The following is a 57671-nucleotide window of genomic DNA, read 5'->3' as shown; positions in this document are numbered from 1 at the left end:
GGCGGCGTCGAAGATCACGAGTCCTGAGGCAGCCGTCGTCAGGCTGACATAGGCGGCCTGCGGTGCGCCATCGGCTCCGCACGTCGCGATGACGCCTGCTCCGCACACTCGAATGAAGTGCCCGACAGCAGCGCGGTCGGCTGCATCAATGCTCATGGCCTGACGCTACGCGCACTTCGCGTGCAGTGCGACCGCATCTCGTCACGGAGCGTCGTTGGGCGTGCGGGCGGCACTCGCGCGCCACAGCTTCGACGGCCACCAGATGGCGGATCCGATGTCGTAGCTGAGCGCCGGAACCAGAAGCGACCGCACGATGAAGGTGTCCAGCAGCACGCCGAAGGCGACGATGAAGGCGATCTGCACGAGGAACAGGATCGGGATCACCGACAGCGCGGCGAACGTCGCCGCCAGCACCAGGCCCGCCGAGGTGATCACGCCGCCGGTGACCGCCAGCCCCCGCAGGATTCCCTCACGGGTGCCGTGTCGGCGCGACTCCTCGCGCACCCGCGTCATCAGGAAGATGTTGTAATCGATGCCCAGTGCCACCAGGAAGACGAATCCGAACAGCGGAACCGCCGGATCTGCCCCCGGGTAGTCGAAGACGCCGTTGAACAGCAGAGCCGAAACTCCCAGCGCTGACCCGAACGACAGCACCGTGGTCAGGATCAGCAGCACCGGTGCGAGCACCGCGCGCAGCAGCAGCATGAGGATCACCAGGATCACCACGAGGATGACCGGAATGATGAGGTTCCGGTCGTGGATGGATGCTGTATTCGTGTCGATCGCGGTTGCCGTCACACCTCCGACCAGAGCATCGAGATCATCGAGCCCCGCACGAAGAGCAAGAACGGTGTCTTCGGCAGCGGCGGAGTCGGCCGCATCGGCCAGTGTTCCCTGCAGCAGGACCCGGTCATCGACGAGGGTAGGGTCGGGTGCCGGGGTCCCCGGCGGGCCGAATGCCTGTACGCCCTCTGCGGTGATCGGCGCGCTTCCGGAGGGGGAGTCCGATGCTGTCACCGAGACACCGTCCACGCCGTCGGTGTCGAGGAGCACGCCTGCGGCATCCTGCATCCGAGCCTGGTCGACCAGGACGTAGACCGGACTGCCCGATCCTCCGGGGAAGTGCTTGCCGAGCACCTGCTGCCCATCCCGCGCCTCGGACTGGCCGAGCACCAGGTCCGACTGCGCAACACCGCTCGCCTGCAGCTGGGTGGTGCCGACCGCGGCGAGTGCGAGGACCACCGCGGTCGTGATCCAGATGACGCGCGGACGGCGACTGATGAGGCGGGCGAGACGCTGCCAGATGCCGGTGCCCTCGAGCGGGTTCTCGTCGGCGGCATGATGCGGCTCGAAACGCGGACGACGCGGCCAGAACACCGCTCGGCCGAACAGGCCCAACAGGGCGGGCAGCAGGGTCAGCGCCGCGAGCATCGCGAAGATGATGCCGATCGCCGCGACCGGGCCCAGCGTGCTGTTGGACTTCAGATCGCTGAGCAGCAGGCAGAGGAGTCCGGCGATCACCGTACCGCCAGACGCGAGGATTGGTTCGAACGTCCCCTTCCACGCGTCGCGGACCGCCGGCCATCGCCGCTCGGTGCCGCGCAGCTCCTCTCGGAACCGTGCCACGAAGAGCAGCGAGTAGTCGGTCGCGGCGCCGATGACGAGGATGAACAGAATTCCCTGGGTCTGGCCGCTCAGCAGCAGGATGCCGAATTTGGCCGCCCACCACACGACCAGCAGCGCCACGCACAGCGCGAACAGGCTGGTGCTGAGCACGACGAGCGGGAGCAGCAGCGATCGGTAGACGATGATCAGGATCACCAGGACCGCGAGCAGCGCCACCAGCAGCAGGATGCCGTCGATGCCGGCGAACCCGGCGATGAGGTCAGCGGTGAAGCCGGCAGGGCCGGTGGTGTACACGGTGATGCCATCGGGCACCGCGCTGCGCAGATCTTTCGAGAGGGCGGCGGACACGTCGCCGACATCGGCATCCGCATCGATCGGCACGAACGCCTGCGCGGCACGTTTGTCTTCAGAGACGAGCACGGGAGACGAATCGCCCTTCACTCCCTCGGCGGTGACAGCATCGGACAAGGCCGTGCTCAGCGCATCCTTCGTGGCATCGTCGATCTCAGCATCTGCCTCGAAGACGACCACTGCGGGAATCGAGTCCGCCCCCAGAAAGGCCTCGAGCGACTTCTGCACCTCGGTGGCGGGCGCCGAGTCCGGCAGGTAGGCGGTGCGGTCGTTGGAGGAGACCTCATCGACCTTGCCGAACAGCGGTCCGCCCAGGCCGGCGCCCACGAGCCAGAGCAGGATGATCACTCCCGAGAGCAGCCCGCGCAGCCATGGTCGGCCGGTGTTCTGTCGCTGTCGCAGTTCAGCCCGTGTTGTCATGCTTCTCCCCGGTTCGCTGTGGCCACGCTAGCACCGTCACACGGCCGCCAATGAGAATCGCCGACGCCCTCCCGGAGGGCGCAGCAGCGGCCTAGAGTGTGGACATGGAGAGAACGCTGGTGATCTATGCGGTCGTCCCGGTTCCCAGTGGGAATCGGGTAGAGATCACGCAGGTCCGCGCGCGGCAGGCGGACGCGGAGGCATCGGCCGCGTGGGCTTCGGATGCGGGCGAGATCGTGGCGGTGCGTGACCTCAATCGGGGAATTGGCTATCAGCTGCGCGACGTTCCTCGCGATCAGGTCGACACGTGGCGGGCGCAGGTGCGCGACTGCAGCGTCGTCGATACGGCCTGCGGTCCGCGGACGACGCTCACGGTCATGGCGGTGGATGCACGGCAGTCCGCTGCAGATGCACTCAGCGAAGCGGATGCTGCGGCTCTGGCGGCCAAAGCAGAGTCTGACCGGTGGGGCGGGACGGATCGGCCGCAGACCCCGCCGCCGAAGCGATTCTGGTGAGGCGACATCGGCAGAATGCTCAGCGGAAATCGCGCGAGCGATGTACGAAGCGCGTGCGCAGATCTTCGAATGCATCGGCAAGGATATTCACCACGCCCTCATTCGATCGCTCCAGCATCCCGCGCACGATGAGCGCGGGCGAGTCCCGGGCCACCTGACGGTAGCGGCTCCATACTCCCGTCGAGCACACCACATTGACCAGTCCCTCCTCGTCTTCGAGATTGACGAAGGTGATCCCACTCGCCGTGGCCGGGCGCTGCCGATGCGTGACGAGCCCCGCCACTTCGACGCGCCTGCCCTCCTCATGGTCGCGCAACTGGTCTGAGCGCAGCACACCCCGATCACGGAGGGATTCCCGGAAATGCGCGATCGGGTGGTCATCGGTGGAGATGCCCGTCGCCCACAGATCCGCCACCAACTGCTCGTGGCTGCTCTGATCGGCGAACAGTGGCGGCTGCACCGACACCGCCGTACCGGGAAGGAAGCGTGCCCGGTCCTCGCTGGCGGAACCTGCCATCCACATCGCCGTGCGCCGACTGATGCCGAGGCAGTCGAATGTTCCCGCAGATGCCAGCGCCTCCAATTGAGCGGCGGTGGCATCCGTGCGCCGTACGAGATCGTGCAGGTCGCGAAATGGTCCGTGCTGCTCTCGTGCGGTGACGATCCGCTCCGCCAGGGCCGTGCCGATGCCGCGCACGCCGGAGAGTCCGAGCCGCACCGCGAATCTGCGATCTCGGCGGTGCGCAGCCGACTCGTCAGGGGCATGCCGATCGAACGGGCGAGGAGAGTGCGGCTCGCTCGCGTGCTGACAGGAGGCGAGACCGGTCGGACCCGGACCGTCTTCGATTCGCTCCAGGGCATCCATCGCCCCGGAAGCATGCAGATCGGGACGCAGCACCCGCACGCCGTGCCGACGGGCATCCGAGGTCAGTGACGATGCTGAGTAGAACCCCATCGGCTGCGCGCGCAGCAGCCCCGCCAGGAAAGCGGCGGGATAGTGCAGCTTCACCCAGGAGCTGGCATAGACGAGCAGTGCGAACGACAGCGAGTGCGATTCGGCGAAGCCGAAGTTCGAGAACGCTTGGATCTGCGCGTAGATGCGATCGGCGGCCTCGCCGGTGAGCCCCTTCTCGGCCATGCCGGAGTACAGCGTTTCACGGATGCGATCGATCTTCTCCAACCCGCGCTTGGATCCCATCGCCCGTCGCAGCAGATCAGCATCATCAGCTGAGCAATCACCGAGCACCGTCGCCATCTGGATCAGCTGCTCCTGGAATACGGGGATGCCCAGAGTGCGCTTCAGCACCGGTTCCAGCACAGGGTGCGCATAGGTCACCGGGTCCTGCCCGAGCTTGCGCCGCACGAATGGATGCACGGCCCCGCCCTGGATCGGACCCGGCCGGATCAGGGCGATCTGAATCGCCAGCTCGTAGAACTCGCGGGGCTGCAGCCTGGGCAGGAGTCCCATCTGCGCTCGCGATTCCACTTGGAACACGCCGATCGAATCGGCCCGGCAGAGCATGTCGTACACCGCCGACTCCTCCTTCGGCAGCGACTGCAGCGTCCACTGCTCGCCGGTGGACTCCTCGATCAGATCGAAGCAGTGCCGCAGCGCAGCCAGCATCCCGAGGCCCAGCAGGTCGAACTTCACCAGCCCCATCCACGCCGCATCATCCTTGTCCCACTGGATCACGGTGCGATCGGCCATCCGGGCATGCTCCACGGGAACCACCTCGCCCACCGGGCGTGCGGTGAGCACCATGCCGCCGGAGTGGATGCCCAGGTGCCGCGGCGCCTTCAGCAGCTCACCGGCGTAGGAGAGCACATCGGCGGGGATGTCGCTGCCCTCCGTCGATTCCAGGGTCGCGCCCCAGCCATCCACCTGCTTAGACCAGGCGTCCTGCTGACCCGGTGCATGCCCGAGGGCTCTCGCCATATCGCGGATGGCATTCTTCGGCCGGTACTGGATGACATTCGCCACCTGAGCTGCACGGTCGCGGCCGTACTCGCGGTACACCCACTGGATGATCTCCTCGCGACGACTGGAATCGAAGTCGACATCGATATCGGGCTCCTCCTCGCGCGTGGTCGCCAGGAAGCGCTCGAAGGGAAGGCGATAGAGGATCGGATCGACAGCGGTGATGCCCAGCAGATAGCAGACGGCGCTCGCCGCAGCCGAGCCTCTGCCCTGACAGAGGATGCCGCGTCGTCTGGCTTCCTCCACGATCCCGTGCACGATCAGGAAATAGCCCGGAAAGTCCTTCTCCTCGATGACATTCAACTCACGTTCGATCCGCGAGCGCCCCTCGGTGTCGAGCCGCGGGTACAGTCGCGGCACGGCTTCCCAGACCAGCGCACGCAGATGACTCATCGTCGTCCGCCCCTCCGGCACCGGTGTCTGCGGCAGGGCCGGACGTGCCCGCCGCAGGGGAAAGGCGCATTCCGCAGCGATGCGCAGGCCGTTCTCGATCGCTCCTGGATAACGACGGAAGCGACGACTCATCTCAGCGCCGCTGCGCAGATGCGCGGTGCCGTGTGCGGGCAGCCAGCCATCCAGCTCATCCATGCTGCGGGTGGCGCGCACGGCTGCGATGGCCTCGGCCAGTCGCGCACCTTCCGGTACGGCGTAGTGCACGTTGTTCGTGGCGACGGTGCGCAGGTGCAGGGCGGTGGCGAGCTCGGCGAGAGTGTCATTGCGGCGGGTGTCGAGTGGATCGCCGTGGTCGATGAGCTCGACGGCGACCTGATCCCCGCCGAACAGATCCACCAATCGGCGCAGCGGTGTCTCGGCGTCGCCGTCGGCCAGACCGCGCCGCACGGCGCCCTTGCGGCATCCGGTCAGAATCGTCCAGTGGCCGCCCGCGCTGGCGGCCAGATCATCGATGTCGTAGAGCGGGCGACCCTTCTCGCCGCCGCGCAGCTGAGCGCGGGTGATGGCGCCGGCGAGTCGGTGATACCCCTCTACACCTCGCGCCAGCACGAGCAGGTGCTCGCTCGTGGGATCTGCCGCGCCGCGCCGTTCCGGGGACGGACTCGACAGCATCCCCTCGTTCAGCCCCAGCGACAGTTCCGCGCCGAACACTGTCTGCACTCCGGTGAACTCGGCGGCTTCGGCGAAGCGCGCCGCACCGTAGAAGCCGTCATGGTCGGTGATCGCCAGCGCGGTCAGCCCCAGGGCTTCGGCCTCGGCCAGCAGATTATCCGGTGACGACGAGCCATCGAGAAAGGAGTAGGAGCTGTGTGCATGCAGCTCGGCATAGGGCACGGCATGCTCTGGTCGCGCCACGGCCGGGGGAGCGGCCGGCGCACGGTGCCTGCTCAGCGGACCGGGGTCGACGCGGTCTCCTGAGGGCTCGGCGGATGCTGGCGCCGTCGGTGCGCTGAGCGTGCGCTCCAGCTCCGCCCAGGACAGCTTCGGGTTGTGCCATCCCGCCATCAGCGATACCTCCCCTCAGCCCACCAGCACCCCTCGGAAAGGAAGACCAGCCAGGCTCGATGCCTGGCATCCAGCAGCTGAAAGCGGTGGCCGCATCTGACTCGCTCGGCATCCCACCGGTGCTCGCTCATCGGCCAGGGGCCGGCCCATCCGATCACCTCGTCATCGTCGATCCGGGTAGGAGTCTGCGAGAGATCTCCCCGGGCATCGACACGGACTTCGGCACCGCCCGGCCCCACCACGCGAATGGGACGCGCGGGGATGAACACCTCCGAGGGCAGGGGGCCGGGCAGGCTTCCGGGCCAGGGGCGTGCGGGGTCGCGCTCGATGACGGAGCGCTCTCCCCATGGAGTGAGGACCTGGCGGTCGGCGAGCATCCGGCCACCTGCCACTGCGGCTGTGACCACTCCGCGGTGCCCGAGCAGCGTCTGCACCCGGGAGACCGCATGGTGCAGACGCTCATCCGATCCTGAGCCGAACAGCCCGAGCTGGTGATGGGCGGCATCGTCGATCGCTGTGGGGATGATCCGCGCACCTATGATGCCGCGGAAGGCATGCGCGGCATCGGCGTCGTCTGGGGACTCGGCGATGATCGCCTCGAGCTGCCAGCGGATCCGGTCGACCAGGTCGCCGGCGTCGAAGCAGGTCGGGTGCAGCCAGGTGCGTGAGAACACGCGTCCGTCGTCGTCGGTGAGATCGATGCGCACCTCGGTGCACACCACCGATGCATCTGCGAGAGCCAGCAGCACAGCATCCGCCGTCTGCCGAACCGCGAAGGCGATCTGATCGGTCTGGCCGAGCGGCGTCTCGAACTCGCTCTCCCTCGCCAGCTCAGGGTCGGGCGGCCGGGGAGAGAGCGGGCGGGAATCCGCACCGCACGCCAGGGCGTGCAGGCGCGCCCCGTGCTCGCCGAAGCGGGCGTGCACAGTGCTGGCATCGAGGGCAGCGAACTCTCCGAGGGTGGTGATGCCGAGCCGCTGCAGCAGGCCTGCCAGCTCGCCCTCGCCGAGCACCTGCAGCGGCAGAGGAGCGAGGAAGGCCCGTGAAGCACCGGGAGGGATCACCTGCTGCGTCGGGGCGGCTCGGGCAGCCAGCTCGGCAGTGAAAGCACCATCTGCCACCCCGATCCGAACCTCGGGATACCCCGCGTCGGTGAGGACCGCGCGCAGCACGTCGGCGGCTTCGGCTTCGCCGCCGTGAAAGCGGGAGATCCCGCGGGAGCGGAGTGCGGCGAGCCCAGGGCGCAGCAGATGCACCCCCGGAGAATGCTCTTCGATCAGACGCAGCACCGGCAGAAAAGCGCGTTCGTCCTGGGCAGGGTCGTGCGGCAGCATCCGCAGTGACGGCAATCGGCTCTGCGCGAGACGGCGTCGCTGGCCGACGCGCACTCCCTGTGCTCGGGCTGAGGCCGTGCATGCCACGACAGCATTCGCATGCACGAGCGCGGTGGGCGGGTGCGGGGGAGCAGCCTTCAGCGCTGCGCGCAGCGGCCAATCCGGAAACCAGATGGCGTGCATCCGCATCGTCTCCTGCGCGGCCATCACGCCACCGCCCATCGGGGATGGCTGGGCAGAGACGCGGCCTCGGCGGGGGCGGTCTCGACTCTGCCCAGCCCATCAGGAAGCCGCACGCGCAGGCTCTTCGGACGCGGGGTGGATCGGGTCTGCGCTGTCACCGTCACCGTGCGATCCGACAGCAGCCCCCACCCTTCGCCCAGACCCTCCCAGTGCGGATCGTGCAGGCTGATCAGCCCCTCGCTCTGCGGCCAGGCGGGAACAGCAGGGGAGGCGGTCGCCAGCATGGTGCAGCCGCGATCGCGCAGCCGGGCGGCCAGCCGAGCGGCATCCGCATCGCGCACGCGGGTGCCGGGGTTCACCGCGATCAGCGGAACCACCTCGGCCAGAGCGGAGACGACAGCCAGCCATCTGTCACCGGGAGAGGGCACCAGAATCAGGCGAGAGAGATCGATGCCGTAAGCCGCCGCAGCCTCGAGACCGAGGGTCGGCATGCCCACGGCTGCGCACCAGCTGCCACGGAGCGAGGCGGCACTCATCAGTGCGAAGATCAGACTCGGTGAGGGAGAGACGGAGTACACCGCTCCGGTCTGCAGACCCTTCTCCGGCAGCAGCGGCTGCAGCACGGAATCCACCGGCAGCACCGCATCTTCACTGCGGCGACGCTGCATTCGCCCGATCTCGCGGCGCAGTCGAAGAATGTCTCCCGCTCGCTCATCGGCGGGGGAGAGCGCCGCAACCGTTCCGATCCCCATGCATCCATCCTCGAATATAACTTCGAATACTTCAAGTATATCTTGCACGATAGTTCGGACATCCGACATTGCTCTGAGGTGGGATCGGGATACGCTCTGTGCATGCGGATCGAGTTCGAAAGCGTCGTCACACTCTGGGATGCGCGGGTGGAATCCTGGTTCTTCGCGACGCTGCCCGAAGAGCTCTCCGCCGAGATCAGAGAGCTGCCCGCGCCGACGCGCGGCTTCGGATCGCTGCGAGTCGCGGCGCGGATCGGCAGCACGACCTGGAAGACCTCGATCTTCTTCAACGGATCGGCCTTCGTGCTGCCGCTGAAGAAGCAGGTGCGACAAGAGCAGTCGATCGAAGAAGGCGGCATCGTCGCCGTGGATCTCGACATCCTCGATGTCTGACGAGTTGTCCACAGGCATCCGCGCGGACAGCCCGCGATCGCCTAGCCTGCCAGGGTGCCCATCCATTGCGTCGTCGTACTGATCGCACATCTGCTGCTGGCTGGACTCGGAGCATGGCTGATCGTCATCGATGCGCGCACGCACCGTCTGCCCAATCGCATCGTCCTGCCGACCCTGGGCGCTCTCGTGCTGCTGATCGTCATCGAGGCGCTGGCGACGGGAGACGGCGGACGGATGCTGCGCGCCCTGCTCGGCGGTCTTGCTCTCGGCGCGTTCTACGCCGTCATGCATCTGGCCTCGCGCCAGGGCATGGGCGGCGGCGATGTGAAGCTCGCGGCGGTGATCGGGCTCGTGCTCGCGTGGCACAGCTGGCAGACACTGCTGATCGGAGCCGCTGCGGCGTTTCTGCTCGGCTCGCTCTTCGCGATCACACTGATGCTGCTGCGTCGCGCGAATCGGAAGACCCGCATCGCTTTCGGCCCGTGGATGATCCTCGGCGCCGCACTCGCGATCGTCGCGACGTGAGGTCGAACGCGTCACGGCGCTCCCGCCCGATGTCGCCGCAGAGGACTATGGTGAGCACATGGCAATCGCACGACTTCACGGCGGCCCGCTCGACGGGCAGATCATCCCGCTCGAAAGCGTGGACCAGGAATCCCTGATCCTGCCCTACAGCGAGACCCAGCTGACCTATCAGCGCGAGGGCGAGGCGACGAACACCGGCGATCACGACGGTCCCTCCGAGGTGGCGTTCCGGTTCGTTGAATCCAGTGACGAGATCTCGCCCGGTGACGACTGACGCCGGGGCATCCGAACCTGCGGCATCCGAACCTGCGGCATCCGAGCCGCAGCGCACGTTCGAGGTGGAGCGGAAATACGACGCGGACGCTGACACGCCGCTGCCGGACTGGTCGGCTGTTCCCGGCATCATCCGGGTGAGTGCAGGCGAGCCGCGCGAGCTCGACGCCCGCTACTTCGATACGGTCGATGCTGCGCTCGCACGCGCTGGCGTCGCGCTGCGCCGCCGCACAGGTGGGCCGGATGCCGGTTGGCACATCAAGGGTCCGCGCCAGGGCGACGGCCGGCTGGAACTCGGCTGGCCGCTCGATGTCGACGATCAGATGCCGGAAGCCGTCGCTGCCGCGGTCGCGCAGTGGACGACCGCTGAGCTGCAGCCGCTCGCGCGAATCGAGAACTCCCGCGTCGCGTTTCACCTGTCCAACGCACAGGGAGTCGTCGCCGAATTCGTTGATGATCATGTGCGGGCGACCGATCTGCGCGCCGGCAGGCAGCGCAGCTGGCGGGAATGGGAGATGGAGCTCGGTCCCGCCGCCCCCACCGATGATGCCGGTCGCGATGCCTTCTTCACGGCGGTGGAACAAGCGGTCCGAGCAAGCGGCGGGCGTCCGCCCTCGTCAGGGTCGAAGCTGGCTCGGGCGCTCGGCGCCTGACGGCAGCATCGGACGCGGGCGCTCTGACGCAAGCCCCTTGTCCCCGACGGCGCGGAATGCTTGTGTGTGCACATGAGCCGTCCTATTCAACTGCGATCACTGCAGACGATCGTGCCCGATATCGTCCTCGAGCAGAATGCCGTGCGCGATGTCTTCGCCGCGCAGCCGGAACTCTCGCGCCTCGCTCGAAGGCTGGTCACCGCCTCCTTCGACGGCTCTGGCATCGAGACGCGACACAGCGTGCTGACAGAACTCGACCCGAGTCAAGAGGCATCGTCGACGCTGTTCTACGACCGCGAGTCTGGATCGCTTCTCAGCCCGGGAACCAAGACGCGCAATGACATCTACATCCGCGAGGCGGATCAGCTCTACATCGCGGCGGCCCGCCGTGCACTCGACGCAGATCCAGACCTCGTCGCCAGTGATGTGACGCACATCGTGACGGTGTCGTGCACCGGCTTTCACGCCCCGGGCCCCGACTACGCGATCGTCAGGGCTCTGGGCCTGTCGGATTCGGTCGAGCGCTACCACCTCGGCTTCATGGGCTGCTACGCATCGATGCCGGCCCTGCGGGCCGCCGCACAGTTCTGCCGCGCAGATCCGCAGGCGGTGGTGCTGGTGGTCAGCGTGGAGCTGTGCACCCTGCATCTGCGGTCCTCCGATGATCCGGACCAGATCATCGCAGCGTCGCTGTTCTCCGACGGCGCGGCAGCGGGGGTGGTCACGGCGAGAGAGCTGCCGACCCCGGTGCCGGCCTTCTCGCTGGATCGCTTCCACACGGCGATCGCGCCGGAGGGCGAGCGCGACATGGCGTGGACCATCGGCGACAGCGGCTTCGAGATGGTGCTCTCCACCGCTGTCCCGAAGATCATCGGGGAGAACATCGAGGCCGCTCTGGGCCCGCTCTGGGCAGAAGATGACGCACCGAGCGCGGCGTTCGACGAGGGAAGGATCGGCGACGCGGTGCAGCACTGGGCGATCCACCCCGGCGGACGCAGCATCCTCGACCATGTGCAGGACCGGCTGCATCTCAGCGATGCGCAGCTGCAGCCCGCGCGCGAAGTGCTGCGCACCTGCGGCAACATGTCGAGCGCGACGGTGCTGTTCGTCCTGAAGCACATCCTCGAGGAATCCGATGCGAGAGCAGGAGAGCGGGTGACCGCGATGGCCTTCGGCCCCGGTCTCACGGCAGAGAGCGCGCTGCTCACCGTGCTAGGGGAGGAATGATCGCCGACCTGTCATCGCGGGCAGTCCATGCGCGCGAACGGATGGATGCTGCCGATGCGGATCTGAGCATGCTGGAGCGCACCTATGCCCGGTTCGGTCTCGTCAACGCCGTGGTGTCCGGCGCGCGCGCTCTCTATCGCCGCGAGGTGCGTCCGCGCGCACAGAGTCGGAGCCTGCGGATTCTGGATATCGGCTCCGGTGGCGGTGACCTCACCCGCGCGCTGGCCGGCAGGCTCCGTCGCGACGGACTGGATGCGCAGATCACCGCGGTCGACACCGATCCTCGGGCGGTTCGCTGGGCTCGGCAGCACGATGACACCGGGCGGGTGATCTGGCGCTGCGCGTCGTCATCCGAACTTGTGCACGAGGGCGACGAATTCGACGTGATTCTCTCGAATCATGTTCTGCACCATCTGACTGCCGCAGACCTCGCCGGCCTCCTGGGCGATTCGCAGATGCTCACCGCTCCCCACGGGGTAGTCATCCACAGCGATATCGCCCGGAGCAGGGCCGCATATCTCCTGTTCGCCGCCGCGACCGCGCCGTTCGCGTGGAACCTGCTGGCTGGTTCCTTCATCCGTCCGGACGGGCTCACCAGCATCCGCCGTTCGTACACCGCCGCGGAGCTCGCCGAAACGGCACCCGCCGGGTGGCGCGTGGAAGAGCGGATGCCGGCCCGTCTGCTGCTGCGATGGGAGGCGGGGGATGGCCGATCATGAGGTGATCATCGCCGGGGCGGGACCGGTGGGCTTGATGCTCGGCTGCCTGCTTGCGGGGCGCGGGATCGATGTGCTCGTCTGCGATAGCGGCGACGGCGTCGATGGACGTACACGGGCGATCGGACTGCACCCGCCTGGTCTTGCCGCACTCGATGAGGCCGGGGTGGGGGAGCAGATCCGCCAGTCGGCTGTGCGTCTCGAAGGCGCGGAGGTCTTCGCTCGCGGGCGGATGCTGGCATCGGTTCCGCTGGTCGGTCGGCGCGAGGTGCTCGCCCTGCCCCAGGGGCGCACAGACGCCGTGCTGCGCGGGCGCCTTCAGCAGTTGGGTGCAGCGATGCGCACCGGGTGCGAAGTGCGAACCGTGGAGCAGGACGGTGCCGTCGTTCGGGTGCAGGTCGTCGAAGAAGCGATGGCCAAAGAGCTGACTTCCTCCTTCTTCATCGCCGCTGATGGCGTTCGCAGCATCGTGCGCACGCAGCTCGGCATCCCGTGGCTCGCCCGGCCCGGCCGCGCGCGGTATTCGATGATGGACATCCCCGATCCGGATGCTGCCCCCGTCGCCCGGCTGTTCTGCGAACCCGCGGGCATCGTCGAATCCTTCCCTCTGCCGGCCGGTGCGCGAAGGTGGGTCGTGCGTCACACCGATGACGCCGCCGAGCTTTCTGCCGACTCCTTCGTCGGCGAGATCGACGCTCGGACCGGCATCCGCATCACGCCACCGGCCGACTGTGTGCCCACAGGGTTCACCGCGAAGCAGCACCGCGCCGAGCGGGCTGTGCATGTTCGCATCGCGCTGCTCGGCGATGCGGCGCACGAGAGCAGCCCGATCGGGGGCCAGGGCATGAACCTCGGCTGGGTGAACGCCCGGCGCCTTGCCGAGAGGATCCAGGCGGCGCTGCAGTCAGGAGGTGTGCTGAGCGGTGACGACCGTCGGTCAGCACGAGCGGTCGCCGCTGTGCAGCGTCGTGCGCACTTCTACATGTCGATGGGCAGTCCGGCCGCCGGCGTCATCCCGCCTGCACGCGAGACGCTGATCCGCATGCTCGGCTCCGCACCTCTGCGCCCCGCTGCGGCGTGGCTCATGACCATGGGAGGACTGTGATTCGGAGGCCCGCCCGACACGTGCACGGCATGAGGAAGGCCCGGTCACCAGGACCGGGCCTTCCTCGGGAATGGTGCCGGATCAGAAGTTGATCATGTGTCCGGCGAGGCCGTGGAAGCCCTCCTGCAGGGCCTCGGACAGCGTCGGGTGCGTGTGCACGTTGCGGGCCAGTTCCAGAGCGGTGAGATCCCACTTCTGCGCGAGCGTCAGCTCGGGCAGCAGCTCGGACACATCCGGGCCGATCATGTGTGCGCCGAGCAGTTCGAGATGCTCGGTGTCGGCGATCATCTTCACGAAGCCGACCGGCTCACCCAGACCGTGCGCCTTGCCGTTGGCCATGAACGGGAAGGTGACGACCTTGATGTCGTGCCCCTCGTCCTTGGCCTGCTGCTCGGTGAGGCCGAATGATGCGACCTGAGGCGAGCAGAACGTCGCCCGCGGCATCATCCGGTAGTCGCCCAGCGTCTGCGTCTCGGCCTTGCCGATGGTCTCGGCGGCCACGACGCCCTGCGCCTCGGCGACGTGCGCGAGCTGCAGCTTCATCGTGACGTCGCCGATGGCGTAGATGCCGTCGACGTTCGTGCGCATGTGGTCGTCGATGTCGATGGCGCCGCGCTCAGTGAGCTTCACGCCGGTCTTGTCGAGGCCGTAGCCCTCGACGCGGGGCGCGAATCCGACGGACATGAGCACCTTGTCCGTGTCGATGGAGGTCTGGTTGCCGTCCTTGCCGGTGTATGTGACCGAGACGGAGGAACCGTTGTCGACGATCTTCTCGACCCTGGTGGAGGTGAGGATGTCGACACCGTAATTCTTGTACTGCTTGGTGATCTCCTTCGACACATCGGGATCCTCATTGGGAAGCGCGCGGTCGAGGAACTCGATGATCGTGACCTTCACGCCGTAGTTCGTCATGACGTATGCGAACTCCATGCCGATCGCGCCGGCACCGACGATGACGATCGACTTCGGCAGCTCGCGGGTGAGGATCTGCTCTTCGTAGGTGACGACGTTCTCGCTGAGCTCGACGCCAGGAAGCAGACGCACCTTCGAGCCGGTGGCGATGATGACGTTGTCGAAGGTCACCTCTTCGGTCGACCCATCGGATTTGGCGACAGAGATCGCCTTCGGCCCGGTGAAGGTTCCGCGACCGTTGTACTCGGTCACCTTGTTCTTCTTCATCAGGAAGTGGATGCCCTTGACACGACCCTCCGCGACCTCGCGGCTGCGATCGAACGCCTTGCCGAAATCGATGGTGAAATCACCCGAGATGCCGAAGAAATCGGCCTTGTGATTCAGAGTGTGGGCCAGTTCCGCATTCTTGAGCAGAGCCTTCGAGGGGATGCATCCGACGTTCAGACACACACCGCCCCAGTACTTCTCCTCGATGATCGCGGTGGACAGGCCGAGCTGGGCGCTGCGGACGGCGGCGACGTATCCGCCAGGGCCCGCGCCGAGGATGACGACATCGTAGTGTGGCATGTTCCCAGCCTATCGCCTGCGCTGGATCGCGAGAGAGCAGATGCGGGACAGAAAAGGACAAGTCCGGCCTCCCGATGAGGCCTCGGCATCCGATAGGCTGGAGCGTCAGGGAGGGACGACTGTGAGAGATAGCGACAGCACAACCGGCGCCGGCGGCGCGATCCACCGCAATGGTGAGCAGCGTCATGACGTGACGCAGACCTTTGGTCATGAGTCCGACCTTTCTTTCGTGCCCTTCGGGGCCGATCTCACCGAAGCGGAGAGCGCCGCGATCGCCGCGCTGCCCGGCGGTTCCGCGCTGCTGCTGGTGCGCGCAGGCGCGCTGGCCGGCGCTCGGTATCTGCTGGACGCCGAGGTCACCACCGTCGGACGCCACCCCGAGGCAGACATCTTCTTCGATGACGTGACCGTTTCGCGTCGTCACGCAGAGATCACTCGGTCGGGCACCGCCTTCGAGATCATCGATCAGCGCTCGCTGAACGGTACCTATGTCAACGGCGAACGCGTCGATCGCAGCGAGCTCGCCACTGGTTACGAGTTGCGCATCGGCAAGTTCCGGATGAACTTCTTCGCTTCACCGATCGACCTCGCAACGGCGACAGACTGATGGCGGCGGCGGGTGCCGCGCGGGGTCGATCTGAGCCCGCGGGTCTGCTCAGCATCGGCCAGGTGCTGGCTCGTCTCACACCAGAATTCCCTCAGCTCACCTCGAGCAAGCTGCGTTTCCTCGAGGCGCAGAAGATCGTCTCGCCTTCGCGCACGGAATCCGGGTACCGCAAGTTCTCGGCATCCGACGTCGATCGCCTGCGCACCGCGCTGACGCTGCAGCGCGACCACTATCTTCCGCTCAGCGTCATTCGCGAGCAGCTCGACGACGCCGAGGCCAGGGGCGAGGCGTGGAGCGCTCTCGCGCCGCCATCCATCGCGCCGACCGCGCGCCGATACCGCCGAGATGAGCTCGTCGCGCGCACCGGTGCGACCCCGCAGCTTCTCAACGATGCCATCAGCGCCAACCTCATCACCGCCGCCGAGAGCTACCCGGAGCAGATCGTCACGCTGCTGTCCGGCCTGGTGTCGCTGGCTCGTCACGGCATCGAACCGCGCCACCTGCGCAGCCTTCGTCAGAACGCAGAGCGTGAGGCGGCGCTGATCGAATCAGCCCTTTCCACACTGCTGCGCCGGACGGATGCCGCGTCGCGCGGTCGTGCCTCAGAACTTGCCCCAGAGCTCGCCACGCAGATCGACGATGTGCGCAGTCTTCTGGTGAAGCAGGCGCTCGAGCGAGCGCTTACGTAACGAACGGGTTGCGACACACCTTCGAGGTGAGTCGGATGTCATTGCCGGGACACGTGCCCTGCTCTAGCGTTGAGGTAGTCGGCCAGGAGGGAATGAATATGAATGCGGATGAGCTTTCAGGCAGCCCGCGGTTCGTGTCCGAACTTCTCTTCACAGACGGGCTTCCCGCTATGGATGATGAGGTCGGATACCGGGGTGCGGTCGCCGCTCGTGCGGCGGGCATCACCTACCGTCAGCTCGACTACTGGGCGCGCACCGAACTGGTCGTCCCGACGGTTCGCGGAGCCAGCGGCTCCGGATCGCAGCGGCTCTACGGATTCCGCGACATTCTCGTTCTCAAGCTGGTGAAGCGACTTCTCGACACCGGCATCTCGCTGCAGCAGATTCGCACCGCTGTCGAGCAGCTGCGCGCCTCCGGCATCCGCGATCTCGCCGGAACCACACTGATGAGCGATGGTGCATCGGTATACCTGTGCACCTCCAACGACGAGGTGATCGACCTCGTCAGCCGCGGTCAGGGCGTCTTCGGCATCGCGGTCGGCAAGGTGCTTCGCGAAGTCGAGTCCACACTCGTCGAATTCGATCCGACGGCCCCGGACCCGGTCGACGAACTCGCCGCCCGGCGCTCCAAGCGCACGGCCTAACCCTTCTAGCCACGCGCCACTCCAACTGTCGCTCCGCGCCGCGCGGAGCCGTCGGGGCGCGTAGGCCCGGCTCACGGGTTCGCCCTTCGACAGGCTCAGGCACCCACGAGGCTCAGCGGCCCAGGCCCACCCAGGCTCAGCGCCCAGGGGGAGGGTCAGGACTGAGAGCCGTTTTCGGGAACAGGCACACGGCCGGCGCGGATGATGCGGTCCAGCAGCAGGTCGAAGTCAGCGGCCAGTTCCTGCGCGGAGTCTCCCGGCCAGATGTGCAGCGGCTTCGCCGCCCCCTGCGCCTGCTGCAGTGATGTGCGCTCCGGAAGCTGGGGGGCGAGCACGAGCGGGCCGAACATGTCGCGCAGCTCCTTGATGCGGAACTGATGCTCGATCGACTGCGGTCGCACCCGGTTCACGACGATGCCCAGCGGCTGAAGGCGGGGGGAGAGCCCGCGCCGGATCTCCTCGATAGCGCGCAGCGCACGGTCAGCAGCAGCGACCGAGAACAGTCCGGGCTCGGTGACGACCATCACGCGGTCGCTGGCCGCCCACGCGGTGCGCGTGAGGGCGTTCAAGGACGGAGCGCAGTCGACCAGGACGAGGTCGTACTCGCTCTCGACGGTTGCCAGTGCCTCTTCCAGCTTCCACACGTCGCGCACACTCGGGTGCGGGCCGTCGAAGTTGATCGCGGACGGGCTGCCGATGAGCAGATCGATCGTGCCGGGGTGCACCTTCGCCCAGCCGCTGGTGGTGATCGCCTGGCGGACGACCTTCTCCTTGGGATTCTCGAGAACGTCGGCGATGTTCAGCCGGCCGGCGATCTGGATATCCATCCCGGTCGACACATCCGATTGTGGATCGAGGTCGACGACGAGGGTACGGATGCCACGGGCGAAGGCGGCGGAAGCGAGACCGAGAGTAACGGTCGTCTTTCCGACGCCCCCTTTGAGAGAGCTGACGCTGAGTACGTGCACGAGCTACACGTTACCGTGCCCTAGTCTGGGGAGACACTCAGCCCCCGCCCTGCGCGTCGATCGGCGCGCGTCGACCTCTCCAGAGGTGTGCATGTTTCAGAAGATCTTGGTGGCCAATCGCGGTGAGATTGCGATCCGTGCATTCCGCGCGGCCTATGAGGTAGGGGCGCGCACCGTCGCGATCTTCCCCTACGAGGACCGCGGCTCCCTGCACCGGCTGAAAGCCGATGAGGCCTACGAGATCGGCGAGCGCGGCCACCCCGTGCAGGCATACCTCGACGTGGATGAGATCATCCAGGTCGCGCTGGATGCCGGCGCGGACGCGATCTACCCCGGGTACGGATTCCTCTCCGAGAACCCCGAGCTCGCCGAGAAGGCGACCGCGGCGGGCATCACCTTCATCGGTCCGCCCTCCCACGTTCTGGAGATGGCAGGCAACAAGGTCGAGGCGAAGCGGCACGCTGTCGAAGCAGGTGTGCCGGTGCTGCGGTCCACTGAGGCCTCCGGCGATGTCGACGCGCTGCTCGCCCAGGCAGATGAGATCGGCTTCCCGCTGTTCGCGAAGGCTGTCGCCGGCGGCGGCGGCCGCGGGATGCGACGCGTCGCCACCAGGGAAGAGCTCGGGCCCGCACTCGCCGAGGCGATGCGCGAGGCGGGTGCCGCCTTCGGCGACGATCGCATGTTCCTCGAGCAGGCCGTGCTGCGCCCCCGCCACATCGAGGTGCAGATCCTCGCTGACGGACACGGCAGCACCGTGCACCTGTTCGAGCGCGACTGCTCGGTGCAGCGTCGCCACCAGAAGGTCATCGAGATCGCCCCGGCACCGAACCTCGACGATGACACCCGCAGCGCGCTGCACCGGCACGCCATCGCCTTCGCCGAGTCGATCGGCTATCAGAACGCGGGCACGGTGGAGTTCCTGCTGGAGACCTCCGGTCCTCGCACCGGCGAGATCGTCTTCATCGAGATGAACCCTCGCATCCAGGTCGAGCACACGGTGACCGAGGAGGTCACCGACATCGATCTCGTCCGCGCGCAGATGCAGATCGCGGACGGTGCGACGCTCGCAGACCTTGACCTCGAACAGGACGATATCCGCCTGCGCGGCGCGGCGCTGCAGTGCCGAATCACCACCGAGGATCCGACGCAGGGCTTCCGCCCCGATACCGGCAAGATCACCACCTACCGGTCGCCGGGCGGCGCCGGTATCCGTCTCGACGGCGGCACCACCGCCGCCGGTGCGCAGATCAGCCCCTACTTCGACTCGATGCTGTCCAAGCTCACCTGCCGCGGGCGCACTTTCGGCACCGCTGTCTCGCGGGCCCGTCGGGCCCTGGCCGAGTTCCGCATCCGCGGCGTCTCCACGAACATTCCCTTCCTGCAAGCCGTGCTCGATGACCCGTCTTTCGCCGAGGGCGACCTGTCGACGTCGTTCATCGATGAGCGTCCGGAACTTCTGCGCGGTCGCGTGTCGAAGGACCGCGGATCGAAGATCCTGAACTGGCTGGTCGACACGACGGTCAACAAGCCCTACGGGGAGAATCCGCTCACCGTCGCTCCTGCGCAGAAGCTCCCGACCCTCGATGTGAGTGCGGATGCGCCTGCGGGCTCGCGCCAGCAGCTGCAGCAGCTGGGCCCTGCCGGATTCGCAGCGGCGCTGCGCGCGCAGCATCCGCTCGCCGTCACCGAGACCACCTTCCGCGACGCCCACCAGTCGCTGCTGGCGACGCGTGTGCGCACGCGCGACCTCGTCGCGGTCGCGCCGTACGTGGCGCGGATGACGCCGCAGCTGCTGTCGGTCGAAGCATGGGGCGGAGCGACCTACGATGTCGCGCTGCGATTCCTCGGCGAAGACCCGTGGGAGCGCCTGGCCGCGCTGCGCGAAGCGCTGCCGAACATCAACATTCAGATGCTGCTGCGCGGACGCAACACGGTCGGCTACACGCCGTACCCGACCGAGGTCACCGACGCATTCGTCCGCGAGGCCGCAGCCACCGGCGTCGACATCTTCCGCATCTTCGACGCCCTCAACGATGTCTCGCAGATGCGCCCTGCGATCGATGCCGTGCTCGAAACCGGCACCGCAGTCGCGGAAGGCGCCCTCTGCTACACCGGCGACCTGCTGAACCCCGGTGAGAACCTCTACACCCTCGACTACTACCTGCATCTCGCGGAGCAGATCGTCGATGCCGGCGCCCACGTGATCGGCATCAAGGACATGGCCGGCCTGCTGCGCCCTGCCGCGGCAGCGAAACTCGTCACCGCGCTGCGCGAGCGCTTCGATCAGCCGGTGCACGTGCACACGCACGACACTGCCGGCGGTCAGCTGGCAACGCTGCTCGCGGCGAGCGATGCCGGGGCGGATGCTGTCGACGTCGCTTCCGCGCCGATGTCGGGAACCACGAGCCAGCCCTCGCTCTCGGCGCTGATCGCCGCGCTCGCCCACACCGAGCGGGACACCGGGATCGACCTGCAGGCGGCCTCCGATCTCGAACCGTACTGGGAAGCGACCCGCCAGCTGTACCGGCCATTCGAATCGGGGCTTCCCAGCCCGACTGGCCGTGTGTACCACCACGAGATCCCCGGCGGTCAACTGTCCAACCTGCGCCAGCAGGCGATCGCCCTCGGTCTTGCGGATGACTTCGAGCTCATCGAGAACATGTATGCGGCCGCCGACCGGATCCTCGGTCGCGTGCCGAAGGTGACCCCGTCATCGAAGGTCGTCGGAGACCTGGCGCTGCATCTCGCAGCCGTCAAGGCAGATCCGGCCGATTTCGAGGCCAACCCGGAGAAGTACGACATTCCGGACTCGGTGGTCGGCTTCATGTCGGGCGAGCTGGGGGATCTGCCAGGAGGGTGGCCCGAGCCGTTCCGCAGCAAGGTTCTCGCAGGCCGCGCGGCCAAGGCCGCAATCACTCCGATCTCCGATGCGCAGCGTGCCGCGCTCGACGGAGCGTCGGACGAGCGTCGCGGCATGCTGAACGAGCTGCTGTTCCCCGCGCCGACCAAGACCTTCAGCCAGTACCGCGAGCAGTACGGCGACCTCTCGGTGCTCGAGACCGCCGACTACCTCTACGGCTTGACTCCGGGGGCGGAGCACGCGGTCGAAATCGAACGAGGTGTGCGCCTGTACGTGGGTCTCGAGGCGATCGGCGATGCCGACGCCAAGGGCATGCGTACGGTGATGACCACGCTGAACGGCCAGCTGCGGCCGGTGTCCGTGCGCGATCGATCAGTGGCGGCTGATTCCCACGAGATCGAGAAGGCCGACACGGCGAAGCCCGGCCAGATCGCGGCACCCTTCTCCGGTGCGGTGACGCTGAAAGTCGAAGAGGGAACCGTGGTGAAGGCTGGAGATCCGGTCGCATCCATCGAGGCGATGAAGATGGAGGCGGCGATCACCACCCCCATCGAAGGCGTCGTCGAGCGACTGGCGATCAGCGCCACCCAGCAGGTCGACGCGGGTGATCTTTTGGTCGTCATCCGTTCGGCGCACTAATCTTGGGCGGGCGCGTGTCTGCGCGCAAGCTTGGAGTTGAACGTGACGTCGAAGAAACCTGTCGATCCCGAGGGGGACGATTCTCTCGGTGTGCTCGATGACACCGCGTCGTCGGACACCACGGGCATCGGCCTGATCGGCGGCACCGCTCACGTGAGCGTGTCAATGCCCGCCGGTGACGAAGACGACGATCTGGTCGACGACGAGGTCGTCGGCGGCGAAGTCATCTCGGACCTCATCATCGACACCTCCGCAGTCGCCGATGAAGACACCCTGGCGCGGATGCAGCAGGTCTCGCCGGAGATCATCATCGAGCTCCCCGCCGAAGCGCTGCCCGTGAAGTCGACCGCGCCGGACAGCTCCGACGACACCGTCGAGTCGGATGCTGCCGAGTCGGATGGCGGCGAGTCTGACGCTCCCGAGCCGGATGCTGCCGAGCCGCGTGCTGCGGATGCCGTGGCCGCGCCCCGCACCGACGCGGAGCCCAAGCTCGAGCCGATTGATGTCGAGCCGGTCGTCGACGAAGCGGAAGAGCCGGTCGACCCACCGGTCGCGGCACCCGCGAACCGACCGGACAAAACCGCATCGAAGAAATCTTCTGCATCCAAGAAGTCGTCTGCATCCAAGACTTCATCGAAGCAGCCATTGTCTGAGAGCGCCGAGAGCTCATCCAGGAGCAGTCGCTCCCAGAGCGCTGCGCCGGCGCAGAAGACACCTGCGGCGCCCGGTTCTCCGGAGCCGAAGTCTGCGGAGTCGAACTCCGCGGAGTCGGAATCCCAGGCCGCCGAGCAGCCAGTGAAGGGCGAGGCGGTCGTCGACTTCGAATCGGTGGTGGCTGCGGCCAAGGCCGAGTTGCGCGAGGCGATGTCGCCGGCACGCCCGCCGCAGCAGGACAGCACTCGATCACGCATGATCGAACCCGCAGAGGAGAAGACCCCAGTGGCGACGAACGACCGCGTGCCAGCTGCCCGCGCCGCAGCATCCGAGAGCCCTGCTCCGGCTGCCGATCTCTCACTGAGCTCGAAGCGGCTTGATGACCTGGACGGCGCCGCCGGACGCGAAAGCGCGGATCTGCTCACCGCAGACCGTCTGCTCGACCCGGCCAAGCTCGCCAAGCCCGAACCGGAGGGGACGTGGAGCCATCTGCTCTACTCGATCTCCGGTGGGCTCATCAACATCGGCGACGGACGCAAGGCTCGAGAGCGCAAGGCGCTGAGCACGCGCATCGCCGCGCCGATGACGGGCACCGCACGGTTCGTGCCGGTGCTGTCTCGAAAAGGCGGCGTCGGCAAGACGACGGTCACTGCGCTTCTCGGCATGGCACTGGCGGATGCTCGCGACGATCGCGTGATCGCCGTCGACGCGAATCCTGACCGCGGCACGCTCGCCGAGCGCGTTGTCGGCAGCCAGACGAAGTCGGTGCGCGATCTGGTGCGCGCGCAGCACGACATCCGCGGTTTCCACGATATCTCCGCGCTCGTCGCCCGGGATGAGACCCGCCTCGACGTGCTGGCATCCGACTCCGATCCGCGGGTCTCCGAGGCCTTCGGCGATGCCGACTACCGAGACGTCGCCACCGTGGCCGCGCAGTACTACTCGCTGGTGCTCACGGACTCGGGAACGGGAATCGTGCACTCGGTGATGGGAGCCACTCTCGATCTGGCTGACCAGCTGGTGATCGTCTCCGGGCTCAGCGTCGATGAAGCGCGGCTGGCGTCTGAGACCATCACCTGGCTGGAGTCCAACGGCCATGCGGGCCTCGCACGTGACGCGATCGTGGTGCTGAACCAGTCGACGCCGGGAGCACCGCTGGTGCGCCTGAGCGAACTCGAATCGCACTTCTCCACTCGCGCCAAGCATGTACTGCGCATTCCATACGATCCGCAGATCGCCGGTGGCGGTGCCATCGACTTCAGCAGCCTGCGACCGGAGACTCGTCGTGCAGCCCGTGAACTCGCAGCGACCCTCATTGAGGGCCTGCGCACAAAGGCAGCCTGATGACGGTTCGTGAGATCCGTCTCTACGGCGACCCGGTGCTGCGCACAGTCAGCACCGCGATCGAAGACATCGATGAGGGCGTGCGCGCGCTCATCGCCGACCTGGTCGACACGGTCGAACTGCCCGGGCGCGCGGGCGTCGCCGCGAACCAGATCGGGTTCGCGCTGCGCGCCTTCAGCTACAACATCGATGGCGATATCGGCTATGTGATCAATCCCGTGCTCACCGAGGTGCGCGGCGAACCCGAGCTCGTCGGCGAGGGATGCCTGTCTGTGCCGGGGCTCTGGCACGACACGCCTCGGCATCCGTGGGCGCGCGTCGAGGGCATCGACCTCGACGCGCAGCCGGTGGTGCTGGAGGGGGAGGGGCTGCTCGCGCAGGCGCTGCAGCATGAGACCGACCACCTCGAAGGGCGGGTCTATCTGAGCCGCCTGGAGGGCGATGTGCGCAAGCAGGCGATGCGCGAGGTGCGCGAGAGCGACTGGTTCTGAGACGCCCTTCGACAGGCTCACGGACTCACGGGAGACGCACTCAGGAAGCCGCGTCCGCCGACGGGCTCATGAAGTGTGAGCCCGTCGACGCGTGTCAGCCCAGCGGCGTCGTGGTGGTGTGCACCGGCTCGTCGTAGATCTCCGAGATCTTGCCTGCGAAGTCCTTGAGGATGATGTTGCGCTTGATCGACATCTTCGGGGTCAGGTGGCCGCTGTCCTCGGTCCACTCCGACGGAAGGATCGTGAACTTGCGGATCGATTCGGCGCGCGAGACGGACTTGTTGGCGCGATCGACGGCGCGCTGGACCTCGTCGCGCACGGCGGCGTTCCGGCTCGCTTCCTCGAGGGACATCTTGGCGTCCAGACCGTTGTTCGCCAGCCACGTCGGCAGCATCTCCGGGTCGAGGGTGACCAGCGCCGCGATGAACGGCTTCTGATCTCCGACGACGACGACCTGACTGATGATCGGGTTGCCGCGGATCGGGTCCTCAAGAGCGGCCGGGGCCACGTTCTTGCCACCCGCGGTGACGATGATCTCCTTCTTGCGGCCGGTGATCGTGAGGAAGCCCTCGGAGTCGAAGCTGCCGATATCACCGGTGCGGAACCAGCCGTCGTCGTTGAACGACTCCGCGGTCGCGGTCGGGTTGTTCCAGTACTCCTTGAAGACGTTGATGCCGCGCACTTCGATCTCGTCGTCCTCGCCGAGGCGCACGCCCACACCGGGCAGGGCCGGACCGACCGTGCCGATCTTCGACTTGTCGGCCAGGTTGACCGTCGCCGGTGCGGTGGTCTCGGTGAGGCCGTAGCCCTCGAGGATCACCACGCCGAGGCTGTGGAAGAAGTGCCCCAGACGTGCACCGAGGGGGGCCGAGCCGGAGACGGCGTAGGCGACATTGCCGCCCATGGCCTCACGGAGCTTGCTGTAGACGAGCTTGTCGAACAGGGCGAACTTGAGCTTCGTCCCGAAGGGGATCTTCTGTCCCTCTTCCTTGAGTCGGGAGTGCTCGACGGCGACAGCCGCAGCAGCCCGGAAGATCTTGCCCTTGCCGCCGGCTTCGGCCTTCTGCTCCGCCGAGTTGTACACCTTCTCGAAGACCCGGGGCACGGCGAGCAGGAACGTCGGCTTGAAGGATCCGAGTGCGGGCAGCAGGTTCTTCGTGTCGGGCTGGTGGCCCGTGCGAACACCCGAGTGCACCGCGAGGATCGAGATGAAGCGCGCGAAGACGTGGGCGGTGGTGATGAACAGGAGCGTCGACGCGCCGGGCATCGACACCACAGCATCCAGCGCCTTGGCCGAGTTGCGCGAGAGCTCGACGAAGTTGCTGTGCGTGAGAACGCATCCCTTCGGTCGGCCCATGGAGCCGGAGGTGTAGATCAGCGTTGCGATGTCCTCACCACGGGCGAGGTTGCGGCGCCGCTCGATCTCGGCATCCTCCACCGACGCGCCCTGCGCGGTGAAGGAATCGATCGCGCCGAGCGCGAGCTGCCACACCTCGCGCAGCAGCGGCAGGTCACCGCGCACCTCGTCGACGCGGGCGAAGTGATCGGGAGATTCGACGATGAGAGCGGTGGCGCCGGAGTCCTCCATGATCCACTGGATCTGCGAGGGCGAGCTCGTCTCGTAGATCGGCACCATGACGGCGCCCGCGTAGAACAGTGCGAAGTCGATCAGGGTCCACTCGTATGTGGTGGATGCCAGGAAGCCGACCTTCTCGCCCGGCTGGATGCCCGCAGCGACGAATCCCTTGGCGAGAGCGATCACCGCGGTCTCGAAGTCCTTCGCGGAGATGTCGCGCCAGCCGCTGCCCTCCGGGACGGAGAAGAGGGCGAGATCGGGGGTCTTCTGCACACGCTGTGCGAGCAGGTCGGTGACGTTCGCTTCGGGGTCAGCGGGGACGATCGCGGGCACTTCAAACTGAACCACGGCAGCTCCTTCGGTGGGCGGGTATCTGACGATCCTAGGGCATGACACTCGGTAGCGCCGCACGTGAAACTCGGTCGCGTGCGACTCCGCACGGCTAGACTTCCACTCGATGTTCTATTGGCTGATGAAGTATGTCGCGATCGGTCCGCTGGTCAAGGCGATCTTCCGACCCTGGATGGTGGGACGAGACAACGTCCCCGCCAGCGGTGCGGCCATTCTGGCGAGCAATCACCTCTCCTTCGCCGACTCGATCTTTCTGCCGCTGCTGCTGGATCGGCCGATGTCCTTCCTCGCGAAGAGCGACTACTTCACCGGCCGTGGCCTCAAAGGCTGGGCGACGAAGGTGTTCATGAAGGGCACCGGACAGATCCCCATCGACCGCTCCGGAGGGAAGGCTTCGGAGGCGTCGCTGAACACCGGGCTGCAGATCCTCGGCCGAGGCGATCTGCTCGGCATCTACCCGGAGGGCACGCGCAGCCCCGACGGCAAGCTGTATCGCGGACGCACCGGCATCGCGCGGATGGCGCTCGAGGCGAAGGTCCCGGTGATCCCCGTCGTCATGGTCGACACCGACACCGCGATGCCGATCGGACAGCGCGTCCCGAACATCATGCGGGTCGGGATCGTGATCGGCGAACCACTCGACTTCTCGCGGTATGCCGGTATGGAGAACGACCGGTACATTCTGCGCGCGGTGACCGACGAGATCATGATCGCGCTGCAGCGTCTGGGCGAGCAGGAATACGACGACGTCTACGCCTCCACGGTGAAGGATCGCCTTCCCGCGGGCGGGCGTCGCCGAAGCTGATCGCCGCCCGTCACAGCGCGATTGCGGCCTGTGCGCGCCTACTAAGCTGGGGGAATGCTTCCCTCCCACTCTGGCCTCGATGTGTGGCGCACTCTTCCGATCAAGCAGCAGCCGCAGTGGCTGGACGCCGATCGGGTGGCTGATGTCTCTTCGCAGATCTCCGCGCTTCCTCCGCTGGTGTTCGCCGGCGAGGTCGACAACCTGCGCGCGCGGCTCGCACGGGCGGCATCCGGCAATGCCTTCCTGCTGCAGGGCGGCGACTGTGCGGAGACCTTCGCCGGTGCGACGGCCGAGCAGATCCGCAACCGCATCAAGACGGTGCTGCAGATGGCGGTCGTGCTGACCTACGGCGCGTCGATGCCGATCGTGAAGATGGGGCGGATGGCCGGCCAGTTCGCGAAGCCCCGCTCCAGTGACACCGAGACGCGCGGTGACGTCACCCTGCCCGCGTACCGCGGCGACATCGTCAACGGCTACGACTTCACCGAGGGCTCGCGTCAGGCCGACCCGGGTCGGCTGCTGCAGGGGTACCACACGGCGGCTTCCACGCTCAACCTCATCCGCGCGTTCACACAGGGGGGCTTCGCCGACCTCCGCGAGGTGCACTCCTGGAACAAGGGCTTCGCGCAGAACCCCGCCAACCAGCGCTACGAGCGGATGGCCGCTGAGATCGACCGTGCCATCAAGTTCATGGAGGCGGCGGGTGCGGACTTCGACGAGCTCAAGCGGGTCGAGTTCTTCACCGGGCACGAGGGTCTGCTGATGGACTACGAGAGCCCGATGACCCGCATCGACTCCCGCACGGACACGCCGTACAACACTTCGGCCCACTTCCTCTGGATCGGGGAGCGCACCCGCGACCTCGACGGCGCGCACGTCGACTACTTCTCTCGCATCCGCAACCCCATCGGGGTCAAGCTCGGACCCACGACCACGCCCGAGACCGCACTGGCTCTGATCGACAAGCTCGACCCGAACCGCGAGCCGGGACGCCTCACCTTCATCACGCGCATGGGTGCGGAGAAGATTCGCGAGGCACTGCCACCGCTGCTCGAAGCCGTGAAGGATGCCGGCGCCAGCCCGCTCTGGGTGACCGACCCGATGCACGGCAACGGCATCACCACGCCCACCGGCTACAAGACCCGTCGCTTCGATGACGTCGTCGACGAGGTGCGCGGCTTCTTCGAGGCGCACCGCGCTGTGGGCACGTTCCCCGGCGGCATCCATGTCGAGCTCACCGGTGACGATGTCACCGAGTGCCTGGGCGGCTCGGAGCAGATCGACGAGGCGGGGCTCGCCACGCGCTACGAGAGTCTGTGCGACCCGCGGCTGAACCACATGCAGTCGCTCGAGTTGGCGTTCCTGGTTGCGGAAGAGCTCGAGAAGCGCTGACGCTCGCCGGGCGCCCTGCGCAAGCGGATGCGACGCGAAGTCAGCCGCTGACGTTCAGGACGATATAGATCTCGGTGCCCTGGCGACGCATCGCACCCTGCTCGGGGTCTGTGCTCTGCGCTTTGGTGAGCCCGTTGGGTACGCCGTTCCAGAACGGCGCGAAGTCCACGGCGAAACCGGCATCCTTGAGCTTCGCGACGGCCTCGTCTCGGGTGAGATCGGCGACGTCGGGCACGGCGAACAGCTGAGGGCCCTTCGAGACCGTCAGGGTCACCGTGTCACCCTGCCGCCAGCTGCCCCCACCCGGGCGCTCGGTGGTCTGCGAGATGACGGAGCCCTTTTCGATCGAGTCGCTCCATGACTCCGGTCGGTCGTCGGCGACCTTGAGGCCAGCGTCTTTCAGCGTCCGCAGCGCGTCGTCGAGCGGTTTGCCGGTGACGTCGGGGAGCGGTCCGAGTGACACCTGGATCAGTGCCGTGTCGTCTTCGAAGACATCGCAGCCTTCGCCGCAGGGATAGGGATCGCCGCCGGCCCGGGGAGTGATCCGCACATTCAGGACGAGGCCCTTGTCCAGCGGTGCGAAGTACAGCTCGGCGTCGTCCTCGACGTTGACCTTGTTCGCTGTGAGAACGTCGCGCACATCCTGCTCGCTGCTTCCGCTGAGCTTCGCCAGTGAGTGCAGCGCGGGTCCCGACGACACGACGAGCGTGACGGTGCTGTCGCGCTCGACCCGTTCGCCTTCGCCCGGTGTGGACTCGATCACGTCGCCCTCGTCGACATCGACCGATGCGCGTTCCGAACGGTCGGGAACCAGGCCCTCCTCGGTGACGGATGCCGCGGCATCCGCATAGGGCATTCCGACGACCTGGGGGACCGCGATGAGCGAGCCGGGGCCGGAGCCGAACCACCAGCCGACACCGCCGGCGGCGACAGCCAGCAGGAGCACGAGTGACAGCAGGAACGCTCCCCGCGCGCGTCGACGCGCGGTGCGGCGGCGCAGTCGAGTGGCGTTGTCTGCCGACTCCGCGACCTCTGGGGTCGGATTCACCGTCGAGGGGAGACCGGGAAGGATCTTGGTGACCGCGCCGGAGTCGTGTTCGCGGATCGGAGCCGTCGTCGCGGTCTGCACCGGCGTCACACCCAACTCGCGCTCGATCTCGCGCAACCGGTCGAGCATGGCCTGCGCGTCCAGCGGTCGCTCGTCCGGCGACTTCTCGGTCGCCCACAGCACGAGTTCGTCCAGTGGCTCCGGCACGGCCGGATTGCGCACACTGGGGCGCGGCACCTGCTCGGTGGCGTGCTGGAAGGCGATCTGCATCGGCTGCTCGCCCTTGTACGGCTGTTCGCCGACGAGCATCTCGTAGAGCATGATGCCGAGAGCGTAGATATCGCTGCGCGCGTCGGCCGTTCCGCGGGTGACGAGCTCGGGGGCCAGGTACGCGATGGTGCCCAGCAGCTGCGCACCGGTGGCCGTGTTCGCCGTTGTCGCGCGCGCGAGTCCGAAGTCGCCGATCTTGATGCGGCCGTCCTCGGCGAGCAGCACGTTCTCCGGCTTCACATCGCGGTGCACGATCCCCGCGCGGTGCGCTGCCGCCAACCCCGACAGGATCGCATCCATGATCGTGATGGTCTGCGGGATCGTGAGTCGCTTCTGCTCACGCATGAGCTCGCGCAGCGTGATTCCTGGGAGGTACTCCATCACGAGGTAGGCGAGTTCTCCGTCCTGCCCCTGATCGAACACATTCACCACGTGCGGGTCGGCCAGGCGGGCTGCTGCCCGCGCCTCCTGGATGAATCGGCTCTGGAATGCCGTGTCATCGCTGAGGTGAGCATGCATGACCTTCAGCGCGATGCGCCGCTCCAGGCGCATGTCGGTGGCGACGTAGACGGTCGCCATGCCTCCCCGTGCGATGCGCGCCCGCACCCGGTATCGACCGTCGACAAGCCGCCCGATGAGGGGGTCGGCCTGCGGTGTACTCACAGAACGAGTCTATGAATAACCGAGCCCGGGCCGTGGCAACGGCGCACCTCTGCCGTGTTTCGATCCGGTGACGACTGGCGTGTCATCGCAGTGTTGCGACCCACTGGTGCGCCTGCGTCTCCCACTGACCGTAGCGATCCGGGTAGGCCGAGATCTGCACGGCCTGCGCAGCCGCGGTGAAGGTGCGACTCTGCCAGCCCGAGATGTCCAGCAGTCCACGACTGTTCGCGCCGTTCGGATCCTTCGGACCGCCGTAGAAGACTCGGATGCTGCGATCAGCATCCAGAATCTGGGCTGCGGTTCCCCAGCCCTGGCTGGGGCGCTGCTGGAACAAGCCGAGCGAGTCGCGGTCGCCGTAGTCGAGGTTGCGCATGGAGGACTCCACCATCGCCGTTGCCAGGGCGATCGCGATGCCGTGGTCGGGCACGCCGAGTTCGCGGCCCACGTTGATGATGTGCACGGCATGCGCGCGCTGTGCGGTATCCAGAGTGGCCGAGCGCTGGGCAAGAACCGGCGGGGCCAGCAGCAGCGCCTGACCCGGATAGATGATGCTGCCACTGGCGAGCCCATTGGCACTGAGCAGAACAGCGACGGTGATGTCGTAGCGCTGCGCGATCGAGAAGAGCGTGTCGCCGAGCGCGACTGTGTGCGCTTTCGGCTTCGCCGCGGGAGCGGGAGCAGGCTTGGGGGCGTGCTGCGGTGCCGGTTTCGCCGCGGGCTTGGCCGAGGCCGCGCCCACGCGGAGCTTCTGGCCGGGGTAGATGATGGCGGAGCTGCCGAGGCCGTTCGCGGCGATGATGCTGGCGACGGTGGTGCGGTACTTCGCTGCGATCGCGTAGACGGTGTCGCCGCGGACCACGGTGTGCGTCGCTGCGGGGGCTGCGGGCTTGGGCGCCGGCTTCGCCGCGGTCGCCTTCGGCGCGGGCTTGGGCGCAGCCGGCTGCGCTTTCGCCGAGAGCCGCAGCTTCTGACCGGGGTAGATCACCGAGCGCCAGCCGAGGCCGTTCAAAGCCAGTACGTCTGCGGTGGGAAGTCCGTGCCGCGCGGCGATCGACGATACGGTGTCGCCCGGCTTGATCGTGTAGGTCGTCTGGCGTGCGGTGCTGGGCTGGGCGGTGCTCGGAAGATGCGCCGCACTGGTGCTGCGCTGCGTCAGCGGCGCTGCAGTGAGTGGAGAGAGCGCGGTGGCCGCATGCCCTGCATCCGGCATCGCCCTCACACGCTCGTCAGCATCTGCCGGTGCTGCAGTGAGAACCGCGGCAAGAGTGCCGATCACCGCAGCCGGCGTCGTGAATCGCATCGTTCTTGATCGCTTGGTGCGATTGCTCATATCAGTCGTTCCCCTTTGGTGCTCAAGACACGCTGACACGGTTGGATATGGAAGTCAACAGAAGTAAACGGAAGTTGCTGCTGTGACCAATGTGATTTGGGCGCCCGATGGGGTTCGGACTGGCCGCAGGTGAGATAGTGGAGTGGTGTCTGACAATGCCTCCGAAACCTCCGCCTGGCTGACGATTCCTGATCTGGTCGAGGTCCTCGACGAGACACCCGGTCGTGTGCGCCGCCTCCTCGATGAGCGCTACCTCATCGGCTCCCGTCGCAATGGGGCCTTCGCAGTGCCCGCGATCTTCATCGTCGACGGACGACCGCTGACGTCGCTGCGCGGCACCGTGATCGTGCTTCAGGATGCGGGCTTCTCAGATGATGAGGCCATCGACTGGATGCTGCAGGAAGAGGAGTCGCTCGGACGCGCGCCGATCGACGCGCTCCTCGCCGGGCACAAGAGCGAAGTGCGTCGCGTCGCGCGCACGCTCGCCTGATCTGCGCCATCGGCACGCAGACGGCTGCGAACAGCGCCGGTCAGGCCGAGCGCGACACCGCGGCCGCCGCCAGCTGCTGCAACTCGGCGGTGACAGCGGGTTCCAGTCCCGCCGTGCGCAGTGCCTGCTCTGCCTGCACGGTGTAGGCGGCGATCATCTCCTCGACCGTCGTCACCGCACCGGTGCCCTCGATGAGCTGCTGCAGCGACTCGACCGCCGATCCAGAGAGGTCGGCATCGCCGATTCTGGCATCCAGTTCGGTCCGCATCGCGGGTTCCAGCCGCTCCCGCGCGATGGCGATCAGCGCCGTGCGCTTTCCCTCGCGCAGGTCATCGCCGGCCGGCTTTCCGGTGACGGCCGGGTCGCCGAAGACACCGAGCACATCATCGCGCAGCTGGAACGCCATCCCGACCGGATGGCCGAAGGCGCGCAGGGCCGCGAGTTGCGCAGCATCCGCCCCGGCCAGGGTCGCGCCGAGCACCAGCGGCTCCTCGATGCTGTAACGCGCGGATTTGAGTGAGGCGACGCGCAGAGCGCGTTCGAGAAGCGCCGCCGGTGGGCTCACGCTCCATGCGGACTCCTCTGCGATGTCGAGCATCTGCCCGACGGTGACGTCGCGTCGCATCCGGGCGTACTCGGCGCGGGTGGGTGGGGCCTGCGGATGCTCGAAGAGCGCCTCTTCCAGCAGGTCATCGCTCCAGGCGACGAGGAGGTCGCCCAGCAGTACCGCCGCCGATCTGCCGAAAGCCTCGGCATCGCCGTGCCAACTGGCGCGGCGATGCGCGGCCTCCAGTGCGCGGTGCGATGCGGGTCGCCCGCGGCGCGTGTCGGAGTTGTCGATGATGTCGTCGTGCACCAGCGCTGCGGACTGGAATACTTCGAGTGCCGCGCACAGCCCCCACAGGGCGTCGCCGGGCTCGTCGCCCAGTGGCGAAGCGGAACGCCATCCGGCATGGCAGAACCGCGCTCGCAATCTCTTTCCACCGGACAGTGTGTCGGCTGCCGCGTCGAGGAACAGAACGGCGTCCGGCCCGTATTCATCGCTGCTCGCGCGAATTCGGTCGAGAAAGAGGTCCAGACGGGCGGCGACCGCATCCGTCAGCGAAGGGGATGACACGATTCCCAGCCTAGATGCAGGAATCTGCCACCGTGCGGCTAGCCCCGTGCCGCGCACACGGGTAGACTGGGTGAACCGAACCGAGGGGGTTGGACATGCCTCTTTCTGAACAAGAGCAACGCATGCTCGATGAGATGGAACGCCATCTCCTCCAGCACGATGCAGACGTGGTGTCTGCGCCGTCTGGCGATCGTTCGCTCAGCTATCGAAACCTGGTCTATGGCGCGCTGCTGATTCTCGTCGGTGTGGGTGGTCTGGTAGCCGCGGTCGCGACGCGTGACGATCTCGGAGCGGCCGGAAGCGTCATCATCGGCGTCGTCGCGTTCCTCGCGATGCTCGGTGGTGCGATGCTCGCCTTCACTCCCGTTCGCCGCACGTCGCCTGGTGAGACGACGCAGCGCACGCCGCACAGTCCGAAGCCTCGTGACTCCTCTTTCATGGATCGGATGAACGACCGATGGGATCGACGGCAGGAAGAGCGCTGACCTGGTGAGCGGACGCTCGCCGACGTAGGGTTCTGAAAGTCCGGATGCTGTGCATCCGGACTTTTTTGCATTCCAGGCGCATTTTTCCTCCACCCTTCTCCACCCCCGTGATCAGCGTGATCACGGGGGTTTTTGCACCTGTAATAGCAGAGCATGCAGAACGGTGGCGATCTATCGTAGGAAAGTGGGGGGAAGTGGAGTAAAGTGGTGCGCACCTCGGTTGGCCGGACGTAAAGGGGGTGATGACCGGTGTTGTTGGGGACGCACACGCCAAAGCTCGATGACAAAGGGCGAGTCATCCTTCCTGCGAAGTTTCGTGAGGACCTCGCCGGCGGAATCGTCGTCACCCGCGGCCAAGAGCGCTGCCTCTACGTCTTCAGCACCACGGAGTTCGAAGAGCTGCACGATCGCATCCGTCAGGCGCCGCTCTCCAACAAGCAGGCTCGCGACTTCCTGCGCATGTTCCTCTCGGGCGCCAGCGCCGAGATGCCCGACAGCCAGAACCGCATCACCATTCCGGCGCACCTGCGTCAATATGCAGGGCTGGAGAAGGAGCTGGTCATCACCGGCGTCGGCGCACACGCCGAGATCTGGGACGCGGCCGCATGGAACGCCTATCTCGAAAACAACGAAGAGTCCTACGCCGATTTGGAACAGGAGGTGATTCCCGGCTTGTTCTGACCACGGCTGTGATGCCTCGCCGCTCCGCCCCGACACACTTCCCCGGTGCCGGGTCGAGCGGAGAGGAATCAGAGCCGGAGGTCACGGGAAGAAGATCATGAGTCTCCGCGACATCCACACCCCCGTTTTCCTGGAACGCTGCATCGAACTGCTCGCTCCCGCACTGCAGCACGACGGCGCCGTGCTCGTCGATGCCACCCTTGGCATGGGCGGCCACTCCGAGGCCTTCCTGGAGCGATTCCCGAACATTCGCTTGATCGGACTCGACCGCGACACCGACGCCCTCAGTATCGCAGGGGAACGACTCGCTCCCTTTGCCGATCGCATCTCGCTCGTGCACACCGTCTATGACGAAATCGGTCTGCACGCGCAGGGAGCCTCCGCGATCCTGTTCGACCTCGGCGTCTCCTCGCTGCAGCTCGATGACGCCGAGCGCGGCTTCGCATACTCCAAGGACGCGCCGCTGGACATGCGCATGGACCAGACGAAGGGCCGCACCGCCGCGACCATCCTCGCCGAGTACAGCGAGGGCCAGCTGCGGCGCATCTTCGAGCGCTTCGGCGAGGAGAAGCTCGCCGGTCGCTACGCCCGCTTCATCATCGAGGCGCGGGCGCAGCATCCGCTCACCCGCTCCGGTGAACTCGTCGATCTGCTCATCGCGGCGACTCCCGCGGCCGTGCAGCGTGCGGGACACCCGGCCAAGCGCGTGTTCCAGGCGCTGCGCATCGAAGTCAACTCGGAACTGAGCGTGCTCGCCGATGCCATTCCCTCGGCGATGGACGCACTGGCCGTCGGCGGGCGCATCGCAGTGATGGCGTATCAGTCGCTGGAGGATCGCCTCGTGAAGCAGGCTTTCGCTGCAGCATCCGCTTCCACGGCACCGGCAGGTCTCCCTGTCGAGCTTCCCGAGCACGCACCGCGATTCAAGGTGCTCACCAAGGGCGCCGAACTCGCCGGTGAAGAAGAGCGCGCGCGCAACCCCCGTGCCATCCCGGTGCGACTGCGTGCGGCGGAGAAACTGAGGGAGACAACATGAGCCTGCAGCCAGCTGGCATCCAGTCCGATCCTCATTCCGCCCCGCCGTTCACGGCTCCTTCGCGGCGGCTGCAACCGGTCACGGCGGCACCCGCAGCACGGCGTCGGCCGAAGATCGCCTACGCGGCCCTCGCCGTCGGGGGTGCGATCGCGATCGGCATCGCCCAGATGACGCTTTCACTGGCATCCACGCAGGATGCTTTCGTACTCGCCCAGCTCAACAGCCAGCAGCAAGAGCTGACTCTGCAGAAGCACGCACTCAGTGACGAGATCGTCGGGCTCAGCTCACCGCAGGCGCTGGCGAGCCGAGCGGATGCCATGGGACTGGTGGTTGCGGGTGCTGCGTCTTACCTGCGCATCAGCGACGGCAAAGTCCTCGGCAGCGGCGATGGCGCCGATTGGATGTCGACTGTGCATCCCAATGGTGCCAACGTCGTCGGAAACTCGCTGCTGACGCCGCCACCGGTCGCAGACGCAGAGCCGACGACACCGGCGGATTCGACCGCCCAGCCGGGTGCGACGCCGCCCCCGCCGCCCACCGTCACCGACGGCCTGCCGTCGCCCACCACCCGCTGACGCAGATCACGATGGAGACCGTCGCATGACAACTCGAGCAGCACGCGGGCCCCGGCGGCGCACCGTCGCAGCGCTCGGCGTCATTCTCATCGTCCTTTCCGCCTTCGTCTTCCGCCTCGTCGACATCCAGGTCGTGCACGCAGACGATCACGTCGCAGAATCACTGGGCCCCTTGGGTGTGACGAAATCGGTCGCCGGAGCCCGCGGCGACATCGTCGACACAAACGGAACAGTGCTCGCCTCGAGCGTTTTCGTCTACGACGCGCAGCTGGATCCACAGCTGATCGCCCAGTACGAGAAGGAAACAGACCCGAAGAAGAAGCCGAAGCTGTCGTGGGAAGAGGCAAGCGAGCAGATCGCCGATATCGTCGACATGCCCGTCGATGACGTGCGCGAGATCGTGCGATCAGCCCTGGCGGCGGATGAGAACTCGCAGTATGCCGAACTCGCCAAGGGGCTCTCCACCGCGCAGTATCTCGCCATGCGTGATCTGAAGGTCGCCTACCTGTACCAGCGACCGCGTTCCGTTCGCGTCTACCCGAACGGTGCCGTCGCGGGCAACACGGTCGGGTTCCTCAACGGCGCCGGGGAACCGCAGTACGGCATCGAGCGCATGCAGGACAAGTGCCTCGCGGCAACCGATGGCGAGACCACGTATCTGCGCGGAAATGGTGGCGTGACCATTCCTGGCAGTGAGCGCACGACGCCGGCAATCGACGGTGGGCAGGTGACTCTGACGATCAACAGCGACTTGAACTGGTATCTCCAGCAGATGGTCGCCGAAGAAGTGCATCGCCAGGGTGCGAAGGCGGGCTCGGTCACCGTCGTCGAGGTGAAGACCGGAAAGATCCGCGCTGCGGCAGAGTATCCGGCCCTCGACCCCAACGACATCAACGCCGTCGACTCCACGTACTGGAGATCGCAGATCTTCTCGACGACCTTCGAGCCCGGCTCAACCTTCAAAGCGGTTACCGCGGCCACCGTCATCGATTCAGGCAAGGCCACGCCGCTGACGAACGTGGTCGCTCCCTCACGCGAGCATTTCCCCAACGGTGCTGTGATCAACGACCCGTTCCCGCACCCGGTCTACAACTACACCTTCGCCGGTGCGCTGATCGACTCATCGAACGTGGCGCTGTCGAAGTTCGGCACCAAGGTCAGCCCGCAGACGCGTGTCGACTACCTGCACAGATTCGGTGTCGGAGACAAGACTGCCGTGGGGTTCTTCGGCGAAGAGTCCGGGGGAGTGCGCGACCCGAAGACCTGGGACAACCAGACGCTGTACACGACCACTTTCGGTCAGGCGTACACCGTGACGACGGCGCAGCTCGCTGCGGCGTATCAGGCGCTGGGCAACGACGGCGAGAAGATCGACCTGTCACTGGTGGAGTCCTGCACAGACGCCGACGGAACGGTGCACGAGCCGAAGGCACCGGATCGCACCCAGGTCGTGAAGAAGGAGACCGCAGAGCAGGTGCAGCGGATGCTGGAGAACGTCGCGGTGCAGGGCGGCCTGGCCGACACCGTCAGGGTGCCCGGGTACCGGATCGGCATCAAGACCGGTACCGCGCAGAAGCCGGATGGACACGGCGGCTACAAGAGCGGCATCTACTTCACCAGCATCGTCGGAGTCGCACCCATCGATGACCCGCAATTCGTCGTAGTGGTCACCTTGGACGAGCCGACTAAGATAAGAAGTTCGTCCGCAACAGCCCCGGGGCTGCAGAAGGCTATGACTCAGGTGCTCAAGACGTACCGTGTTGCACCGTCTTCCGAGCCGATGGGCGAGCTGCTTCCCAAATTCGACTAGTCGGCTATCCGCCGCGCATGGAGATGGCACATGATCGCCCTGTCGCTTGCTGAGATCGCTGAGATCCTGCACGGTGAACTGCGTCTGTCCGGCACGGACGCGCCGGAGACCATCATCGACGGCGACGTCGACACGGACTCCCGGGCCATGCAGACCGGATCGATCTTCGTCGCCAAGCCGGGCGAGGCCACTGACGGGCATCGCTTCGTGGGGGCAGCCGTCGACGCGGGTGCCGTGCTCGCTGTCGTGGAGCATCCGGTCGATGCCGAGGTCTCGCAGATCGTCGTCGCAGATGCCGTCACGGCGCTGGCCGATCTGGCGCGGGAAGTCGTCGCGCGAGTGCGTGGCGAGGGTGAACTGCAGATCGTCGGGATCACCGGCTCCAACGGCAAGACGACGACGAAGAACTTCCTCGCCCGCATTCTCGAAAGCGTCGGCGAGACGATCGCTCCGATCAAGTCCTACAACAACGAAGTGGGCGCGCCGCTGACGATGCTGCGTGTCACCAGCAGCACCCGGTTCCTCGTCTGCGAGTTCGGCGCCGCAGGCCCCGGGAGCATCGCGCACCTCGCTGGCCTCGTCACTCCCGACATCTCGGTCGTGCTCATGGTCGGGTTGGCGCACGCCGGCGGTTTCGGCGGCATCGAAGCGACTGCCATGGCGAAGGCCGAGCTCGTGCACGCCACGAAGTCCGGCGGCACGGCCGTGCTGAACACCGACGACCCACGGGTCTGGGCCATGCGCGAGATCGCCCAGAGTCGCGGCATCCGCGTCGTCGGCTTCGGGCAGGGCGCCGCCGCCGACGTGCGCGCCGAGAGTCTCGAAGTCTCCGCCTCAGGCACGTCGTGCGAGATCGAGGCCGGTGGCGAGCGGATGCCGCTGCGGCTGCAGGTGCTCGGTGCGCACCACATCAGCAATGCTCTCGCCGCGATCGCTGCGGCGGGCGTGCTCGGCGTTCCGGCCGCGGGGGCGATCACGCAGCTGGAGACGGTACAGCTCGCCGAGCGCTGGCGGATGCAGCCGATGGGCAGCGATCGGGTGCGCATCATCAATGATGCTTACAACGCCAGCCCCGATTCCATGGCTGCGGCACTGCGCACTCTCGCGCAGATCGTCGGGCCAGGGGAGCGCACGGTCGCGGTGCTGGGCGCGATGAGCGAGCTGGGTGAGAGTGCGGGCGAGGAGCACGACCGAATCGGCTTGCTCGCTGTGCGGCTCAACATCCAGCGCATCGTCGTCGTCGGTCCCGAGGCCCGCCGTCTCTTCCTCGCCGCGGTCGGAGAGGGGTCCTGGGACAGCGAGGCCGTGCATCTGGCCGATCAGGATGCGGCATTCGAATACCTGAAGGACGAGTTGCGCGATGGAGACCGCGTACTGGTCAAGTCATCCAATTCCGTCGGGCTCCGGCATCTCGGCGATCGTCTGGGAGAGTTGTTCTCGTGAGGTCCTTGCTTATGGCGACGGCGATATCACTCGCCTTCTCGCTTTTTCTGACCCCGGTCTTCCTGAAGGTGTTCCGCAGGATCGGCTGGGGGCAGGTCATCCGCACCCCCGAAGACATCGCCAACCCGAGCCACGAAGCCAAGCGAGGCACCCCGACGATGGGTGGTGTGATCTTCATCGTGGGCACGATCGTCGGCTATTTCGCCGGCACGGCCTTCGGCGGCAGCACGCCGGCTCTCTCGGCGATCCTCGTGCTCTGGCTGATGGTCGGCTTCGGTGTCGTCGGCTTCATCGACGATTACATGAAGATCCGCAGTCAGCGCAGCCTCGGCCTCTCCGGCTGGCGCAAGGTCGTCGGACAGCTCCTCGTGCTCGTGCCGTTCGGAGTGGTCGCCCTCAACTTCCCCAACCGGCTCGGTCAGTACCCGGCGAGTGGCTACGTCTCGCTGTTCCGTGATATCTCCTGGCTGAACCTGTTCGCATTCGGGGCGGTGCTCGGCTGGATCCTCTACCTGATCTGGATCTCGGTGATCGGCGTCGCGACCTCGAACAGTGTCAACCTCACCGACGGACTGGACGGACTCGCCGCCGGCTCCGGAGTCTTCGTCGTCGGCGCGTACAGCCTGATCGCCTTCTGGCAGTTCAAACAGACCTGCGTCAACGCGGGCACTGCCCTGGCCGGATGCTACGAAGTGCGCGAACCGCTGAACCTCGCCACCGTGTCGGCGGCATTCGCCGGCGGCCTGATCGGTTTCCTCTGGTGGAACGCTCCCAAGGCGAAGGTCTTCATGGGCGACGTCGGCTCGATGGCCATCGGCGGCGTCATCACCGCGATGGCTATCCTCACCCGCACCGAACTGCTGCTGCTGGTGATCGCCGGCATCTTCGTGCTCTCGTCCGGATCGGTGATCCTGCAGCGCGCGTACTTCAAGATCACGCGAGGCAAGCGCCTTTTCCTGATGAGTCCCTTCCATCACCATCTCGAGATGCGCGGATGGCAGGAAGTCACGATCGTCGTGCGCCTGTGGATCATCGCCGGGCTGCTGGCAGTCTCCGCGGTCGGATTGTTCTACGTCGACTGGCTGGTGCAGGTGTGAGCGCACGGCTCGAATCCCTGACGAGTTGGAATGCGGACTGGGCAGGGCTGAAGGTCGCAGTACTCGGTCTGTCGGTCACTGGCTTCTCGGCCGCTGACACCTTGATGGAACTCGGGGCGGACGTGCTCGTGCTCTCGGAGAGCGCATCGGAGGAGTACGCGAAGCTGGTCCCCGTCATCGGTGCGCGTCTGGAACTCGGGTCCCTGGCATCGGCGCCCGCGACGCTCGTCGACTTTGCGCCCGACGTCGTCATCGCCTCACCAGGGTTCGCCCCGTCGCATCCGGTGATCGCATGGACGCAGCAGCAGAACATCGCACTCTGGGGCGATGTCGAGCTGGCCTGGCGCGTGCGCGACAAAGTGCTGCGGCCCGACGGAACACCTGCTGAATGGGTGCTGATCACGGGCACCAATGGAAAGACGACGACCACACAGCTCACCGCAGCACTGCTGAACGCCGGCGGACTGCGTGCTGCCCCCTGCGGCAACATCGGCGTCCCGGTGCTGGATGCCGTGCGCGATCCCGCGGGTTTCGATGTCCTCGTCGTCGAGCTCTCCAGCCATCAGCTCTGGTACCTGGGGCTCTCCGAGCAAGCAGGCCAGCTCGTCCCGCACGCCGCCACGTGCCTCAACCTGGCCGATGACCACCTCGTCTGGCACGGCAGCGCTGATGCCTACCGGGCTGCGAAGGCGCTCGTCTACCGCAATACGAAGCTCGCCTGCGTCTACAACAAAGCCGATGCCGCAACCCTGCAGATGGTCGAAGAAGCCGACGTCGTCGCCGGTGCGCGCGCGATCGGATTCGATCTCGGCACGCCGGGTCCCAGCGACCTCGGCCTCGTCGACGGCATCCTCGTCGACCGGGCATTCCATTCCGATCGTCGCCACAGCGCGCTGGAGCTGACCACCGTCGCCGATCTGCGGTCGGCCGGTCTGAGCGCCCCGCACATCGTGCAGAACGTCCTCGCAGCCGCTGCACTCGCGCGCTCGTTCGGCGTCGAGCCCGAGGCCATCCACGAGGCGCTGCGGGGCTTCCGAATGGACGCGCATCGCATCGAGGTCATCGCCGAGCACCGCGGCATCCGGTGGATCGACGACTCGAAGGCGACCAACCCGCACGCGGCAGCCTCATCGCTGCGCGCCTATCCCGGAGCAGTCTGGGTCGTCGGCGGAGATCTCAAGGGCGTCGAAGTCAGCGAGCTGGTCGCGAGCGCCGGGGCCACGGCCGCCGCCGCGATCGTGATCGGGGTCGACAGATCGGCTGTGCTCGGAGCATTCGAGCGACACGCGTCGCACGTGCCGGTCTTCGAGGCGGTCCCTGGCGACACTGGAGATGTCATGGACCGTGTCGTAGAACTTGCGACGAGGATCGTCGATGGCGAGGGCACTGTTCTGCTGGCTCCCGCCGCGGCTTCCTTCGACCAGTTCGCCAGCTACGCGGACCGGGGAGAGCGCTTCGCCCAGGCGGTGCGCAACTGGATAGAGCGGGGAAGCGCAGATGACGCACACGGCTCACCCGCCGCGCACTGAAGGCAGAGGCCTCGCGGCGCGCGTCTCACTCGGACGCCTTTTCACGCCGCCCTCCACCGAGTTCGTGATGATCAGCTCGACGGCGACTCTCCTGTCGCTGTTCGGATTGGTGATGGTGCTCTCGGCAACGAACGCGCACCCCACTGCACCGTTCGATACCGCGGTGAAGCAGAGCATCTTCGTGCTCATCGGGCTGCCGCTCATGTTCCTGGTGAGTCGGCTTCCGATTCGCATCCTGGGAAAGCTGGCATGGCCGGCACTGATCGGCGCTACCGCCCTTCAGCTGCTCGTCTTCGTGCCGGGACTGGGAGTGTCGTCATTCGGAAACCAGAACTGGGTCAAGATCGCTGGCATCCAGTGGCAGCCATCTGAATTCTTGAAGCTGGCTCTGGCGCTGTGGATCGCGTTCGTCCTGCGACGCAAGCAAGCGCGCTTGGGCATCTGGCACCATGTCTTCATCCCCGTCGTCCCCGTGTCGGTGCTGGTCATCGGCACGGTGCTCGCGGGCGATGACCTCGGCACGGTGATGGTCATGGTGCTGGTGGTGCTCGGATGCCTGTTCTTCTCCGGCGTCAAGCTGCGGCTGTTCATCCTTCCTCTGCTGGGCGGGCTGGTGGCAGTGCTCGCCTTCGCGCTGTCCAGCGATAACCGCATGAAGCGCATTCTGGCTGCCTTCAACCCCGACGCATGCGATAAGAGCAATGAGTGCTACCAAGCCGTGCACGGCGTATGGGGCATGGCGAACGGCGGCTTCTTCGGCGTCGGTCTCGGCAACTCGCAGGAGAAGTACTGGCTGCCCGAGGCCGCCAGCGACTACATCTTCGCGATCGTCGGCGAAGAGCTGGGGCTCATCGGCTGCCTGCTCGTGCTGGCGCTGTTCGCGGTCTATGCCGTCGGTGCGTTCCGCATCATCCGCCGCACCGACGACACCTTCGTGCGCATCGCAGCCGGCGGCATCGCCGTGTGGATCGTGGGGCAGGCATTCTTCAACATCGGTGTCGTGCTGCGGATCTTCCCCGTCATGGGCGTGCCGCTGCCGTTCATATCCCAGGGTGGGACGGCATTGCTGTCTGCTCTGATCGCCAGTGGAGTGCTGCTCTCGTTCGCCCGAACTCTGCCCGCTCGCAGCACCGCTCTCACACAGCCCGCATCCCGGAAGGCTAAGGTCGCCAGGTGACCACCTACCTTCTTGCCGGCGGAGGCACCGCCGGTCATGTGAACCCCCTGCTCGCCGTGGCGGATATGCTGCGCGAACGTGAAGGCGACACGGTGCTGGTGCTGGGCACGAAAGAGGGCCTTGAGGCACGTCTCGTGCCCGAGCGCGGCTACGAGTTGCTCGTCGTCGACAAAGTGCCGTTCCCACGCCGACCGAACCGTGCCGCGCTGGCCTTTCCCGCGCGATTCCGGCGCGCGATCGCACAGGTGCGCGCACACATCCGTGACAATGCCGTGGATGTCGTGGTCGGTTTCGGGGGCTACGCATCAGCGCCCGCCTACGTCGCGGCCCGCCGTGAGAAGGTGCCGTTCGTGGTGCACGAGGCCAACGCGAAGCCGGGCCTCGCGAACGTGCTCGGTGCCCGCAGCGCCGCCGGAGTCGGCGTCGCGTTCGAGGGCACGCCGCTCAAGCGCGGAGAGGTCGTCGGAATGCCGCTGCGCCGAGAGATCGTCGACCTCGACCGTGCGGCAGTGCGTGCCGAGGCGGCTGCGGCGTTCGGCCTCGATGCCGATAAGCCGGTGCTGCTCGTCTTCGGAGGTTCGCTGGGGGCGCTGCGACTGAACAACGCCTTCGCCGATGCCTGGCGGGATGTTCTCGATGCCGGCTGGCAGCTGCTGCACGCCACGGGGGAGCGCAGCGAACTGGTCGATCCCGGGGTGTCCGGCTACACGATGCGCCGCTACCTCGACCGCATGGATCTGGCTTTCGCCCTTGCTGACCTGATCGTCTCGCGAGCCGGCTCGGCTACGGTGAGCGAGATCAGCGCACTGGGGATTCCTGCCGTATACGTGCCGTATTCGGTCGGCAACGGCGAGCAGCGTCTGAACGCCGCATCCGCCGTCTCCGCGGGCGCAGCGATTCTGCTCGACGACGAGACCTTCAGCGGTGCGTCCGTGCGCGCGCAGGTGATTCCGCTGCTGGCAGACAGCGCCCGGATCTCACGGATGGCGGATGCTGCCCAGCATGCCGGCACCCGCGTCGGCACGGAGAACCTTGTGTCTCTGATCGATCGCGCTCTCGTAGAAAAGTAGACTGAACACGACATGATCAGACCCGACCTCAGCCTTCCCATTCCCGAGACGATCACCTCTGCGCACTTCATCGGCATCGGCGGATCCGGCATGAGCGGCCTCGCCCGCATGTTCCTCGATGCCGGCATCCGCGTCTCCGGATCCGACCGCTCGGACAGCGACAATCTGCACGCACTCGCCGCCGCGGGAGCAACCGTCCACGTCGGCCACGACGCCGCGCATCTCGGCGACGCCGACACGGTGATCCACACCGGCGCGATCTGGCCCGAGAACCCGGAGTTCGTCACCGCCAAGGAACGCGGACTGCACGTCATCCACCGCTCGCAGGCGCTGTTCTGGCTGATCGGCGGGCGCCGGCTGGTCTCCGTCGCCGGCGCTCACGGCAAGACATCATCGACCGGGATGCTGGTGACCGCCCTGCACGCACTCGGGGCGGATCCGAACTTCGTCAACGGCGGCGTCATCGAGCAGCTCGGCCTGTCGAGCTCTTCCGGCAGCGATGAGCTCTTCGTCATCGAAGCCGACGAATCCGACGGCACCTTCCTGCTCTACGACACGTCGATCGCGCTGATCACCAACGTCGACCCCGACCACCTGGACTTCTTCGCGTCGGAAGACGCTTTCTACGATGCCTTCGTCACCTTCGGCAACGAGGCGCGAGAAGCCGTGGTGATCTCCTCCGATGACCCCGGCGCGCAGCGGGTGCACGCAGGTCTCACCCACTCGAACATCGTCACATTCGGCGAGGCGGATGACGCCGATCTGCGGATCACGGACATCGGCAGCACCGGCGGAGCCGCGGCGACGCTCATCCGCGGTGACGAGTCGGTGCGGATGCAGCTCGCCGTCCCGGGGGCGCACAATGCGATCAATGCCGCAGGCACGGTCGCAGTGCTCCTGACCCTCGGCTATGCGCTGGTCGATGCGGTGCGCGCGGTCGAAGGCTTCGCCGGTACCGTGCGCCGTCTCGAGCTGCACGGCGAGGAGCGCGGTGTGCACGTCTACGACGACTACTCCCACCATCCGACCGAGGTGCGCGCAGCACTCGAGGCGATGCGCGGGGTGGCCGGCTCCGGTCGCGTCATCGCGATCCAGCAGCCGCACACCTATTCGCGCACCCAGCACATGTATCGCGAATTCGCGGAGGTTCTCGAGCAGTTCGCCGACCACACCGTGATGCTCGACGTCTACGGCGCACGAGAAGATCCTGTGCCTGGCGTGACGGGCGAGCTGGTCAGCGGCGCATTCACCGACCCGGGTCACGTGCACTACGTGCCGGATTGGCAGGAAGCGGCCGACTACACCGCGAAGATCGCCCGTTCGGGCGACTACGTGGTCACGCTCGGCTGCGGCAACGTCTACCAGATGATTCCGCAGGTCCTCGAGTCTCTGCGGCGCACCCCCGAGGCCTGACGTGCGACGCCCGGAACCGCTTCCGGCTCCCGCCGAAGAGCCCGAGCAGATCGTCTCCGATGCGTCGCGGCCGCGGAAGGGACGGTTCGCTGCAGCATCCGAACGCAACCTCTCCGACGATGCCGGACGGGACGACGAGCCGACACAGCAGGCCGCGGACGCCGGCGCCGATTCCATCACCGAAGCGCTCGACGGCGTGCATGTCGAAGCCGCAGACGCTCCCGTGCGCAGCAGTGACGTGTGGCGGGCGGCTCGCGCCCGACGCAAGGCCCTCCGCGCAGAGATCCGTCGTTTCACGCAGCGGTCGCGACGCCGGCGGATCATCGTGTGGGGATCGATCGGTGCGGTGGTCGCGCTCGTGCTCGGCAGCGTCATCGCGGCATACAGCCCGTTGTTCGCCGTGGAGGAGATCACCGTCGCCGGAGCGAAGACCGTCGACGCGGCGACGGTGCAGGAAGCACTCGCCGATCAGCTCGGATCGCCGCTCGCGCTCGTGGACGCGAGCGCGGTGAGATCTGCGCTGATGGAGTTTCCGATGATCGAGTCGTACGCACTCGAAGCGCGCCCGCCGCATGAGCTGCTGGTGCGCATCGTCGAGCGCACGCCGATCGGCGTCATCCGCTCGGATGCCGGTTACACGCTGGTGGATGCCGCCGGAGTGGTGCTGGCCACCACGCCCAAGCAGCCGGAGGGGCAGCCGCGGCTCGCCATCTCCGAGGGCACGGATTCCGGAGCGTTCCGCAGCGCTGGTCTCGTCATCCGCTCTCTTCCTGCTGATCTGCGAGCGAAGATCGTCGAGGTGCGGGCATCGTCCGCTGACGATGTGACGCTGAAGCTCGCGGATGGCAAGAGCATCATCTGGGGCAGTGAGAAGCAGTCGGTCGAGAAGGCCGAAGTGCTCGTCAAACTGATCGCCGCCGTCCCCGAGGGGCGCAGTTTCGATGTCTCGTCGCCGACCGCTGCGGTGGTCCGCTGAGGCTTTCGCACCCGCCGGCGAACGGCATCGGGAAGCGATCGCAACGACACGCCGTGTCGTTGCGCGCGCCAGCGTTGCTTGCGCATACCGTCAATGACAAGAACGCAATACCGGGAAATATTTTAACCCTCTGCTAGAGGTTTAAGGTTTACCCCTCGTCAGGCTCGAATAACGGAGGCCGGCCATGAGCCAGAACCAGAACTACCTCGCCGTGATCAAGGTCGTCGGCGTCGGCGGTGGCGGCGTCAACGCCGTGAACCGCATGATCGATCTCGGGCTCCGCGGAGTCGAGTTCATCGCTGTCAACACCGACGCGCAGGCGCTGCTGATGAGCGACGCCGACGTCAAGCTCGACGTGGGGCGGGAACTGACGCGCGGTCTCGGCGCCGGAGCTGACCCCGAGGTCGGCCGCCGCGCTGCCGAAGATCACGCGGAGGAGATCGAGCAGGCGCTCACCGGAGCGGATATGGTCTTCGTCACCGCGGGTGAAGGCGGCGGCACGGGTACCGGCGGTGCTCCGGTCGTTGCGCGGATCGCCAAATCGATCGGCGCCCTCACCATCGGTGTGGTCACGAAGCCGTTCTCCTTCGAGGGGCGCCGTCGTCAGAGCCAGGCGGAGGCCGGCGTCGCGAAGCTGAAGGAAGAGGTCGACACCCTCATCGTCGTGCCGAACGACCGTCTGCTGGAGATCAGCGACCGCGGCATCTCGATGATCGAGGCCTTCGCCACCGCCGACCAGGTGCTGCTCGCCGGTGTGCAGGGCATCACCGACCTCATCACGACCCCGGGGCTCATCAACCTCGACTTCGCGGACGTGAAGTCGGTCATGCAGGGTGCCGGTTCCGCGCTGATGGGCATCGGCTCGGCGCGCGGCGCCGACCGTGCGATCAAGGCGGCCGAGCTCGCTGTCGAGTCGCCGCTGCTCGAAGCATCGATCGAGGGCGCGCACGGTGTGCTGCTGTCGATCCAGGGCGGCTCCAACCTCGGCATCTTCGAGATTCACGATGCCGCTGACCTGGTCAAGGAGGCAGCGCACCCGGAGGCGAACATCATCTTCGGTACCGTCATCGACGACACCCTCGGCGACGAGGTGCGCGTCACCGTCATCGCCGCGGGGTTCGACGGTGGTGAGCCCACTACACGACTGGAGCCGATGGTGGTGGAGCGCCCGGCGGCGAACCCGCTGCCCGAGGTGCGCGTCGATGAGCAGGAGCCTGCTGTCGAGGTGCCGGTGGAGCCGGCCAGGCCCACGGCATCCAGCATCGAGCCCGCGTTCGACGATGACGACATCGACGTTCCCGAGTTCCTGAAGTGACTCTGGCTGCGCGGCTGTCGGCGATCGATGAGAAGATCGCCGATTCCGCGCGCCAGGCGGGTCGCACCCCCGAGGAGATCACCCGGATCGTGGTGACGAAGTTCCACCCGGCGCAGCTGGTTCGAGATCTGCACGCACTCGGAGTGCGCGACGTCGGCGAGAATCGGCAGCAGGAGCTGACGGCGAAGCGCGCTGAGGCCTGGGACCTCGATACGCGCTGGCACTTCGTCGGCCAGGCGCAGACCAACAAAGCCGCAGCCATCCGCCGTGCGGCCGAGGCGGTGCACTCGGTAGATCGCATGCGGCTCGCTGATGCACTGCATCGCGCAGCCGAGCACGACGTCCTGGACGTTCTCGTGCAGGTCAATCTCACTCAGGATGCCGGACGCGGCGGAACGGCACTCAGCGACGCCGAGGAGCTGGCTGAGCACGTGCTCAGCCTGGACTCTCTGCGGCTGCGAGGCGTCATGGCCGTCGCGCCATTGGACGAAGAGCCCGCAGCAGCCTTCGCGCGGCTGCGGACCGTTGCCGATGGCATCCGCCGTCTCGCACCGGAGGCGACCTGGATCTCTGCGGGGATGACCGGCGACTTCACCGAGGCGATCGCCGCAGACGCGACACACCTGCGGATCGGCACCGCAATCACAGGACCCCGCCCCGACCGGGGTTAACCTTTCAACCAGACCAGCCCGCACCGTTCGAACCGGAGGACACGATGGGTAACCCACTGAAGAAGACCATGGTGTATCTCGGCCTCGCCGACGAGGAAGAGGCCTACGACGAGGACACCGTGCAGACGCCCGTGCGCGCATCGCGCGAACGGGACCGTGAGCGCGATGAGCCTGCGCCCGCGCCGGTGACGCCGCTGCGTCGTCCCACCGCGGTGCGTCAGCCCGCTGCGGGCGCCGTGAACGAGATTCTCACCGTGCACCCCAAGCAGTACCGCGACGCTCAGGTGATCGCCGAGAACTTCCGCGAGGGCGTTCCGGTGATCATCAACCTCTCGCAGATGAGCGATGCCGACGCGCGCCGCCTCATCGACTTCGCAAGCGGTCTCTCGCTGGGGCTGTACGGCCGCATCGAGCGGGTCACGAGCAAGGTGTTCCTGCTGTCGCCCGAGAACATCGCCGTGTCCGGGCAGGGTGGTATCGCGCAGGCGGAATCCGCCTCGTTCGATCACTCCTGACCCGTGGGGTCTGCGGTTCTCAGCATCGTCGGCGGCATCGCCGAACTGGTGCTCACGCTGTATGTGCTGGTGCTGATCGCACGGCTTGTGCTGGACTACATTCCGCTGTTCAACCGTGAATGGCGGCCCAAAGGCTTCGGTCTGGTCATCGCGGAGTTCATCTACGTGATCACCGACCCGCCGATCCGGTTCTTCCGGAAACTCGTGCCGCCGCTGCGGATCGGCACGCTCTCGCTCGATTTCGGGTTCACGCTGACGATGATCTGCGTGCTCATCCTGATGTCGATCGTGCGCGCTCTGACCTGACGCAAAGAGGTGCGCCCGCATCGCATCGCACAGCCGAGGGGGCTATGCTTGGCTCCCAGACGCGCCTCCGGATACGCGTCGAATGAATAACTGCGCCGGCTCTCACCGACTGGCAACCGAACTCATCGAAAGAGGAGCCACCCATGGCACTTACCCCGGATGACGTCGTCCACAAGGAGTTCCAGCACGTCCGCTTCAAGGACGGCTTCGACCCTGAAGAAGTCGACGACTACCTCGACGAGATCGTCGTTGAGTGGCGAAAGACGATCGAAGAGAACAACGAGCTGAAGGCCAAGCTGGCTGCGTTCGAGTCGGGCCAGGGTGCAGAAGCTCCTGAGGCCGCTGCGCCGATCGCCGTGCCTGCCGCGCAGGCTCCTGCCGCTCCTGCGGCCGAGTCCTCGCCGACCGGAACATCTGCCGGCATCATCGAGCTCGCTCAGCGTCTGCATGACGAGCACGTCGCCGAGGGTGAGGCCAAGCGCCAGCAGCTGATCTCCGACGCCGAGACCGAGGTCGCGCGCATTCGCACCGAGGCCGAGGCGAAGCAGCGCGAGGAGTCGGCACGCCTGGAGCGCGAGCGCAACACCCTCGAGGGCCGCATCACCGAGCTGCGCGAGTTCGAGCGCGACTACCGCGGCGAGCTCCGCGCAATGATCGAGGGTCAGCTCCGCGACCTCGACCAGAAGTCGCCGACGGACTCGACGCCCGTCTCCGCCATCGGCCTGTAGGTCACCGTTGGCAGGACGACGTCCTCTTCATCGGTCGGCGGCCGGTGCGATCGTCGCGATTCTCGCGATCGTCGTACTGGCCGCCGATCAGTTTGTGAAGTACCTCACCATCCAGAATCTGCCCATGGGCGAGACCGTTCCGGTGCTGGGGAGGTTTCTTGAACTGATCTATGTGCGCAACCCCGGTGCGGCTTTCTCGCTCGGGTCCGGCGTCACGTGGATCTTCACCATCGCGCTCGCGGTCGTCGCCGGCGTCATCGTCTGGAAATCACTGGGCGTGCGCTCGCGCCTGTGGGCGATCGTGCTCGGCTGCCTCCTCGGCGGGGTGATGGGAAACCTGGGCGATCGGCTTTTCCGGCATCCTGGATTCCCGGTCGGCGAGGTCGTCGACATGATCTCGATGCCGTGGATGATGCCGGCGATCTTCAACGTCGCCGACGTCTTCATCGTCACCGGAATGATCTCGGTCGCGCTGCTCGTCGTGCTCGGTCTGCGGCTGGATGGAACACGTGAGCGCGACCATGCCAAGGACGCGACGACGCCGGATGCTGCGGCCGCGACCGCTGAGCCGTGAGTATGCAGTCCCGCAGTCTGCCCGTCCCCGACGGGCTGGAGGGAACGCGCGTCGATGCCGCATTGGCGAAGATGCTCGGCTTCTCGCGCACGTTTGCCGCTGAGGTCGCCGAATCGGGCGGTGTGACCCTCGACGGCGCTGCACTCGGAAAGTCCGACCGGCTCCAAGCAGGCGGGTGGCTCGAGGTGAGCTGGAAGCCGAAGGAAGAGCCGCGCATCATTCCGATCGCCGTCCCCGACCTCGGCATCGTCTACGACGACGACGACATCGTCGTCGTCGACAAGCCCACAGGCGTCGCGGCGCATCCGTCGCCGGGATGGGAGGGACCGACGGTGGTCGGTGCTCTCGCCGCGGCGGGGTTCCGCATCGCCACCACCGGTGCAGCCGAGCGTCAGGGGGTCGTGCATCGGCTCGACGTCGGCACCAGCGGCCTGATGGTCGTCGCCAAGACCGAATCGGCCTATACGGATCTCAAGCGCGCGTTCAAGGAGCGCACGGTGGAGAAGATCTATCACGCGGTGGTGCAGGGGCATCCCGATCCGCTCGTCGGAACGATCGAGGCGCCGATCGGGCGGCATCCGCACCACAGTTGGAAGTTCGCGGTGACGCCGGATGGCAAGCCCTCGGTGACGCACTACGAGACGCTGGAGGCGTTTCCCGGTGCCTCACTGCTGGAGATCCACCTCGAGACCGGCCGCACGCATCAGATCCGCGTGCACATGGCCGCACATCGGCATCCGTGCGTGGGCGATCCGCTGTACGGCGCCGACCCGACGATGTCGCAGCGGCTGGGACTGACCAGGCAGTGGCTGCAGGCGCATCGGCTGGCGTTCACGCACCCCGCGACCGGCCAGTGGGTGCAATTCGAGTCTCCGTACCCGGAGGATTTCCAGCACGCCCTGGCCGTGCTGCGCGGCGAGTAACCCGCCAGCCGATCCTCGGGTACGCAGCGGGTAGGTGTGGTTCAGCGGGGTGCACGACCGCCGCGGAAGTGCGCGGCGTCGTCCTCCGCGACAGCGAGGGCGATCTTGCGCCGATGCTCGGCGCTGATCTCGCCCATGTCGGCAAGATCGTAGAAGCCCACCTGGGTGAGTTCGCCGTCTGCGGGATGCGGCTCGCCCGATACCCAGGAGCAGCGGAACACGATATCCATGTAGTCGACCTGGTCGCCGTTGACGTGAGTGACGCGCGGCATCCGCTGGACCAGCGCGAGCCGATCGACGGAGACGACGACGCCGGCCTCCTCCAGGCACTCGCGAACGGCGGCATCCGCAGGCTCCTCCCCGGGCTCGACGATGCCGGCGATGGCCTGCCAGGAACCGTTGTCGGCGCGCTTGCCGAGCAGCACCTTCTCGTCGCGGAAGACGATCGCTGTCGCTCCCACCAGGGGCAAGGGGGCATGCCCGATGTGCTCGCGGAGCTGGAGTACGAATTCAGGGGTGGCCATGCTCTGAGCGTACCCGCGCGGGTGGGGAGCCCGACCGTCGGAGACCCCTCGTAGACTCGATGGCATGGCATCCGACTCCTTCGTTCATCTGCATGTCCACAGCGAGTACTCGATGCTGGACGGTGCCGCGAAGATCGCGTCGATGACCCAGGCTGCCGCCGACTACGGGATGCCGGCGATCGCCGTGACCGACCACGGCAACACCTTCGCCGCTTTCGAGTTCTACAACGCGGCCAAGGCCGCCGGCATCAAGCCGATCATCGGGCTCGAAGCCTATGTGACGCCAGGCACGCACCGCTCCGATAGGTCTCGTGTGGCCTGGGGATCGCCGGATCAGAAGAGCGACGACGTCTCGGGCTCTGGGGCCTATACGCACACCACGCTGTGGGCTGAGAACACCGCCGGCATGCACAACCTGTTCCGGCTCAGCTCGCTCTCCAGCATCGAGGGCTACTACTTCAAACCGCGCATGGACCGCGAGCTGCTGCAGACCTATGGCAAGGGTCTGATCGCCACCACCGGCTGCCCGTCTGGTGAGATCCAGACGCGACTGCGTCTGGGGCAGTACGACGCCGCGCGGGCTGCTGCTGCAGAGTTCCAGGACATCTATGGCAAAGACAACTACTTCGTCGAGATCATGGACCATGGTCTGGAGATCGAGCGTCGCGTCATCACCGATCTGCTGCGCATCTCGAAAGATCTGAACATCCCGCTGGTCGCGACCAATGACTCGCACTACACGCACCAGCATGAGGCGGATGCCCATGAGGCTCTGCTGTGCGTGCAGTCCGGATCGACGATGGACGACCCGAACCGGTTCAGGTTCAACGGAGACGGCTACTACGTCAAGACCGCGCAGGAGATGCGCCAGATGTTCCGGGATCACCCTGAGGCGTGCGACAACACGCTGCTGATCGCCGAGCGCTGCAACGTCGAGTTCGACACTTCGGCCAACTACATGCCGCGCTTTCCCGTGCCCGACGGCGAGACCGAGGACAGCTGGCTCGTCAAGGAGGTCGAGCAGGGGCTGCACTACCGCTATCCGAACGGCATCCCGGACAAGGTCCGCAAGCAGGCCGAGTACGAGACCGGCATCATCCTGCAGATGGGCTTTCCCGGATACTTCCTCGTGGTCGCCGACTTCATCAACTGGGCCAAGGACAACGGCATCCGCGTGGGGCCGGGGCGCGGATCGGGCGCGGGCTCCATGGTCGCCTATGCGATGAGGATCACCGATCTCGACCCCCTCGAGCACGGTCTCATCTTCGAGCGGTTCCTGAACCCGGATCGCGTCTCGATGCCCGACTTCGACGTCGACTTCGATGATCGGCGCCGCGGCGAAGTGATCGACTATGTCACCGAGAAGTACGGCTCCGAGCGCGTCGCGCAGATCGTCACCTACGGCACCATCAAATCGAAGCAGGCGCTGAAAGACGCCAGCCGGGTACTGGGCTTCCCCTTCAGCATGGGCGACCGCCTCACCAAGGCGATGCCGCCGCCGGTCATGGGCAAGGACATGCCGCTCAGCGGAATGTACGACAAGGAGCACGGCCGCTACAAGGAGGCGAGCGAGTTCCGCGCGCTGATCGACACGGATCCCGAGGCGAAGACCGTCTTTGACCGTGCCATCGGACTCGAGGGACTGAAGCGCCAGTGGGGTGTGCACGCCGCAGGTGTGATCATGTCGTCCGACCCGCTGCTCGACATCATCCCGATCATGAAGCGCGAGCAGGACGGTCAGATCGTCACGCAGTTCGACTATCCCTCCTGCGAGTCTCTCGGCCTGATCAAGATGGACTTCCTGGGGCTCCGCAACCTCACGATCATCTCGGATGCGCTGGACAACATCCGCACGAACCGAGGTGAAGAGGTCGACCTCGAACACCTCGAACTCGACGACCGGCCCGCCTACGACCTGCTCACCCGCGGTGATTCGCTGGGCGTGTTCCAGCTGGACGGCGGCCCGATGCGGTCGCTGATGCGACTGATGAAGCCGGACAACTTCGGTGACATCTCCGCGCTCATCGCGCTGTATCGGCCGGGGCCGATGGGTGCCAATTCGCACATCAACTATGCGCTGCGCAAGAACGGCCAGCAGCCGATCACCCCGATCCACCCCGAGTTCACCGAGTCGCTGGCCGAGATCCTCGAAGAGTCCTACGGTCTGATCATCTACCAGGAGCAGGTGATGGCCATCGCGCAGCGCGTGGCCGGCTTCTCGCTCGGACAAGCAGACATCCTCCGACGCGCGATGGGCAAGAAGAAGAAGTCCGAACTCGACAAGCAGTACGAGGGCTTTCATTCGGGGATGCAGGCCAACGGCTATTCGGATGCCGCGGTGCAGGCGCTGTGGGAGATTCTGCTGCCGTTCTCGGACTACGCGTTCAACAAGGCGCACTCCGCGGCGTACGGGATGGTCTCGTACTGGACCGCGTATCTGAAGGCGCACTATCCGGCCGAGTACATGGCCGCACTGCTCACCAGTGTCAGCGATTCCAAGGACAAGATGGCACTGTATCTGAACGAGTGCCGTCGGATGGGCATCAAGGTGCTTCCGCCTGACGTCTCCGAATCGATCAACTATTTCGCCGCCGTCGGAGAAGACATCCGCTTCGGGCTCGGTGCGGTGCGAAACGTCGGCAGCAACGTCGTCGACGGGATCATCGCGTCGCGCGAGGGCGAGACGTTCTCCTCCTTCCATGATTTCCTCGGCCGGGTGCCGCTGCATGTCGCCAACAAGCGCACCGTCGAATCGCTCATCAAGGCGGGGGCCTTCGACACGATGGGCGATAGCAGGCGTGCGCTGATGGAGATCCATGAGGATGCCACCGAGGCTGCCGTCGACCGCAAGCGAAACGAAGCCCAGGGCGCGATCGGGTTTGATTTCGACAGCCTCTACGACGGAACCGAAGAGGCACCGCCAGCGAAGGTGCCCGAGCGGCCGGAGTGGACGAAGAAGGACAAGCTCGCCTTCGAGCGCGAGATGCTCGGGCTCTACGTCTCTGACCATCCGCTGGCGGGGCTGGAAGTGCCGCTGGCCAAGCACGCGACGATCTCGATCAACGGCCTGCTGACCTCCGAAGAACTGCAGGACGGCGATCAGGTGACGGTGGCCGGCCTCGTCACGAGCGTCCAGCATCGGGTCGCGAAAGCCAGTGGAAACCCGTACGGCATGATCACCGTCGAAGACTTCAACGGCGAGGTCACTGTCATGTTCATGGGCAAGACCTACACCGAGTTCCAGCACACGCTGCAGCAGGACGCAATCCTCGCAGTGCGCGGACGCGTATCGCGCCGCGACGACGGACTGAACCTGCATGCGCAGTCGGCATTCGCCCCGGATGTCGGATCGTTCGACGAGTCCGGCCCCCTGTCGCTGCTCGTCGCCGAACAGCGTGCGACGGAGCGCACCATGAACGACCTGGCTGAGGTGCTGCGGCGCCACGCGGGGGAGACCGAGGTGCTGCTGCGGGTGCATCGGGCCGGCACGGCGAAAGTCTTCGAAGTGCCGATGCCGGTGAGAGTGTCCGCCGACCTGTTCGGCGATCTGAAGTCGCTTCTCGGGCCTGCCTGCCTGGGGTAATCGGCACGTCGCGTTTCGCACAGCGGGGTAATATCGGGACGCGTCGCACGGCACGCACGCGGCGACGGAAGGAGAGCACACGCAATGAGCATCGACAGCCCAATGCGCGAGGAGCCCGACGAGTTCTTCACCGATCCCGAGAGCGAAGCGGTGCTCTACGAAGAGCAGGTCGCGCCGGAATACGGCGTGCTCGGATTCACCGTGCGCGAGCTCGTGATCATCGGTGCATGGCTGGTCGCGTTCGTCGTCTCCTTCCTGCCTGTGGTCACCCGTGGCGGCACGGTGTGGACCAGCGGCATCAGCTGGCTGCTGACCATCGGCGTTCCGACTCTGGCCGTCTTCCTGATCGTGCTGCGCAGATTCTCGCCCGACGGCATCCGCCGGGTCGGGTCGCTGGGGATCGACCAGTTCGCCTCGGTCGCAGCATCCGTCGCCGCGATCGCCTGGGCGCAGTTGCTCTGGGGCCAGATCTCGGCCTCCCTCGCCACCGGTGCGTTCCTGGTGGGATGGGTGACGATAATCGCCCAGGTCGCCACGCTGGTGCTGGTCGCATCGACGGTGGCCGCCCCGCTGATCCCGCGTCTGCGCGAAGACTTCCATGGCCGGATGGAGACGCTTGCGCACCGCAATGCGAACCCGGTGCGGCCCGTGATCGCACGACCCAAGCCCGCCCCGGTCGGAAAGTTCGTTGCTGCGGATCCCGCGGATCCCGCGGACGACGCAGACCTCGCGGATGAATCGGCAATCGACGACCGCGACGCCGATGACTGGGCTGCGGATGACCGTGGCGGGAATGACCGTGACACTGATGCCCGGGATGCCGACGACCCGGCTGCGAATGACCGTGGCGAAAATGACCTCGCCGCGGATGGTGCCGGTGACAGCTCCGACTTCACGCTCACCGACGTGATCGGCGACCTCCCGTGGTCGCACTCGCCGACAGCACCGCCGGTGGCCCCAGAGCCGTCACCGGACCACTCGGCCGCTCCCGTCGTGGAGTTTGTTCCAGCCGCCGAGGATTCGACTTCCGTGCGCACATCCGCTGACATCCCCGCTGAGCACGTCCTGGCGCCGGTGTTTCCCGAGGCCACCGAACCCGAGCCGTTCTGGGTGCTTGCCGCAAGCGAACGCGAGGTCTTCGACGAGCGCGGCCAGCCGCTGTTCCGCATCGGGCCGAGCGCATGGACGCTCGTGATCGAAGACCGCGGCGGCGCGTATGTGGTGCGCCATGATGATGGTCGCATCGGCTATCTCCACGACATCTCCGATATGACGAAGGGCTGAGTGCGTGCGCACCATCGATCTCCGCGGGCAGAGCCTTGCACCCGCCGACATGCTCGCCGCTGTGCCTCGAGCGGCTCAGGCCCGAGCGGAAGCGCTTGAAGCCGCAGTGCGCATCGTGGATGCGGTGCGAACCGATGGCGAGGCGGCGCTGCGTGACCAGGCAGAGCGATTCGACCACGTCAGCGGACACGCGATACGGGTGCCGGCCGCGCACATCGCCGAAGCGGCAGACGCGGTCGACCCGGCTGTGCGCGCCGCACTCGAAGAGGCGATCGCCCGCGTGCGTCAGGGTTCTGCGGCGCAGGTGCCCACCGGTCGCACCACACAGATCGGCCCGGGCGCTCGCATCACGCAGCGCTGGCAGCCGGTCGCCCGCGCCGGCGTCTATATTCCGGGCGGCAAGGCGCCGCTCTCATCGAGCGTGGTGATGAACGTCGTCCCGGCACAGGTCGCCGGTGTCACGAACATCGCTCTCGCCTCTCCTCCGCAAGCCGACCACGATGGCCGCATCCACCCGACGATCCTCGCCGCCGCCTCTCTGCTCGGCATCGACGAGGTCTACGCGATGGGCGGTGCCGGGGCCATCGGCGCCCTCGCCTACGGAGTCCCCGCCCTCGCCCTCGACCCGGTGGATGTCGTCTCGGGACCCGGGAACAACTACGTCGCCTCGGCAAAGCGGGCCGTTGCCGGGGTCGTCGGCACAGACTCTGAAGCCGGCGCAACCGAGATTCTCGTCGTCGCGGATGCCGCAGCCGACCCCCGCTTGATCGCGGCCGACCTGATCAGCCAGGCCGAACACGATGAACAGGCTTCTGCGGTGCTCGTCACCGACTCCGCAGAGCTTGCAGAGAGGGTCGCCTCCGAGGTGGCCGCTCTCGCAGCATCCGCCGTGCACACCGATCGGGTGGCGGCAGCCCTCGACGGTCCGCAGTCTGCGATCATCCTGGTCGACGACCGTGCGATGGCAGAGGCGTTCAGTAACGCCTATGCGCCCGAGCACCTGGAACTGCACCTTGCTGACGCGGCCGAT

Annotated in this window: 51 protein-coding genes (2 of these 51 only partly in view); 39 read left to right on the top strand and 12 right to left on the bottom strand. The window is 66.6% G+C overall.

The annotated features are described in order from the left end of the window. Together FM104_RS02505 and FM104_RS02500 are read right to left on the bottom strand one after the other, a co-directional pair. A protein-coding gene (locus FM104_RS02505; RefSeq protein WP_087129881.1) for a pyridoxamine 5'-phosphate oxidase family protein crosses the window boundary here: on the bottom strand, positions 1-156 show its beginning. Its footprint begins 279 nt before the window's first position; the window shows 156 of its 435 coding nt (coding positions 1-156); it begins with the start codon at positions 154-156; the stop codon falls past the left edge of the window. 45 nt (positions 157-201) lie between these two features. Further along, positions 202-2397, bottom strand: coding sequence for an MMPL family transporter (locus FM104_RS02500; protein ID WP_087129880.1), 2196 nt, complete (start codon positions 2395-2397; stop codon positions 202-204). A 104-nt stretch (positions 2398-2501) separates the two neighbouring features. Here FM104_RS02500 and FM104_RS02495 point away from each other — a divergent pair, with 104 nt between their 5' ends. Continuing rightward, entirely contained in the window at positions 2502-2912 is a 411-nt protein-coding gene (locus FM104_RS02495) for a hypothetical protein (RefSeq protein WP_087129879.1), read from the top strand. Between the two features lie 19 nt (positions 2913-2931). Here FM104_RS02495 and FM104_RS02490 read toward each other — a convergent pair whose 3' ends face one another. Genes FM104_RS02490 through FM104_RS02480 form a run of 3 tightly spaced genes read right to left on the bottom strand, consistent with a single transcriptional unit; the run spans position 2932 to position 8617 of the window. Further along, the gene (locus FM104_RS02490; RefSeq protein WP_087129878.1) at positions 2932-6348 is read right to left on the bottom strand and encodes an error-prone DNA polymerase; all 3417 of its coding nucleotides are present in this window, start codon (positions 6346-6348) and stop codon (positions 2932-2934) included. After that, entirely contained in the window at positions 6348-7904 is a 1557-nt protein-coding gene (locus tag FM104_RS02485; RefSeq protein ID WP_256971479.1) for a DNA polymerase Y family protein, read from the bottom strand. Before FM104_RS02485 ends, FM104_RS02490 begins: the two co-directional genes overlap by 1 nt. Further along, entirely contained in the window at positions 7889-8617 is a 729-nt protein-coding gene (locus FM104_RS02480; RefSeq protein WP_087129877.1) for a hypothetical protein, read from the bottom strand. Before FM104_RS02480 ends, FM104_RS02485 begins: the two co-directional genes overlap by 16 nt. 102 nt (positions 8618-8719) lie before the next feature. On the opposite strand from FM104_RS02480, the gene FM104_RS02475 reads away from it, so the two are divergent. The 7 genes from FM104_RS02475 (at position 8720) to FM104_RS02445 (ending at position 13509) form a co-directional block, all read left to right on the top strand. Beyond that, positions 8720-9010, top strand: coding sequence for a DUF1905 domain-containing protein (locus FM104_RS02475; protein WP_087129876.1), 291 nt, complete (start codon positions 8720-8722; stop codon positions 9008-9010). A 54-nt stretch (positions 9011-9064) separates the two neighbouring features. Continuing rightward, on the top strand, positions 9065-9535 hold the full coding sequence (locus FM104_RS02470; RefSeq protein WP_087129875.1) for a prepilin peptidase: 471 nt from the start codon (positions 9065-9067) through the stop codon (positions 9533-9535). A 58-nt stretch (positions 9536-9593) separates the two neighbouring features. Further along, entirely contained in the window at positions 9594-9809 is a 216-nt protein-coding gene (locus tag FM104_RS02465; RefSeq protein WP_087129874.1) for a response regulator, read from the top strand. Next, on the top strand, positions 9799-10461 hold the full coding sequence (locus tag FM104_RS02460) for a CYTH domain-containing protein (protein ID WP_087129873.1): 663 nt from the start codon (positions 9799-9801) through the stop codon (positions 10459-10461). Before FM104_RS02465 ends, FM104_RS02460 begins: the two co-directional genes overlap by 11 nt. Before the next feature lie 72 nt (positions 10462-10533). Further along, positions 10534-11688, top strand: a complete 1155-nt coding sequence (locus FM104_RS02455) for a type III polyketide synthase (RefSeq protein WP_087129872.1) — start codon at positions 10534-10536, stop codon at positions 11686-11688. After that, positions 11685-12407: a methyltransferase domain-containing protein gene (locus tag FM104_RS02450; protein ID WP_087129871.1), complete on the top strand. Its 723-nt coding sequence runs from the start codon at positions 11685-11687 to the stop codon at positions 12405-12407. Before FM104_RS02455 ends, FM104_RS02450 begins: the two co-directional genes overlap by 4 nt. After that, on the top strand, positions 12394-13509 hold the full coding sequence (locus FM104_RS02445) for an FAD-dependent oxidoreductase (protein WP_087129870.1): 1116 nt from the start codon (positions 12394-12396) through the stop codon (positions 13507-13509). The genes FM104_RS02450 and FM104_RS02445 overlap by 14 nt, the downstream gene beginning before the upstream one ends. An 81-nt stretch (positions 13510-13590) precedes the next feature. On the opposite strand, the gene lpdA is transcribed toward FM104_RS02445, so the two are convergent. After that, positions 13591-14988: a dihydrolipoyl dehydrogenase gene (gene lpdA, locus FM104_RS02440; protein WP_087129869.1), complete on the bottom strand. Its 1398-nt coding sequence runs from the start codon at positions 14986-14988 to the stop codon at positions 13591-13593. 121 nt (positions 14989-15109) lie between these two features. On the opposite strand from lpdA, the gene FM104_RS02435 reads away from it, so the two are divergent. The 3 genes from FM104_RS02435 to FM104_RS02425 all read left to right on the top strand — a co-directional run bounded on the left by FM104_RS02435 (position 15110) and on the right by FM104_RS02425 (position 16928). Beyond that, entirely contained in the window at positions 15110-15595 is a 486-nt protein-coding gene (locus FM104_RS02435; RefSeq protein WP_373407827.1) for an FHA domain-containing protein, read from the top strand. Beyond that, positions 15595-16284 (top strand): transcriptional regulator FtsR, encoded by a 690-nt coding sequence (ftsR, locus tag FM104_RS02430; protein WP_087129868.1) that lies wholly within the window; start codon positions 15595-15597, stop codon positions 16282-16284. Before FM104_RS02435 ends, ftsR begins: the two co-directional genes overlap by 1 nt. A gap of 98 nt (positions 16285-16382) precedes the next feature. After that, positions 16383-16928, top strand: a complete 546-nt coding sequence (locus tag FM104_RS02425) for a MerR family transcriptional regulator (protein ID WP_087129867.1) — start codon at positions 16383-16385, stop codon at positions 16926-16928. 155 nt (positions 16929-17083) lie between these two features. On the opposite strand, the gene FM104_RS02420 is transcribed toward FM104_RS02425, so the two are convergent. Beyond that, complete coding sequence (locus tag FM104_RS02420) at positions 17084-17896, bottom strand: ParA family protein (RefSeq protein WP_087129866.1); 813 nt, start codon at positions 17894-17896, stop codon at positions 17084-17086. A 91-nt stretch (positions 17897-17987) separates the two neighbouring features. On the opposite strand from FM104_RS02420, the gene FM104_RS02415 reads away from it, so the two are divergent. From FM104_RS02415 to FM104_RS02405, 3 genes are read left to right on the top strand one after another with little or no spacing between them, the layout of a single operon-like run. After that, complete coding sequence (locus FM104_RS02415) at positions 17988-21395, top strand: pyruvate carboxylase (protein WP_087129865.1); 3408 nt, start codon at positions 17988-17990, stop codon at positions 21393-21395. Between the two features lie 42 nt (positions 21396-21437). Then, positions 21438-23393, top strand: a complete 1956-nt coding sequence (locus tag FM104_RS16425; protein ID WP_256971478.1) for a MinD/ParA family ATP-binding protein — start codon at positions 21438-21440, stop codon at positions 23391-23393. Continuing rightward, a complete protein-coding gene (locus FM104_RS02405; RefSeq protein ID WP_087129864.1) occupies positions 23393-23884 on the top strand; it encodes a peptide deformylase in 492 nt (163 codons plus the stop codon). Before FM104_RS16425 ends, FM104_RS02405 begins: the two co-directional genes overlap by 1 nt. 94 nt (positions 23885-23978) lie before the next feature. Here the strand turns inward: FM104_RS02405 and FM104_RS02400 are convergent, their stop codons facing one another. After that, entirely contained in the window at positions 23979-25808 is a 1830-nt protein-coding gene (locus tag FM104_RS02400) for an AMP-dependent synthetase/ligase (RefSeq protein WP_087129863.1), read from the bottom strand. Between the two features lie 109 nt (positions 25809-25917). Between FM104_RS02400 and FM104_RS02395 the strand changes: the two genes are divergently transcribed. Both FM104_RS02395 and FM104_RS02390 read left to right on the top strand, forming a co-directional pair. After that, on the top strand, positions 25918-26616 hold the full coding sequence (locus FM104_RS02395) for a lysophospholipid acyltransferase family protein (protein ID WP_087129862.1): 699 nt from the start codon (positions 25918-25920) through the stop codon (positions 26614-26616). Positions 26617-26670: 54 nt separating this feature from the next. Next, the gene (locus tag FM104_RS02390) at positions 26671-28008 is read left to right on the top strand and encodes a class II 3-deoxy-7-phosphoheptulonate synthase (RefSeq protein ID WP_087129861.1); all 1338 of its coding nucleotides are present in this window, start codon (positions 26671-26673) and stop codon (positions 28006-28008) included. Positions 28009-28048: 40 nt separating this feature from the next. Here FM104_RS02390 and pknB read toward each other — a convergent pair whose 3' ends face one another. Next, positions 28049-29989: a Stk1 family PASTA domain-containing Ser/Thr kinase gene (gene pknB / locus FM104_RS02385; RefSeq protein ID WP_087129860.1), complete on the bottom strand. Its 1941-nt coding sequence runs from the start codon at positions 29987-29989 to the stop codon at positions 28049-28051. Positions 29990-30071: 82 nt separating this feature from the next. Continuing rightward, positions 30072-31319, bottom strand: coding sequence for a LysM peptidoglycan-binding domain-containing protein (locus tag FM104_RS02380; RefSeq protein ID WP_256971477.1), 1248 nt, complete (start codon positions 31317-31319; stop codon positions 30072-30074). Positions 31320-31461: 142 nt separating this feature from the next. Here FM104_RS02380 and FM104_RS02375 point away from each other — a divergent pair, with 142 nt between their 5' ends. Further along, a complete protein-coding gene (locus FM104_RS02375) occupies positions 31462-31809 on the top strand; it encodes an Rv2175c family DNA-binding protein (RefSeq protein ID WP_087129859.1) in 348 nt (115 codons plus the stop codon). Between the two features lie 40 nt (positions 31810-31849). Here the strand turns inward: FM104_RS02375 and FM104_RS02370 are convergent, their stop codons facing one another. Continuing rightward, complete coding sequence (locus FM104_RS02370; protein WP_087129892.1) at positions 31850-32929, bottom strand: polyprenyl synthetase family protein; 1080 nt, start codon at positions 32927-32929, stop codon at positions 31850-31852. A gap of 92 nt (positions 32930-33021) precedes the next feature. Here FM104_RS02370 and FM104_RS02365 point away from each other — a divergent pair, with 92 nt between their 5' ends. The 19 genes from FM104_RS02365 to FM104_RS02275 all read left to right on the top strand — a co-directional run bounded on the left by FM104_RS02365 (position 33022) and on the right by FM104_RS02275 (position 51250). Then, positions 33022-33411 (top strand): DUF3040 domain-containing protein, encoded by a 390-nt coding sequence (locus FM104_RS02365; RefSeq protein WP_087129858.1) that lies wholly within the window; start codon positions 33022-33024, stop codon positions 33409-33411. 249 nt (positions 33412-33660) lie between these two features. Continuing rightward, positions 33661-34092 carry a division/cell wall cluster transcriptional repressor MraZ gene (mraZ, locus tag FM104_RS02360; protein ID WP_087129857.1) on the top strand — a complete coding sequence of 144 codons (432 nt, stop codon included), beginning with the start codon at positions 33661-33663 and terminating at the stop codon, positions 34090-34092. A gap of 97 nt (positions 34093-34189) precedes the next feature. Beyond that, a complete protein-coding gene (gene rsmH / locus FM104_RS02355) occupies positions 34190-35128 on the top strand; it encodes a 16S rRNA (cytosine(1402)-N(4))-methyltransferase RsmH (RefSeq protein ID WP_087129856.1) in 939 nt (312 codons plus the stop codon). Further along, on the top strand, positions 35125-35703 hold the full coding sequence (locus FM104_RS02350; RefSeq protein WP_087129855.1) for a hypothetical protein: 579 nt from the start codon (positions 35125-35127) through the stop codon (positions 35701-35703). Before rsmH ends, FM104_RS02350 begins: the two co-directional genes overlap by 4 nt. A 25-nt stretch (positions 35704-35728) precedes the next feature. Next, complete coding sequence (locus tag FM104_RS02345) at positions 35729-37513, top strand: peptidoglycan D,D-transpeptidase FtsI family protein (protein ID WP_087129854.1); 1785 nt, start codon at positions 35729-35731, stop codon at positions 37511-37513. A 30-nt stretch (positions 37514-37543) separates the two neighbouring features. Next, the gene (locus FM104_RS02340) at positions 37544-38956 is read left to right on the top strand and encodes a UDP-N-acetylmuramoyl-tripeptide--D-alanyl-D-alanine ligase (RefSeq protein WP_087129853.1); all 1413 of its coding nucleotides are present in this window, start codon (positions 37544-37546) and stop codon (positions 38954-38956) included. Next, on the top strand, positions 38953-40053 hold the full coding sequence (gene mraY, locus FM104_RS02335) for a phospho-N-acetylmuramoyl-pentapeptide-transferase (protein ID WP_087129852.1): 1101 nt from the start codon (positions 38953-38955) through the stop codon (positions 40051-40053). The genes FM104_RS02340 and mraY overlap by 4 nt, the downstream gene beginning before the upstream one ends. Then, on the top strand, positions 40050-41582 hold the full coding sequence (murD, locus tag FM104_RS02330) for a UDP-N-acetylmuramoyl-L-alanine--D-glutamate ligase (protein WP_256971476.1): 1533 nt from the start codon (positions 40050-40052) through the stop codon (positions 41580-41582). The genes mraY and murD overlap by 4 nt, the downstream gene beginning before the upstream one ends. After that, positions 41551-42759, top strand: coding sequence for an FtsW/RodA/SpoVE family cell cycle protein (locus FM104_RS02325; protein WP_087129850.1), 1209 nt, complete (start codon positions 41551-41553; stop codon positions 42757-42759). Before murD ends, FM104_RS02325 begins: the two co-directional genes overlap by 32 nt. Further along, complete coding sequence (locus tag FM104_RS02320) at positions 42756-43829, top strand: UDP-N-acetylglucosamine--N-acetylmuramyl-(pentapeptide) pyrophosphoryl-undecaprenol N-acetylglucosamine transferase (RefSeq protein WP_087129849.1); 1074 nt, start codon at positions 42756-42758, stop codon at positions 43827-43829. The genes FM104_RS02325 and FM104_RS02320 overlap by 4 nt, the downstream gene beginning before the upstream one ends. Before the next feature lie 12 nt (positions 43830-43841). After that, positions 43842-45242, top strand: coding sequence for a UDP-N-acetylmuramate--L-alanine ligase (murC, locus tag FM104_RS02315; protein ID WP_087129848.1), 1401 nt, complete (start codon positions 43842-43844; stop codon positions 45240-45242). A 1-nt stretch (position 45243) separates the two neighbouring features. Next, positions 45244-46218: an FtsQ-type POTRA domain-containing protein gene (locus FM104_RS02310; RefSeq protein ID WP_256971475.1), complete on the top strand. Its 975-nt coding sequence runs from the start codon at positions 45244-45246 to the stop codon at positions 46216-46218. Between the two features lie 184 nt (positions 46219-46402). Next, positions 46403-47533, top strand: coding sequence for a cell division protein FtsZ (gene ftsZ / locus FM104_RS02305; RefSeq protein WP_087129847.1), 1131 nt, complete (start codon positions 46403-46405; stop codon positions 47531-47533). After that, positions 47530-48204, top strand: a complete 675-nt coding sequence (locus FM104_RS02300; RefSeq protein WP_087129846.1) for a YggS family pyridoxal phosphate-dependent enzyme — start codon at positions 47530-47532, stop codon at positions 48202-48204. The genes ftsZ and FM104_RS02300 overlap by 4 nt, the downstream gene beginning before the upstream one ends. Before the next feature lie 44 nt (positions 48205-48248). Then, entirely contained in the window at positions 48249-48719 is a 471-nt protein-coding gene (locus FM104_RS02295) for a cell division protein SepF (protein ID WP_087129845.1), read from the top strand. A gap of 3 nt (positions 48720-48722) precedes the next feature. After that, positions 48723-49025: a YggT family protein gene (locus FM104_RS02290; RefSeq protein ID WP_087129844.1), complete on the top strand. Its 303-nt coding sequence runs from the start codon at positions 48723-48725 to the stop codon at positions 49023-49025. Positions 49026-49168: 143 nt separating this feature from the next. Next, positions 49169-49753: a DivIVA domain-containing protein gene (locus FM104_RS02285; protein ID WP_087129843.1), complete on the top strand. Its 585-nt coding sequence runs from the start codon at positions 49169-49171 to the stop codon at positions 49751-49753. Between the two features lie 7 nt (positions 49754-49760). Continuing rightward, entirely contained in the window at positions 49761-50327 is a 567-nt protein-coding gene (lspA, locus tag FM104_RS02280; RefSeq protein WP_087129842.1) for a signal peptidase II, read from the top strand. 2 nt (positions 50328-50329) lie between these two features. After that, complete coding sequence (locus FM104_RS02275; protein ID WP_087129841.1) at positions 50330-51250, top strand: RluA family pseudouridine synthase; 921 nt, start codon at positions 50330-50332, stop codon at positions 51248-51250. Positions 51251-51291: 41 nt separating this feature from the next. On the opposite strand, the gene FM104_RS02270 is transcribed toward FM104_RS02275, so the two are convergent. Next, a complete protein-coding gene (locus FM104_RS02270; RefSeq protein ID WP_087129840.1) occupies positions 51292-51774 on the bottom strand; it encodes an NUDIX hydrolase in 483 nt (160 codons plus the stop codon). Positions 51775-51838: 64 nt separating this feature from the next. On the opposite strand from FM104_RS02270, the gene dnaE reads away from it, so the two are divergent. The 3 genes from dnaE to hisD form a co-directional block, all read left to right on the top strand. Next, complete coding sequence (gene dnaE / locus FM104_RS02265; RefSeq protein WP_087129839.1) at positions 51839-55357, top strand: DNA polymerase III subunit alpha; 3519 nt, start codon at positions 51839-51841, stop codon at positions 55355-55357. Between the two features lie 84 nt (positions 55358-55441). Next, positions 55442-56641 (top strand): hypothetical protein, encoded by a 1200-nt coding sequence (locus tag FM104_RS02260; RefSeq protein WP_087129838.1) that lies wholly within the window; start codon positions 55442-55444, stop codon positions 56639-56641. A 4-nt stretch (positions 56642-56645) separates the two neighbouring features. Further along, positions 56646-57671, top strand: partial view of a histidinol dehydrogenase gene (gene hisD / locus FM104_RS02255; RefSeq protein WP_087129837.1) — the 5' portion only. Its footprint extends 294 nt past the window's final position; 1026 of the gene's 1320 nt are visible here — the first part of the coding sequence; the start codon lies at positions 56646-56648; its stop codon lies off the right edge, out of view.

The sequence above is a fragment of the Microbacterium esteraromaticum genome (assembly GCF_900163815.1).
Classification (GTDB): Bacteria; Actinomycetota; Actinomycetes; order Actinomycetales; family Microbacteriaceae; genus Microbacterium; species Microbacterium esteraromaticum_B.
This window is presented reverse-complemented; position numbering and strand designations above follow the sequence as displayed.

Coding starts and splice junctions, on each gene's coding strand:
- FM104_RS02500 (WP_087129880.1), bottom strand. CDS start 2,397: ATGACAACACGGGCTGAACTGCGACAGCGACAGAACACCGGCCGACCA.
- FM104_RS02495 (WP_087129879.1), top strand. CDS start 2,502: ATGGAGAGAACGCTGGTGATCTATGCGGTCGTCCCGGTTCCCAGTGGG.
- FM104_RS02490 (WP_087129878.1), bottom strand. CDS start 6,348: ATGGCGGGATGGCACAACCCGAAGCTGTCCTGGGCGGAGCTGGAGCGC.
- FM104_RS02485 (WP_256971479.1), bottom strand. CDS start 7,904: ATGGGCGGTGGCGTGATGGCCGCGCAGGAGACGATGCGGATGCACGCC.
- FM104_RS02480 (WP_087129877.1), bottom strand. CDS start 8,617: ATGGGGATCGGAACGGTTGCGGCGCTCTCCCCCGCCGATGAGCGAGCG.
- FM104_RS02475 (WP_087129876.1), top strand. CDS start 8,720: ATGCGGATCGAGTTCGAAAGCGTCGTCACACTCTGGGATGCGCGGGTG.
- FM104_RS02465 (WP_087129874.1), top strand. CDS start 9,594: ATGGCAATCGCACGACTTCACGGCGGCCCGCTCGACGGGCAGATCATC.
- FM104_RS02455 (WP_087129872.1), top strand. CDS start 10,534: ATGAGCCGTCCTATTCAACTGCGATCACTGCAGACGATCGTGCCCGAT.
- FM104_RS02450 (WP_087129871.1), top strand. CDS start 11,685: ATGATCGCCGACCTGTCATCGCGGGCAGTCCATGCGCGCGAACGGATG.
- FM104_RS02445 (WP_087129870.1), top strand. CDS start 12,394: ATGGCCGATCATGAGGTGATCATCGCCGGGGCGGGACCGGTGGGCTTG.
- lpdA (WP_087129869.1), bottom strand. CDS start 14,988: ATGCCACACTACGATGTCGTCATCCTCGGCGCGGGCCCTGGCGGATAC.
- ftsR (WP_087129868.1), top strand. CDS start 15,595: ATGGCGGCGGCGGGTGCCGCGCGGGGTCGATCTGAGCCCGCGGGTCTG.
- FM104_RS02425 (WP_087129867.1), top strand. CDS start 16,383: ATGAATGCGGATGAGCTTTCAGGCAGCCCGCGGTTCGTGTCCGAACTT.
- FM104_RS02415 (WP_087129865.1), top strand. CDS start 17,988: ATGTTTCAGAAGATCTTGGTGGCCAATCGCGGTGAGATTGCGATCCGT.
- FM104_RS02405 (WP_087129864.1), top strand. CDS start 23,393: ATGACGGTTCGTGAGATCCGTCTCTACGGCGACCCGGTGCTGCGCACA.
- FM104_RS02395 (WP_087129862.1), top strand. CDS start 25,918: ATGTTCTATTGGCTGATGAAGTATGTCGCGATCGGTCCGCTGGTCAAG.
- FM104_RS02390 (WP_087129861.1), top strand. CDS start 26,671: ATGCTTCCCTCCCACTCTGGCCTCGATGTGTGGCGCACTCTTCCGATC.
- FM104_RS02380 (WP_256971477.1), bottom strand. CDS start 31,319: ATGAGCAATCGCACCAAGCGATCAAGAACGATGCGATTCACGACGCCG.
- FM104_RS02365 (WP_087129858.1), top strand. CDS start 33,022: ATGCCTCTTTCTGAACAAGAGCAACGCATGCTCGATGAGATGGAACGC.
- rsmH (WP_087129856.1), top strand. CDS start 34,190: ATGAGTCTCCGCGACATCCACACCCCCGTTTTCCTGGAACGCTGCATC.
- FM104_RS02350 (WP_087129855.1), top strand. CDS start 35,125: ATGAGCCTGCAGCCAGCTGGCATCCAGTCCGATCCTCATTCCGCCCCG.
- FM104_RS02345 (WP_087129854.1), top strand. CDS start 35,729: ATGACAACTCGAGCAGCACGCGGGCCCCGGCGGCGCACCGTCGCAGCG.
- FM104_RS02340 (WP_087129853.1), top strand. CDS start 37,544: ATGATCGCCCTGTCGCTTGCTGAGATCGCTGAGATCCTGCACGGTGAA.
- FM104_RS02325 (WP_087129850.1), top strand. CDS start 41,551: ATGACGCACACGGCTCACCCGCCGCGCACTGAAGGCAGAGGCCTCGCG.
- murC (WP_087129848.1), top strand. CDS start 43,842: ATGATCAGACCCGACCTCAGCCTTCCCATTCCCGAGACGATCACCTCT.
- ftsZ (WP_087129847.1), top strand. CDS start 46,403: ATGAGCCAGAACCAGAACTACCTCGCCGTGATCAAGGTCGTCGGCGTC.
- FM104_RS02295 (WP_087129845.1), top strand. CDS start 48,249: ATGGGTAACCCACTGAAGAAGACCATGGTGTATCTCGGCCTCGCCGAC.
- FM104_RS02285 (WP_087129843.1), top strand. CDS start 49,169: ATGGCACTTACCCCGGATGACGTCGTCCACAAGGAGTTCCAGCACGTC.
- FM104_RS02275 (WP_087129841.1), top strand. CDS start 50,330: ATGCAGTCCCGCAGTCTGCCCGTCCCCGACGGGCTGGAGGGAACGCGC.
- FM104_RS02270 (WP_087129840.1), bottom strand. CDS start 51,774: ATGGCCACCCCTGAATTCGTACTCCAGCTCCGCGAGCACATCGGGCAT.
- dnaE (WP_087129839.1), top strand. CDS start 51,839: ATGGCATCCGACTCCTTCGTTCATCTGCATGTCCACAGCGAGTACTCG.
- FM104_RS02260 (WP_087129838.1), top strand. CDS start 55,442: ATGAGCATCGACAGCCCAATGCGCGAGGAGCCCGACGAGTTCTTCACC.